General features: G+C 40.1%; 50 protein-coding genes. 30 read left to right on the top strand and 20 right to left on the bottom strand.

The features are described 5' to 3' along the window. Positions 1–208: 208 nt before the first annotated feature. Positions 209–2,959 carry an ATP-dependent chaperone ClpB gene (gene clpB, locus I4641_RS09200; RefSeq protein WP_229640193.1) on the top strand — a complete coding sequence of 917 codons (2,751 nt, stop codon included), beginning with the start codon at positions 209–211 and terminating at the stop codon, positions 2,957–2,959. Between the two features lie 130 nt (positions 2,960–3,089). Here clpB and I4641_RS09195 read toward each other — a convergent pair whose 3' ends face one another. Both I4641_RS09195 and I4641_RS09190 read right to left on the bottom strand, forming a co-directional pair. Next, the gene (locus I4641_RS09195) at positions 3,090–3,890 is read right to left on the bottom strand and encodes a TspO-related membrane protein (RefSeq protein ID WP_229640192.1); all 801 of its coding nucleotides are present in this window, start codon (positions 3,888–3,890) and stop codon (positions 3,090–3,092) included. Between the two features lie 41 nt (positions 3,891–3,931). Continuing rightward, entirely contained in the window at positions 3,932–4,807 is an 876-nt protein-coding gene (locus I4641_RS09190) for a fructosamine kinase family protein (RefSeq protein ID WP_229640191.1), read from the bottom strand. Between the two features lie 158 nt (positions 4,808–4,965). Between I4641_RS09190 and moeB the strand changes: the two genes are divergently transcribed. Then, positions 4,966–6,135 carry a molybdopterin-synthase adenylyltransferase MoeB gene (moeB, locus tag I4641_RS09185; RefSeq protein ID WP_229640190.1) on the top strand — a complete coding sequence of 390 codons (1,170 nt, stop codon included), beginning with the start codon at positions 4,966–4,968 and terminating at the stop codon, positions 6,133–6,135. Between the two features lie 486 nt (positions 6,136–6,621). Beyond that, entirely contained in the window at positions 6,622–9,609 is a 2,988-nt protein-coding gene (locus I4641_RS09180; RefSeq protein ID WP_229640189.1) for a DUF5050 domain-containing protein, read from the top strand. A 43-nt stretch (positions 9,610–9,652) separates the two neighbouring features. Here the strand turns inward: I4641_RS09180 and argZ are convergent, their stop codons facing one another. From argZ to I4641_RS09140, 8 genes are all read right to left on the bottom strand, one after another. After that, positions 9,653–11,755: a bifunctional arginine dihydrolase/ornithine cyclodeaminase gene (argZ, locus tag I4641_RS09175; RefSeq protein ID WP_229640188.1), complete on the bottom strand. Its 2,103-nt coding sequence runs from the start codon at positions 11,753–11,755 to the stop codon at positions 9,653–9,655. 45 nt (positions 11,756–11,800) lie between these two features. Beyond that, entirely contained in the window at positions 11,801–12,514 is a 714-nt protein-coding gene (locus I4641_RS09170; protein WP_229640187.1) for a class I SAM-dependent methyltransferase, read from the bottom strand. A gap of 208 nt (positions 12,515–12,722) precedes the next feature. Then, entirely contained in the window at positions 12,723–13,433 is a 711-nt protein-coding gene (locus I4641_RS09165; protein ID WP_229640186.1) for a sterol desaturase family protein, read from the bottom strand. 64 nt (positions 13,434–13,497) lie between these two features. After that, on the bottom strand, positions 13,498–14,013 hold the full coding sequence (locus tag I4641_RS09160) for a DUF421 domain-containing protein (RefSeq protein WP_229640185.1): 516 nt from the start codon (positions 14,011–14,013) through the stop codon (positions 13,498–13,500). An 86-nt stretch (positions 14,014–14,099) separates the two neighbouring features. Continuing rightward, positions 14,100–14,558, bottom strand: coding sequence for a BON domain-containing protein (locus I4641_RS09155; protein ID WP_229640184.1), 459 nt, complete (start codon positions 14,556–14,558; stop codon positions 14,100–14,102). 31 nt (positions 14,559–14,589) lie between these two features. Then, positions 14,590–15,390, bottom strand: a complete 801-nt coding sequence (locus I4641_RS09150; RefSeq protein WP_229640183.1) for an SDR family NAD(P)-dependent oxidoreductase — start codon at positions 15,388–15,390, stop codon at positions 14,590–14,592. Positions 15,391–15,417: 27 nt separating this feature from the next. Beyond that, complete coding sequence (locus I4641_RS09145; protein ID WP_229640182.1) at positions 15,418–16,413, bottom strand: YsnF/AvaK domain-containing protein; 996 nt, start codon at positions 16,411–16,413, stop codon at positions 15,418–15,420. A gap of 216 nt (positions 16,414–16,629) precedes the next feature. Then, complete coding sequence (locus I4641_RS09140) at positions 16,630–17,019, bottom strand: phage holin family protein (protein WP_229640181.1); 390 nt, start codon at positions 17,017–17,019, stop codon at positions 16,630–16,632. Between the two features lie 218 nt (positions 17,020–17,237). Between I4641_RS09140 and I4641_RS09135 the strand changes: the two genes are divergently transcribed. Next, positions 17,238–17,414 carry a YqaE/Pmp3 family membrane protein gene (locus tag I4641_RS09135; RefSeq protein WP_229640180.1) on the top strand — a complete coding sequence of 59 codons (177 nt, stop codon included), beginning with the start codon at positions 17,238–17,240 and terminating at the stop codon, positions 17,412–17,414. A 133-nt stretch (positions 17,415–17,547) separates the two neighbouring features. Here I4641_RS09135 and I4641_RS09130 read toward each other — a convergent pair whose 3' ends face one another. From I4641_RS09130 to I4641_RS09120, 3 genes are all read right to left on the bottom strand, one after another. Beyond that, entirely contained in the window at positions 17,548–18,321 is a 774-nt protein-coding gene (locus I4641_RS09130; protein ID WP_229640179.1) for a histidine kinase, read from the bottom strand. Between the two features lie 193 nt (positions 18,322–18,514). Then, positions 18,515–19,162, bottom strand: a complete 648-nt coding sequence (gene pdxH / locus I4641_RS09125; RefSeq protein ID WP_229640178.1) for a pyridoxamine 5'-phosphate oxidase — start codon at positions 19,160–19,162, stop codon at positions 18,515–18,517. A 230-nt stretch (positions 19,163–19,392) separates the two neighbouring features. Further along, positions 19,393–24,051, bottom strand: a complete 4,659-nt coding sequence (locus tag I4641_RS09120) for a CHAT domain-containing protein (protein WP_229640177.1) — start codon at positions 24,049–24,051, stop codon at positions 19,393–19,395. A 253-nt stretch (positions 24,052–24,304) separates the two neighbouring features. Between I4641_RS09120 and I4641_RS09115 the strand changes: the two genes are divergently transcribed. Continuing rightward, positions 24,305–26,134: a ShlB/FhaC/HecB family hemolysin secretion/activation protein gene (locus tag I4641_RS09115; RefSeq protein ID WP_229640176.1), complete on the top strand. Its 1,830-nt coding sequence runs from the start codon at positions 24,305–24,307 to the stop codon at positions 26,132–26,134. A 275-nt stretch (positions 26,135–26,409) separates the two neighbouring features. Here I4641_RS09115 and I4641_RS09110 read toward each other — a convergent pair whose 3' ends face one another. Further along, positions 26,410–26,718 carry a hypothetical protein gene (locus I4641_RS09110; protein WP_229640175.1) on the bottom strand — a complete coding sequence of 103 codons (309 nt, stop codon included), beginning with the start codon at positions 26,716–26,718 and terminating at the stop codon, positions 26,410–26,412. 271 nt (positions 26,719–26,989) lie between these two features. Here I4641_RS09110 and I4641_RS09105 point away from each other — a divergent pair, with 271 nt between their 5' ends. Continuing rightward, complete coding sequence (locus tag I4641_RS09105; protein ID WP_229640174.1) at positions 26,990–28,351, top strand: DVUA0089 family protein; 1,362 nt, start codon at positions 26,990–26,992, stop codon at positions 28,349–28,351. Positions 28,352–28,409: 58 nt separating this feature from the next. Here the strand turns inward: I4641_RS09105 and I4641_RS09100 are convergent, their stop codons facing one another. Next, entirely contained in the window at positions 28,410–28,550 is a 141-nt protein-coding gene (locus I4641_RS09100) for a hypothetical protein (protein ID WP_229640173.1), read from the bottom strand. Then, positions 28,541–29,323: a response regulator transcription factor gene (locus tag I4641_RS09095; RefSeq protein WP_229640172.1), complete on the bottom strand. Its 783-nt coding sequence runs from the start codon at positions 29,321–29,323 to the stop codon at positions 28,541–28,543. Before I4641_RS09095 ends, I4641_RS09100 begins: the two co-directional genes overlap by 10 nt. A gap of 125 nt (positions 29,324–29,448) precedes the next feature. Here I4641_RS09095 and I4641_RS09090 point away from each other — a divergent pair, with 125 nt between their 5' ends. The 6 genes from I4641_RS09090 to I4641_RS09065 all read left to right on the top strand — a co-directional run bounded on the left by I4641_RS09090 (position 29,449) and on the right by I4641_RS09065 (position 35,335). Further along, positions 29,449–30,651: a PAS domain-containing sensor histidine kinase gene (locus I4641_RS09090; RefSeq protein ID WP_229640171.1), complete on the top strand. Its 1,203-nt coding sequence runs from the start codon at positions 29,449–29,451 to the stop codon at positions 30,649–30,651. A 283-nt stretch (positions 30,652–30,934) separates the two neighbouring features. Further along, entirely contained in the window at positions 30,935–32,557 is a 1,623-nt protein-coding gene (locus I4641_RS09085) for an ABC transporter substrate-binding protein (RefSeq protein WP_229640170.1), read from the top strand. Between the two features lie 11 nt (positions 32,558–32,568). Beyond that, positions 32,569–33,399, top strand: a complete 831-nt coding sequence (gene ntrB, locus I4641_RS09080; protein ID WP_229640169.1) for a nitrate ABC transporter permease — start codon at positions 32,569–32,571, stop codon at positions 33,397–33,399. Continuing rightward, positions 33,396–34,280: an ABC transporter ATP-binding protein gene (locus I4641_RS09075; RefSeq protein ID WP_229640168.1), complete on the top strand. Its 885-nt coding sequence runs from the start codon at positions 33,396–33,398 to the stop codon at positions 34,278–34,280. Before ntrB ends, I4641_RS09075 begins: the two co-directional genes overlap by 4 nt. 57 nt (positions 34,281–34,337) lie before the next feature. Next, a complete protein-coding gene (cynS, locus tag I4641_RS09070; RefSeq protein ID WP_229640167.1) occupies positions 34,338–34,781 on the top strand; it encodes a cyanase in 444 nt (147 codons plus the stop codon). Between the two features lie 107 nt (positions 34,782–34,888). Continuing rightward, on the top strand, positions 34,889–35,335 hold the full coding sequence (locus I4641_RS09065; RefSeq protein WP_229640166.1) for a nuclear transport factor 2 family protein: 447 nt from the start codon (positions 34,889–34,891) through the stop codon (positions 35,333–35,335). 37 nt (positions 35,336–35,372) lie between these two features. Here the strand turns inward: I4641_RS09065 and I4641_RS09060 are convergent, their stop codons facing one another. From I4641_RS09060 to I4641_RS09050, 3 genes are all read right to left on the bottom strand, one after another. Then, on the bottom strand, positions 35,373–36,323 hold the full coding sequence (locus I4641_RS09060) for an NAD-dependent epimerase/dehydratase family protein (protein WP_229640165.1): 951 nt from the start codon (positions 36,321–36,323) through the stop codon (positions 35,373–35,375). A 279-nt stretch (positions 36,324–36,602) separates the two neighbouring features. Beyond that, positions 36,603–37,463, bottom strand: coding sequence for a sulfotransferase family 2 domain-containing protein (locus tag I4641_RS09055; RefSeq protein WP_229640164.1), 861 nt, complete (start codon positions 37,461–37,463; stop codon positions 36,603–36,605). Between the two features lie 16 nt (positions 37,464–37,479). After that, a complete protein-coding gene (locus I4641_RS09050) occupies positions 37,480–39,681 on the bottom strand; it encodes a phosphoketolase family protein (RefSeq protein WP_229640163.1) in 2,202 nt (733 codons plus the stop codon). 121 nt (positions 39,682–39,802) lie between these two features. On the opposite strand from I4641_RS09050, the gene I4641_RS09045 reads away from it, so the two are divergent. From I4641_RS09045 to I4641_RS09010, 8 genes are all read left to right on the top strand, one after another. Then, entirely contained in the window at positions 39,803–40,339 is a 537-nt protein-coding gene (locus I4641_RS09045; RefSeq protein WP_229640162.1) for a shikimate kinase, read from the top strand. A 22-nt stretch (positions 40,340–40,361) separates the two neighbouring features. After that, positions 40,362–41,252, top strand: a complete 891-nt coding sequence (gene argB, locus I4641_RS09040) for an acetylglutamate kinase (protein WP_229640161.1) — start codon at positions 40,362–40,364, stop codon at positions 41,250–41,252. Positions 41,253–41,578: 326 nt separating this feature from the next. Beyond that, on the top strand, positions 41,579–42,097 hold the full coding sequence (gene cpcB, locus I4641_RS09035; RefSeq protein ID WP_229640160.1) for a C-phycocyanin subunit beta: 519 nt from the start codon (positions 41,579–41,581) through the stop codon (positions 42,095–42,097). A 121-nt stretch (positions 42,098–42,218) separates the two neighbouring features. Further along, positions 42,219–42,707, top strand: coding sequence for a C-phycocyanin subunit alpha (gene cpcA / locus I4641_RS09030; protein ID WP_229640159.1), 489 nt, complete (start codon positions 42,219–42,221; stop codon positions 42,705–42,707). Between the two features lie 118 nt (positions 42,708–42,825). Further along, complete coding sequence (locus tag I4641_RS09025) at positions 42,826–43,641, top strand: phycobilisome linker polypeptide (protein WP_229640158.1); 816 nt, start codon at positions 42,826–42,828, stop codon at positions 43,639–43,641. Positions 43,642–43,687: 46 nt separating this feature from the next. Then, positions 43,688–44,548, top strand: a complete 861-nt coding sequence (locus I4641_RS09020; RefSeq protein ID WP_229640157.1) for a phycobilisome rod-core linker polypeptide — start codon at positions 43,688–43,690, stop codon at positions 44,546–44,548. 43 nt (positions 44,549–44,591) lie between these two features. After that, entirely contained in the window at positions 44,592–44,912 is a 321-nt protein-coding gene (cpcD, locus tag I4641_RS09015; RefSeq protein WP_229640156.1) for a rod-capping linker protein CpcD, read from the top strand. A gap of 138 nt (positions 44,913–45,050) precedes the next feature. Continuing rightward, entirely contained in the window at positions 45,051–45,788 is a 738-nt protein-coding gene (locus I4641_RS09010) for a phycocyanobilin:ferredoxin oxidoreductase (RefSeq protein WP_229640155.1), read from the top strand. 123 nt (positions 45,789–45,911) lie between these two features. Here I4641_RS09010 and I4641_RS09005 read toward each other — a convergent pair whose 3' ends face one another. Continuing rightward, positions 45,912–46,664, bottom strand: a complete 753-nt coding sequence (locus I4641_RS09005) for a phycobilisome rod-core linker polypeptide (protein WP_229640154.1) — start codon at positions 46,662–46,664, stop codon at positions 45,912–45,914. A 462-nt stretch (positions 46,665–47,126) separates the two neighbouring features. Here I4641_RS09005 and cpcB (I4641_RS09000) point away from each other — a divergent pair, with 462 nt between their 5' ends. The 10 genes from cpcB (I4641_RS09000) to I4641_RS08955 all read left to right on the top strand — a co-directional run bounded on the left by cpcB (I4641_RS09000) (position 47,127) and on the right by I4641_RS08955 (position 57,603). Beyond that, positions 47,127–47,645: a C-phycocyanin subunit beta gene (cpcB, locus tag I4641_RS09000; protein WP_229640153.1), complete on the top strand. Its 519-nt coding sequence runs from the start codon at positions 47,127–47,129 to the stop codon at positions 47,643–47,645. A 94-nt stretch (positions 47,646–47,739) separates the two neighbouring features. Next, positions 47,740–48,225 (top strand): bilin-binding protein, encoded by a 486-nt coding sequence (locus tag I4641_RS08995; protein WP_229640152.1) that lies wholly within the window; start codon positions 47,740–47,742, stop codon positions 48,223–48,225. Positions 48,226–48,510: 285 nt separating this feature from the next. After that, positions 48,511–49,374, top strand: coding sequence for a phycobilisome linker polypeptide (locus tag I4641_RS08990; protein WP_229640151.1), 864 nt, complete (start codon positions 48,511–48,513; stop codon positions 49,372–49,374). Between the two features lie 63 nt (positions 49,375–49,437). Next, positions 49,438–49,923 carry an allophycocyanin subunit alpha gene (apcA, locus tag I4641_RS08985; RefSeq protein ID WP_229640150.1) on the top strand — a complete coding sequence of 162 codons (486 nt, stop codon included), beginning with the start codon at positions 49,438–49,440 and terminating at the stop codon, positions 49,921–49,923. A gap of 58 nt (positions 49,924–49,981) precedes the next feature. After that, complete coding sequence (apcB, locus tag I4641_RS08980; protein ID WP_229640149.1) at positions 49,982–50,467, top strand: allophycocyanin subunit beta; 486 nt, start codon at positions 49,982–49,984, stop codon at positions 50,465–50,467. Between the two features lie 314 nt (positions 50,468–50,781). Further along, positions 50,782–52,872 (top strand): ATP-binding protein, encoded by a 2,091-nt coding sequence (locus tag I4641_RS08975; protein WP_229640148.1) that lies wholly within the window; start codon positions 50,782–50,784, stop codon positions 52,870–52,872. 51 nt (positions 52,873–52,923) lie between these two features. Further along, positions 52,924–53,304 (top strand): response regulator, encoded by a 381-nt coding sequence (locus I4641_RS08970; protein WP_229640147.1) that lies wholly within the window; start codon positions 52,924–52,926, stop codon positions 53,302–53,304. A 28-nt stretch (positions 53,305–53,332) separates the two neighbouring features. Beyond that, entirely contained in the window at positions 53,333–55,219 is a 1,887-nt protein-coding gene (locus I4641_RS08965) for a response regulator (RefSeq protein WP_229640146.1), read from the top strand. 120 nt (positions 55,220–55,339) lie between these two features. Continuing rightward, a complete protein-coding gene (locus tag I4641_RS08960; protein WP_229640145.1) occupies positions 55,340–56,113 on the top strand; it encodes an ABC transporter permease in 774 nt (257 codons plus the stop codon). 329 nt (positions 56,114–56,442) lie between these two features. Next, on the top strand, positions 56,443–57,603 hold the full coding sequence (locus I4641_RS08955) for a sensor histidine kinase (protein WP_229640144.1): 1,161 nt from the start codon (positions 56,443–56,445) through the stop codon (positions 57,601–57,603). Positions 57,604–57,671 lie beyond the last annotated feature (68 nt).

Below are 57,671 nucleotides of genomic sequence, written 5' to 3'. Positions count from 1 at the left end.
AAACAATCGATGAAGTTATATATGTTGTGAATTGATTCGCGTTTTGCAACCGTAAAATAATACTAAAATTCTGATTAAGACATAATATTAGATAAAATCTCTTGTAAAGAGAGTTGCTGAATCTAGAGGTTATTAATTTCAGCCTTGGTATACTGAGCATCATCAAATTATCAAAATTTTAAAATCCTATTTATCATTTAGCTAAAATATGCAGCCTACCGATCAAAGTAAGTTTACTGAACAAGCCTGGGATGCGATCGTAAAATCCCAAGAAGTTGCCAAATTATTTCAGAATCAAAACTTAGAGGTAGAGCATTTGATTTTGGCAGCTTTAGAACAGGAAGGGCTAGCAAAAAACATCCTAGAGAAAGCCAATGTCGATCTAATTCGTTTTAAACAACAGCTAGAGATGTTTACCAAGCGTCAGCCTAGAATTGGCTCGGCTCAATTGTATTTGGGTCCTAGTTTAGACCGCATGCTAGATCGAGCAGAAACCTGTCGCACTAGTTGGGATGATAATTTTATTTCCATCGAGCATATTTTGATGGGTTTTGCTGAAGATGCTCGTATTGGGAAAAAGACACTACGCAGTTTTAATATTGACCCCCAAGACTTAGAAGAAGTAATCAAGTCCGTTCGGGGTGTGCAAAAAGTAACCAAGCAAAACCAAGAAGAACAATATCAAGCATTAGAAAAATACGGGCGAGATCTCACCGAAGAAGCCAAAGCAGGCAAACTAGACCCCGTAATTGGTCGCGATGAAGAAATTCGACGTACTATACAAGTACTTTCTCGAAGATCTAAAAACAACCCCGTCTTGATTGGCGAACCAGGTGTGGGTAAAACTGCGATCGCCGAAGGATTGGCTCAACGTATCATGAATGGGGATGTGCCAGAATCTCTCAAGGATCGCCAGTTGATTTCTCTGGATATGGGTAGCCTGATTGCAGGGGCGAAATATCGTGGAGAATTTGAAGAACGTTTGCGGGCGGTTTTAAAGGAAGTTACGGAGTCTGACGGACAGATTGTTTTATTTATTGACGAAGTTCATACTGTCGTAGGTGCAGGTTCGCGAGAAGGTTCGGGATCGATGGATGCGGGGAACTTACTCAAACCTATGTTAGCGAGGGGAGAATTGCGCTGTATTGGCGCGACTACCCTAGATGAGTATCGCAAGCATATTGAAAAAGATCCTGCCTTGGAAAGACGTTTTCAACAGGTATATATCAAGCAGCCTTCCGTTGAAGATACTATCTCCATTCTCAGGGGACTCAAAGAAAGATATGAGGTGCATCACGGTGTAACTATTACTGATTCGGCATTAGTAGCTGCTGCGACATTATCTAATCGCTACATTACCGAGCGTTTCTTACCCGATAAAGCGATCGACTTGATCGACGAAGCAGCAGCTAAATTAAAGATGGAGATCACTTCTAAACCTAGCGAATTAGAAGATATGGATCGCCGCATTATGCAGTTAGAGATGGAAAAAATGTCTTTAACAAGAGAAAGCCAGCGTCCTGGAATTCTAACTATAGATAAAGCAGCTAAAGAAAGACTCAGTAAAATTCAAGCAGAAATTGATAGTCTCAAAAGCAAACAAAGCGGACTTTCCGAACAATGGCAATCAGAAAAAGGTTTGCTAGATGAAATCAACGCCCTCAAAGAAGAAGAAGAAAAAATTCGTATCTTGCTAGACAAGGCAGAAAGAGCCTTCGACCACGAAAAAGCTGCCCAGTTGAAATATGGCAAACTCGAAACTCTACAACGAGATCTAGAAGCAAAAGAAACCAAACTGATAGATATCCAATCCAAAGGTACAACTCTTTTGAGAGAGCAAGTAACGGAGTCAGATATTGCTGAAATTGTGGCAAGTTCGACAGGAGTACCCATCAATCGGCTTTTAGAATCGGAAAGACAAAAGTTACTCCAACTAGAAGGACACCTCCATCAACGAGTTATCGGGCAACAGCAGCCTGTAGAAGCTGTCTCCGCAGCCATTCGCATGGCTAGAGCAGGAATGAACGATCCCAACCGTCCCATAGGCTCATTTTTGTTTATGGGACCTACTGGAGTGGGTAAAACCGAATTGGCTAGAGCCTTGGCAGCATTCCTCTTTGATAGTGAAGATGCTATGGTGCGGATTGATATGTCTGAATACATGGAGAAACATGCGGTATCTCGTTTAGTGGGCGCGCCTCCTGGGTATGTTGGTTTTGAGGAAGGAGGACAGTTAACCGAAGCCGTACGCCGTCGTCCTTATTGTGTGGTTTTGCTCGATGAAGTAGAAAAAGCTCACAAAGATGTGTTTAATATACTTTTGCAAGTTTTGGATGATGGCAGAATTACCGACTCTCAAGGGCGAATGGTAGATTTTCGCAACGCTATTATCGTCATGACTAGTAATATCGGCAGCGAACATATTCTTGATGTCAAAGGGGAAGACGAAGATTACGATAAAATTCAAAATCGAGTTACCCAAGCTTTGCGGAGTCATTTCCGTCCTGAATTCATTCAGCGAATTGACGATGTGATTATCTTCCACGGCTTGAAAAAATCGGAACTCAAAGAAATTGTGGCGATCCAAATCAAAGGTATTCAACGTCTGTTGAAAGATCAAAAAATTACCATCGAACTATCTCCCTCTGCTCAAGATAGAATCGTTGATATTGGTTACGATCCTGCTTTTGGTGCGCGTCCTTTGAAGCGGGCAATTAGAAGGGAGTTACAAAACCCCATTGCCACTAAAATTTTGGAAAATTCCTTTACTCCTGGGGATAAAATTCTTGTGGATTATAATGGCGATCGCCTGACCTTTGATAAAGCGATTTCTTTACCCTTAGAAATTGAATCAGCCAAACCCCTCGAACCAGTTTCAACCAAAAAAGTGACTTTAACCAAAGAACAGTCACCATCCCTCACAGATGAGAAGCCAGAAGTTGTTTCTTCAGAAAAGTAATTGGTTTAGCTGTTAGATGGCGATCAAATTCAAGGTTTAACTGAGATCTTGCACCTAATATGTAATTTTTTTAAGAGCGAAGCAATAAAGATGAAGATGAAAAACTTACGATCGCTTATAAATTTAATCATCAGTAATTATTTTCCCGATCGCGATGAATGGGTGCATAAAAACTAAAAGACAATAACAATATTATCAAAGCCAAACTCAAGCCAATTGCCGTACCTGAAAGAAGTAGGCGATCGGAATTTCTGACGGCGATCGCAATTACGCCCCAAATAAATACCATCCCGTAGGCAAAATCTAGTCTGGGAATAGCCACTAGATGAGTAATCAACGCAGCAACAGATAGCATAATAATTGTCCAGATCTCCTCGCTAACTCCCCAACCATTCCATTGCCAAGATTCTAAAGTAATTGCACCGTTGAGGATGGTTGCTAAAACAATCCAAGATAAATAGACGCTAATAGGAGTGTGAATCAACCACCTCTGCCACTTTGTAATCCGAGTTGATGGCAAATACAGATAGGCAGCAATCAAAGGTAATAATATTCCCAACATTGCCAAAAAAGAAAGGGCATATTGTCGATAAAGAAAACAGATTACCCATACAATTTGAGCCACAGATGCGATTGCTATTTTATAGCCAATTCGTCGTAGCAAAAGATTGTTTCTAGAAGAAGGCAAAACTTGATAAATTCCAAAACTGATTAAACCAAGATAAATGATGCCCCAGATGGCAAAAGCATAGTTAGCAGGGGTAATTAAAACATCACCAAAAAATTTATTAGAAATTTCACCAATAGATAGTCCATTAGGAGGATTGACATTTGCCACAACATTCATAGCAAAAGCTGCAACCACAGAAACTAGGGTAAAAATTTGTCGGATGACAAGATACTTATTGTTTACTGTGTAGCGGTGGTACATAAATTAATCGTCATTATTCTCGTGGGAGGTCATATTTCATTTTAGATTATCTGTTGAATTATTCTTTTGGCTTGGCTGCCATAGCCACCACCAAAGAGATTAAAATGATTGAGGATATGATAGAGATTATAAATACTTTTACGTTGTTGATAACCCTTATCCAATTGCCATACTTCGTTATAGCCGCGATAAAAAGCTGAGGGAAAGCCACCAAACAATTCTGTCATTGCCAAATCAGTTTCGCGATCGCCATAATAAGTAGCAGGGTCAAAAATCACAGGACAACCATCAACAGCAATTCCTGCATTTCCCGACCAAAGATCGCCATGAACTATCGAAACTTCTGGCTGTCTATCGGCTAATTGATTTCTAACTGCATCAACCACTGTATCGCGATCGGGAAAATTTCCTCCACGACGTTGGGCTAATTTTAATTGATAACCAATACGCTGTTCGGCAAAAAAATCTGCCCAGTTTTCCCTGGGAGTATTAATTTGAGGTGTAGAACCTATAGTGTTATTGCGTTCCCATCCGAAGCTAGTTCCGATTCCTGCTTGGTGCATCTCTGCCAACTCACGACCCATTGACCTCCAGCTTTCATCGCTTCCCCTTGCCAAATTTAACCATTGCAACACAATATAGCTAGAATCACCTGCTGTACCCCAACATATTGCCTGGGGGACGGTAATTGTTTGGGTAGCATACATTTCCTTGAGTCCCCAAGCCTCGGCGACAAACATTTCCACTAGACTTGCTTGGTTGAGCTTAACAAAATACTCTGCATCATTACCCCCAACTCGATAACCTTGATTAATACAGCCTCCACTAACCGAACGAGTATCGGCGATCGCAAATTCTTGTCCTGTTGCTTCAGTTATAGCCGAAGCTATTTGTCTCCATGTTTGAGCGTTATTCATTCGGAATTAATTAGGAATAAGTTTCTTAAATCTTCAAAGTTTTTGTTCTGTAATTAGATAAATTCTATATAATAGAATGCTTACAGTATAAAGCTGTCCTCTTTGATCGAGGCAGCGATAACTTAGTTAAGCTTCCCTAACGCGCTTTTCTTATAACCATGCTCAATCCAAATTTGGAAGCAATTGAACTTAATAAAGATGAGTATCAGAGATACTCGCGTCATATTATTCTGCCAGAAGTAGGATTAGAAGGACAAAAACGCCTAAAAGCAGCTAGCGTTCTCTGTATCGGTAGTGGTGGTCTTGGTTCTCCCCTTTTGCTATATCTTGCAGCAGCAGGTATTGGTAGAATTGGCTTAGTAGACTTTGATATTGTCGATAGTTCCAATTTACAACGTCAGATTATTCACAGCGAATCATGGGTAGGTAAACCCAAGATTGAGTCCGCTAAAGACCGCATTCATAGTATTAACCCCCATTGTCAGGTAGATTTATACGAAACTGCCATTAGTTCGGAAAATGCTCTAGATATTTTAGCTCCTTATGACGTAGTTGTTGATGGGACTGACAACTTCCCGACTCGTTATTTAACTAATGATGCTTGTGTATTGTTAGATAAGCCTAACGTCTACGGATCGATTTTCCGTTTTGAAGGACAGGCGACAGTCTTTAATTATCAGGGAGGGCCCAACTACCGTGATCTCTATCCCGAACCACCACCACCAGGAATGGTACCCTCTTGTGCTGAAGGTGGTGTATTGGGTGTTCTCTGTGGCATTATCGGTACGATTCAAGCAACAGAAGCAATTAAGATTATTTTAGGTGCAGAGAATACTCTCAGTGGTAGATTGCTACTCTATAATGCTTGGGATATGAAATTCCGCGAGTTAAAACTGCGACCCAACCCAGAACGACCTGTAATCGAAAAATTGATTGATTATCAAGAGTTTTGTGGTATTCCTCAAGCAGCAGCAGCAGCAGCAGCAGAAAATGCGATCGCGGAAATGTCGGTTCAAGATTTGAAGCAATTAATGGATAGCGGAAAAGATGATTATGTTCTCTTGGATGTCCGCAACCCTAATGAATATGATATTGCCAAAATTGATGGTTCGGTTTTGATTCCCCTATCTGAATTGGAAGACGGTAGTGGCATTGCTAAAGTTAAAGAACTAGTCAACGGTCATCGTCTCATTGCTCATTGTAAATTAGGTGGAAGATCTGCAAAAGCTTTAAATATTCTCAAAGAAGCGGGTATTGAAGGCACAAACGTTAAAGGTGGTATTGCTGCCTGGAGTCAAGAGATTGATTCGAGTATTCCCCAATATTAAATAGCCCATCTTAAATAGCCCTTTTACTATTAGCCAGTGGTTGGTTATCATTTTGATCCTTTCCACTGGCTTTATCTTTATCCATTTCAGTTTAAATATTAAATTACTGCAATAAATTGGGAACTCTATAAAAGAAAGCAAAATAGTATATTTACTGTTTTCCAACCAAACCATTATATATCTCGTAAATACCAGAAATCTTATAACTTGCTTTCTCAGTATTTATTAGTAGGTTGTTGCTCAATCTATCTCAATATAACTATAAATTTGATGTTTATTTTCCAATCATTTCGCGATCGAAACCCATTCAACGATCGATTAATCTTCCAGCTTCAGGCGATCGCACATTTTACACCTCAAATAGTCGATCCAAACTGAGAACAAAAGCTTTTAAAACAGTCATCGAAAGCATTTTGCTATCCAAACAGGTAAAAGAATCACTTTGCCTTCAAACAACAATTGATCGATTAAACAACTGAAAATATTATGGAAACACAAAAGTTTGCTGATTTGCCTGCTAATGTAGCTTATCTCAACGATCTCACCGCAGTAGGGGATAAACTTTATTTCAGTGCCAATGACCGTACTAGTGGCAAAGAGTTGTGGGAAATCGATAGTTCGGGTACGGTTTCCCTCGTTCGCGATCTAGCATCGAATTCTTATAGTTCTTATCCCAATAATCTCACCGTAGTAGGAGATAAACTCTATTTCAGTGCTAATAATGGTGTGAGTGGTTATGAATTGTGGCAACTAGATAGCTCGGGTACGGTTTCCCTCGTCCAAGATCTTAGATCTGGTTCGTCGGGTTCTTATCCTGACAATTTAACCGTAGTCGGGGATAAACTCTATTTCAGTGCCAATAACGATACAAATGGTAATGAATTGTGGCAACTAGATAGTTCGGGTACGGTTTCCCTCGTCCAAGATCTTAGATCTGGTTCTTTCGGTTCTTATCCTGACAATTTAACAGCAGTCGGGGATAAACTCTATTTTAGTGCCTATGATGGTGCTGATGGTTATAAATTATGGCAGCTAGATAGTTCGGGTACGCTTTTTGAGCGAGATATCGGATCTGGTTCTTTTCTTGACGATATAACAGCGGTAGGAAACAAGCTCTATTTTATTGGTGACGATCTTGGTGGTTATGAGTTGTGGCAGTTAGATAGTTCGGGTACTGCTTCTGTCAAAGAGATTAGATCTGGTTCTGATGGTTCTTATCCCAGCGATCTTACCGCCGTCGGGGATAAACTCTATTTCACTGCCGATAATGGTACTGGTGGTAATGAGTTATGGCAAATAGATAGTTCGGGTACTGCTTCTGTTAAAGAGATTAGATCTGGTTCTGATGGTTCTTATCCCAGCGATCTTACCGCCGTCGGGGATAAACTCTATTTCACTGCCGATAATGGTACTGGTGGTAATGAGTTATGGCAAATAGATAGTTCGGGTACTGCTTCTGTTAAAGAGATTAGATCTGGTTCTGATGGTTCTTATCCCAGCGATCTTACCGCCGTCGGGGATAAACTCTATTTCACTGCCGATAATGGTACTGGTGGTAATGAGTTATGGCAAATAGATAGTTCGGGTACTGCTTCTGTTAAAGAGATTAGATCTGGTTCTGATGGTTCTTATCCCAGCAATTTAACAGTGGTCGGAAGTACCCTTTACTTTACTGCTGATAATGGTGCTAATGGCAATGAGTTATGGCAGTTAGATAGTTCGGATACGCTTTCTCTCGTCCAAGATATCGATCCAGGTTCAGACAGTTCTAACCCTAACAACTTAACAGTGGTCGGAAATAAGCTTTATTTTAGTGCTATTGGAAGAACGGGATTAAATATTTGGAGTTTAGAGTCTACATCTAGCGAATTGGAAGATGATACCCTTCCTGGAACGGGGTCTGGCAACGATCTCAATGGTGGATCTGGAAACGATAGTTTAAGGGGTAACGATGGTGACGATACGATTTCGGGAGGATCTGGCAACGACCAGCTTTTTGGAGAAGCAGGGAACGATATCCTCAATGGAAACCAAGGATTAGACACTCTGGTGGGAGGATTTGACGACGACCAGCTTTTTGGGGGGACAGACAACGATATCCTCAATGGAGAAGAAGGTAATGACACTCTCGTAGGAGGTGATGGCAACGATAAGTTCTATGGCAAAGTCGGTAATGATTCTTTGTTGGGTGGTTTGGGTGATGACTTCTTTAGCGGTCATGACGGTTTGGATACCCTTTTCGGAGGAGATGGTATTGATACCCTCAATGGTGGAAACAATGACGATAAGTTGTTTGGAGAAAACGGTAATGATTTTCTTAATGGAGGACAGGGACTAGATACCCTCAATGGAGGAGATGGCGATGATTCATTAAATGGTGGTAGTAATAACGATTCTCTTGATGGCGCAGTGGGTAACGATACCCTTAATGGAGGGGATGGTAATGATTCCTTAGATGGCGGTCTTAATAATGATTTTCTTGATGGCGCAGCAGGTAACGATACCTTTGACGGAGGAGACGGAATTGATACCCTCAATGGCGGAAGCGGTGACGACCAATTGTTTGGCGAAGGCGATCGCGATTTTCTTGATGGAGGACAGGGACTAGATACCCTCAATGGAGGGGATGGTGATGATTTCTTAAATGGCGGTCGCGATAATGATTCTCTTGATGGGGAAGCGGGTAATGACTCTCTTTATGGAGGTGACGGCATTGATCGCCTTAATGGAGGAAACGATAATGATCGGCTATTTGGCGAAGGAGATCGCGATTTTCTTAATGGAGGACAGGGACTAGATACCCTCAATGGAGGAAATGGTTTTGATTCTTTAGATGGCGGTCTTAATAATGATTTTCTTGATGGCGCAGCAGGTAACGATACCCTTTATGGGGGTGATGGCAACGATATCCTTAAGGGTGGAAACGATCGCGATACCTTGGTTGGGGGTAATGGTTTTGATTCTTTAGATGGAGGAGAAAACAACGATGTCCTCAATGGAGAATCGGGTGATGACACTCTCAATGGAGGTGATGGCAACGATAAACTCTACGGTAAAGTAGGTCAAGATATTCTCTTGGGTGGTTCGGGGAATGATTACTTCAGCGGTCATGATGATAATGACACTATTTCTGGAGGAGATGGAATCGATACCATTAATGGTGGTGCGGGAGACGATCTGCTCTTTGGCGGACAGGGTGAGGATCTTTTATGGAGTAATTCAGGTTCGGATATTTTTGTTTTGGAGTCTAATAATGGCAGGGATACTATTCGGGACTTTAAAAATGGCGAGGATTTATTTGGTTTACCTTCATCTTTGGAGTTTGCCGACCTTACTATTACCAATAACTCAGGGGGGACGGCTAGCTTAATTGCCGATAGTACCAATAGCGGTCTAGTTTTGGCAACGGTCAATAATATCGATTCCGCAGATATTACAGCAGATGACTTCATTTTAATATCGGAGATATTTTAATAATTAAAGCTGCGGAGAGTAATATTCGCAGCTTTAATTTTAGTTAAATTGTCTGATAAGGACTGGTCAACTTGTCTAGCTGATTGACCAACAAACTAAGGAATAGACCGACATCAGTTACTACCCCTACAGATTCTACCGAACCGCGATCGCTTAATTTGGTAACAACCGCAGGGTTGATATCTACACAAACCATTTTTACTCCCGCAGGGGTCATATTACCCACACCAATTGAATGCAACATAGTAGATAACATCAGGATCATATCCGCCCCTTCGATCAGTTGAGCGTATTCTGATTGGGCTTTAATCAAGTCCATTTGGGTATCGGGTAAAGGACCATCATCGCGAATCGAACCAGCTAAAGCGAAGGGTACGTTATTTTTAACGCATTCATACATGATCCCTTTGGTTACCAAACCCGCCTCTACTGCTTTGGCGATGCTACCGTGACGACGTACCTGATTAATTACCTTGAGGTGATGGCGGTGTCCTCCTCTAACGGGAGTACCTTTTTGCATATCCACACCGAGGGAAGTCCCCATAAGAGACTGTTCCATATCATGAACAGCGATCGCATTTCCTCCTAGCAATCCCTGGACATAGCCATCACGTACCAAGCTAGAGAGGTGTTTTGCTCCTCCTGTATGGATCACCACGGGTCCTGCGGTCACTACGACTTTGCCACCGCGATCGCGAATTTGGCGCAATTCCCAGGCGATTTGTTCGACGACTAGTTCGACTCTTCTTTCGCTGGATACCCCTGCACCCATAAAGCTAAATTCTTCTTTCACTTTATCGCGATTAGATTTTTTACGGACGGTACGAATACCATCTACTCCTACCACAACGCGATCGCCTTTGTCTAAATCTCGCAAGATTCTACACTCAGCAGTGGTATTGTTGCCATCTTCTTTAATTACAATTGCTCCATCCATGCGTTGTTTTTGAACTCGTATCCACTGTTGGTTTACTCTAACCTCAGTCGGATAGATATTGCTGACATAGAAGTCTCCTGGTGCAACGCCATCGAGATCGCAGGTTTCTGTAACTACATCGTTGCCATCATTTTGGGGAATAATCGCGCCAATTTCGATTAACTGGCTGACAATCTTCTCCATTATTTCATGGTCGGGGGCAGATACGCGCACTTCTGCACTAGAGGTGCTTTGTCTTTCTACACCCAACTGGAAGTTGAGTACTTTAAAACTACCACCGTTATCTACTACTAAATCGAGGGAACGGTTCATAATACCCGCATCTAAGAGATGTCCTTCCATGTTGATAACACGGCTTTCTACAGGAGTACTAGCATGAACGTCGGGTAAGACTGGTTCGTTGAGTCTGAGAGTCAGGCATTTAGCTGCGCCACCAGCTTTAAGAAATTCGGTCAACGGTGTTTCAATTACTTCAAAACCCGCATCATTGAGATGCTGTTGTAGTTCTTGACTCGCCTTATTCATGACTACAGTATTGCCCACGTTAACCGTATTGCAAGCAAAGTTGATCGCATCGGCTTCGGCGATCGCAATTCTCTTTGATTCGGGGACGCGCTTTTCAATAATATGGTTGGAATAGGAATCAAAAGCGGAAGGATAGTAAAGTAAATAGCCACCAGAAAGGGGACAGAAACAAGTATCAAGATGATAAAAGCGATCGTCAATTAAACGCAACGATAGCACCTCAATATCTAACCAGTCGGCAAGATAAGGATGGGAATCTAGTTCGGAACGAAAACCATAACCAGCCCATAACCATCGCCCTTCGCGGTCTAATAGAGCATCTCCCGCACCTTCAAAGGGTAGATCCTTGGGCAATTCAAAGACATTAAAACCATTGTCTTCAAACCATTTTTTGAAGTGGGGTTCTTCTCCCTGGCGTTCGGGGTGATAAAAACGACTGAGGACTACATTATCTCCCAAGACTAAACCTGCATTAGCAGTAAACACCATATCGGGTACGCCTGGTTGTCCCTTGACTAGATCTACTTTAGCAATGTCGTTGAGAACGAAGTTTAGTTTAGACCATTGTTCGACGGCTTTTTCTTGGGAAGATTTATGAATATTGCCTTCCATCCAAGGATTGATTACATAATCTACGTCGTAGTGATCGGGGGCGCACATCAAAATGCGAATTGGTTCAGTCATAGTAGTTTTTGTGTGAGTAAAATTTAATAGAGGAAGGATGAAAGATTAATTACCAGTGTATTTAGCTGTCCAACCACCAAACAAAAAAGCATTATAAAATTTAGTGACCTGACTAAATCCTGCAATATTCAGTAATTCAATTATCCTGGCTTCACTAATGAAGTAGATAGAGTTCTCAATTGAGGCTTCAAAGTTTTGTTCTGCCTTTGCTTTGCCAGTATCATCTAACTGACTAAAGTAAAGAGTTTGCCAAGCTTGTTTGAACTTAGCAAAGTAGGCAGCGGATTTTTCTCCATAAAGATCGGCTAGGATAAATTCTGCACCAGGTTTTAAATGGTTGGCAATATTTTTAAGTAGTTGCAATTTAGAGCCATCATCTTGGATAAAGTCCATTACTAAAATTAATGTTGCTGCATCCATTAGTTCTGTTACGGGAAGAGTATTTAGATAACCTGTATGGAGATTTACCCGTTCTAACAACTTTCTGCGATCGAGTTCCTGTTTGGCAATTTCCATCATGTCGAGGGAAGGATCTACTCCTGTCAACGACCATTGTGGTTTTTGCTGACAATAGTTAATTAGTTCCATTCCCGTACCCGAACCAACGATTAATAAATTAGCTGTTGGGGATAGACTTGTGGCTAATAAACTCTGTGTCATACTGTGCAAAGCTTCATAACCTGGAATTGCCTTACGAATATCAAGATCGTATTGGTTAGCGCGATCGCGATCAAATTCAACTTTTTGTTCTGCTGTCATGTTTATACCTCTAAAAATAAGAGCGATCAATTACTAACAGCAACCTGAAATACCTGACAGTAAATTGTTTGGTGATTTTACAGCTTCATAATATTACTATAAAAATGCAGAGTTGAATTGCAATCTGACAGTCAAAAATGTCAGTAAATTTTGACAATATCTGCCAAGCGATCGCTATCAAAAAATAGTGGCAATTTTGAATAACTTTTTAGTTAGTACCTAATAAACGATCCCAAACAGTAAAATACAACCCATAGTGTTTGGTATAACGATGATGATGTAGAGAATGATGATCCGAACTAATAAACCATTTTCCTAGCCAATGATGGGGAAAGTTAGGAAATAATTCAAAGCCAAGATGAGTAACTAATGACCAAATAGTCATAGTTAACAGCCATAATGCTAAAACAGCGAAATGAAGGGGGATTATAAAAACTATTGTTACCAAAAATAATCCTTGGATTAGTGCTTCGGGAAAATCTAGGGCGAAAGACGTCCAGGGTGTGGGATCTTTGGAACGATGATGTCCTCGATGTAGCCAATTATAAAATAAAGGATGATGAAATCCTCGGTGAAAAAAGTAATAACAAGTATCTTGGAGTAAAATTACCCCCAAGAAGCTAATTATTAAATAGCCTATGCCATAGTCTTCCATCGAATTATATAAACGAGTCGCACCAGAATCATAAATTGTCATTACCAGGGCAGCGCAAATAGCAGTTGCCACAGTAGCTGCAATAGACAAAGTAATATCTTTTTTGATCAGGTTTCGGCGAGAACTTTTAATACTAGAAGATTGTGCGACAAAAGGTTTATTTGCATCAAAATAAAACAGCCAATATGTCCCTCCAGCTAGTAAAAAATAACGCAAGAGAATTATCGTAAAAAAAGTAAAAAGATAATATAGCCAAAGGTTCATTGAATTGATGGTTAAAGTGAATATTTTTGAAAATTAAACGAGCTATTTATTATGATTACATTTTCTACAAGTTAACGCGATCGAACTCTTTGACATCTTTGAGTGCTGAAGCAGTACTATGATTCAAATTAGTAATTACGCTAAAGCTACCGTCTGTCTCTAAAACAACTGCGTCGGCATCTTCAATTGCACTCACTCCACTAGCCCGTAATGCTGCTAAAATTTCTCCTTCGGCTACTCTTTCTCGTTTGAGTACTTCGTCTTTTATTTGCCCTTTGTAGAGTAGCAATGCAGGTTCGGCTTTGACTAATTTTTGTACTAAAGAATAACGAACAGAAACCCAACTAAGAATGTATTGAAATAATACCAATAGAGCAAAAGCAAGAATTCCTGTACCAAATGAATCTTTGGTGGATAATAAAATGCTGGAAAGAATCGAACCAAAGGCAATAGTTACCACAAAATCAAAAGAATTCCATTTTGAAAGGGTACGTTTGCCCGATATTCGCAGCATAAAAATTATAGCGACATAGGCAATAGTTCCCAAAACTATAGTACTAAGGAAAGGATTTTCAAACATTTTTTATAAATAAAGGGTAGTTTTCGATATAAACAAAGGGCTGGTGTAAGCAGCCCTCTTAACTTTAAGTTGTTAAAACTTATCAGTTATGATTCGGTAGAAGGTATGATTTCTACTTCCATATTGACCTCGTTAACTCCTAGGATTTCTTGAGCTAGGGGTAAAATACTTTCATATTCTTTTTCGCTGGGAACAGTACCCACGATCGCAACATTACCATCTTCTGCATCGACAGTTAGCTTGGCACGAGGAATATTTGCCTCTAACTTAGCTCTAATCTCGCTTTCAAGGTCGGAATCGTCTCTAACTCCCTGGTCGCCTAAAACGTCATTACGCTCCTCTCTGGCGCGAATATCAGAACTCAACTGATCTTGACGAACTTCGCTAGTAGCATCTTCTAGTGTTTCTTCTACTTCACCAGGATTTTCGACCACCGCACCATCTTTTACATCTGTGGGAGCATCGGCACTAGTACGAGATACATCACAACCTACCGCACCAAAAAGTAAGGCACTACCTAATAGAAGTCCTGTTAACTTATTCATTATTTTCTCCAAATTGTTATTGATTAATTGTTTATCCAACAGTGGCAACTGAGCCACCATCAACTCGATAGTTTGCACCAACGACAAAGCTAGAATGTTGAGAACAAAGAAAGGCAATTACCGCAGCGACTTCTTGTGCTTTACCCCGACGGTGCAATTCTAGATGGGGACGTTTTTCATCTAAGAATGTTTCGATCGCCTTGTCAAAACTGATTCCTTTTTCTTTTGCCCGCTTCTCCATCATGGCATCAGTCATGGGGGTGGCAATATAGGCAGGAGATACGGAGTTAACCAAAATACCGTCTTTGGCATATGCCTTGGATAGATTCTTGGTTAGGTTAAGTACTCCCGCTTTAGCAGCACAATAGGGCATTTCGTCGGTATAGGGTTGGACTGCATCTTCCGAACCGATGAGAACAATTCTGCCCCACCCTTCCTGCTGCATGGAGGGAATAAAAGCCCGACAGACGCGCACCGCAGACATAAAATCAACATCGATGGTTTCGTACCAATCTTCGTCAGTTAACTTGAGAAACTCTTTGGTTGCACCAGTGATACCAGCGCAGTTAACTAAAATATGGACTGTACCAAAGCGATCAAGGATAGTTCTTTTGGCTGCTTCAACCTCCGCCAAGTTTCTCAGATCTGCCGTAACTGGAATTGCTTCACCAATTTTACTTATTTCTTCGGCGGTTGCTTTTAGTTCCTCCGTTGTTTTATCGATGAGGGCAATTTTTACCCCTTCAGCAGCTAGTAATTTAGCAGTAGCCTTACCCATTCCCGAATCGCCACCAGTAATTACTGCTACCTTATCTTTAATTCCAAAATCCATGCTTATTTCTAAGTTGCTTTCCTATATTTATCGTTGAATTATGTCGTCGTTTGTTTCTACTTCTAGTTCTTCACGACGGATCGTTTCTCTTGCTTCTACGGTGTCGCGTTCTACTTCTTTGCGAATGTTTACTTCTTCCCGCACAAAGGCTTGCTTTTCGATTTCGGCGGTTTCTTCATAGGCTTCCATGCGGACTGTTTCGGCATCGGCAAAGTTTGCCGTACCTGGAGTTACCACTCCACCATCTACTACATCGCTGCGTTCAATGACAATGCGCTCCCTTTCAACTGGTATAGCTACCGCCGCAGTTTCTGTTTCTACTCGCTTGCCGATGGCAACTTCACCAGATTTTTCACGTTGCTTGTTGACCATCAAGCGTTCTTCGTATAGTCTGATTTTTTCGCGGTCGTCTATATCGGCTCTAGTTCTGAGATCTTCATCTACGTCAGTTACCGCAGTAGCTTTTGCTCCAGGAATATCGTAGATATCAAATTCTTCTACACCGTGTTGGCGCATGATAGTTCCAGCGCGGTCTATTTCTACTCCCGTTCCTGTTACCATGACGAGGAAGCTACCTTTACCAACGCGATCGCTATATATTTTAGCTTTCTCCTCAGGAATACCCAAGCCAATTAATGCACCGATTAAACCACCCGCAGCAGCACCAATTCCAGCACCCGCTAAGGTAGTTGCGATCGCCGTTGCTTCTGCACCAGCCAACAAAATTGGCCCAATACCAGGAATTGCTAATGTACCCAAACCGACTAATAAGCCAGTGATACCGCCTAATGCACCACCAGTCAAAGCACCAGTCGCTGCACCTTCATCGGCTTTGTTCCCTACTTCTTCTGTGGTTTCTTGTCCTGCTACTTTGTCTGCATCTCTAGCAATGACGGAAACTCGATCCATGTCATAACCAGCGTGTTTGAGAGCGCGGACGGCATTTTCTGCTTCATCCCGACTGTAGTATAGTCCAGCAGCGCGTTTATATTGAATAGAATTATTATTTACAGTATTTACCATGCTTTAATTCTCCTTTTAGTGCTTAATTTAGTTTTTTAACGGGGTAATCTGGAGGAGATCTCCTCTAGATGTTGACCGCCCGCGTTGGCTTAGGCACAGTTTTTGAGTTGATTGCCTAAAGCCAATTCTTTAATTGCTCTTAGTATCTCAAGTTTTTTCGGCAATTCTATCTACCTACAGTTGCATTAATTTTTGGTCTTAAGATAGACAATTACACTATTGTTCGAGTTTTTTGTTCTCAGTTTGAGGTAGTGTTAGTAAATCTTTTTCACCGAAATATTTTCCAATCAAAGTATTGGTAGAAGATAAGATCAAAGGTGCAACGAGAAAGGCAATCAATCCTGCAACTCTAAATCCTGGTACGAGAAGGGAAGCTAACCAAAAACAAAAACCATTGATAATTAAAGAAAATCCACCTAATGTAAGAATATTTAGGGGTAGAGATAGTAGAGAAATCACTGGTTTGACTCCTGCATTAATAATACCAATACTGGCAGCGGCTATCAAAGCAGCAGGGAAATTAGCTATGCTAACTCCAGGAAATATAATATCAACTACAAGTAGGCTGAGTGTAGTGGCTAAGATGGTTAAAAATGTACCCAACATATGACGATTTCTCCTAGTTTTTTCAATATTTAGCAATCTACTGCTATTATCTATTACCTCTGATATTAGATATTTGAGTAGTTAAATACCTCTAACAAAAGATATATATCAATTAACAAGCAACAAATCTTTTTATTAATTATCTTTCTGAAGATAGAAGATTTCCAGGATAAATTCCCATAATATGATGGTTAAATACATAGATAAAGGTATAAAAAATGAGCCTTATTAATATTGTCGCTTCAATTCTACTTCCACCCCTTGGCGTTTTTATGAATATGGGAATTAGCCAAGCCTTAGTAATTAACATTTTATTAACTTTGCTTGGTTGGTTGCCTGGAGTTATTCATGCTCTTTGGATTGCTTCTAAAAAGGCAGAAGAAGCGAACGTTTAAGATAATAATGGGCATGGAATATTGCTTACTTGTTTTTGAAAAAATAAAACCTCCTGGCTGTTGTTTGGAGGTTTTGCTTTATATTTTTAGTTAGTTTTTAATTGGTTGTGAATTACTACTAGTTAGTTCGTACTTAAGAATCTTTGCGATCGCGAAATACTTCAGAGACTGATTTCCAGAGTTCTTTTAAAAGCTGTTTAACTTGTTTTTCTTTCTTGGCGATCGCAGCTCCAGTCTCTCCTAATTTAGATTCAAATTCTTGTTGTCTTTCTTCTATTTTTCCCGTAAAAACTTCGGGGTTTTCTTTGGCTTTTTCATACCAAGTTTTTGCCTCATCAAGATATTGATTGACATTGCCATAACTTTCGCCATAGTTCCCTGCTAAATTTGCTTTAACAATAGCTAACTGAGCTTTTAGTTGAGCATAACGTTTTTGCAACAAAGCAACTTCTTCGCTATTTTCCAAGTTACTAATTGCTGCTGCAATAGCTGCTTTTACTTTATCAGAATCATCTTTATTTTCTATTTGAATTTCTTGTAATGCTCCGTCTATTTCCTGTTTTAATTCAACTTCTTCTCGTTCGACTTGTGCTTCTAGGGTTTGAATTTGTGATTGAGTGCTAGAAATCGCTTCTCTTCTGACACTACTTATACCTTCGATCGCGCCTTCAATAGAAGCAGAAACTTCTTCTTTGATTTCGCCCTTTTTATCTTGAAAAATTTCTACTACTGCTGCGATCGCTTCTTGCACCAGACTGGTTATTTCCGTTCTACCTTCTTTAACTTCAGATGCAGCTTCGGACACGGCAGATTTGACAATTTCTCTAATGTTTTCAGTCTTCAATTGCCCTGTTTGCTTGGCTTGTTGTAAATTAGTAATTATTTTATCTTTTCTAGATTCTTCCATAATATATCTCGCCTAAAATAGTTTTTATACTTGCATTCAACTGACAAATAGGCATGAAATCGCCAACTCTTAAATTTAACTGCCAATTCTGTTTCGAGAAGATGGTTTTTGGCGATTATTTCCGCCCATATACCGATCATTATTCAATATTTTCCGTTGAATATAATCTATCCAAAGAGCGATCGTTAAATAATCAAGGTGACAGCCTACTAATCTTCCAGCTATTATCTTGCTGTAGATCGTATACTAAGCGATCGTGAAGACGACTGGGACGACCTTGCCAAAATTCAACACGTTGGGGAATTACTCGAAATCCTCCCCAGTGTTGGGGAATAGGCACAGTTTGATCGTCGCCATATTTGGTTTGCAGATTGGCTAATTTTTCTTCCAATACCTCGCGCTTGGGAATTACTCGACTTTGATCTGAAGCCCACGCCCCCAGCTGAGAAGCCTTAGGGCGACTGTGGAAGTACTCTCTTGATTCTTCCCTATCTAACTTACTAACTGTCCCTTCAATGCGAATCTGTCTTTCTAGCTTGTTCCAATGAAAAACTAATGCTGCATAGGGGTTGGCAATTAACTGCTGTCCTTTCTGACTTTCGTAATTAGTATAAAAAACAAAACCCCTCTCATCCACCGCTTTAAGCAAGACAATTCTAGCGGTAGGTTTGCCATCGGCGCTAGCAGTAGCCAAAGTCATGGCATTGGGTTCGAGCAAATCAGCATCTAGGGCTTGTTGAAACCAAGTACCAAATTGCGAGATCGGATCGGATTTTACATCAGTCTCCGATAATCCCGCCAGAGTATAATTTTGTCTTAGATCGGCTATAGATGAATCCACGTTTTTTTTAGAAGCAATAATATACTTATTAATTTAGCAAAAGAAGTTGAATATTAATAAGTTACAAAATATAAAGCCTTCTTACTAAAACTTTCTGGTACTTTTATAGAACAAGTGGAAATTGCGATCGCCGCTATTCTGGAGATCGAAGTAGAATCGAATATGCGATCGCTTTTAATTTTTTTTGAAATCTCTTTGAAGTCAACTATTTATACTTGATGCTCAAAGAGTTACCAGGGATTACCAATAATTGTAAAAGAACTCCAATAACGAGGATGAGTCATGTCTACTACTTCAATATTTGATGGTAAATCAAAGGTTTGAGTCTCGGTAATCAGCTTTCCTGGTTCTAGACGCACTGTTTCTTCAATCATGGCTACCTGCGCCCGACGTAGTGCTTCGGCTTTGATGGGGGCATCTTTTAGTTCTTGATAGAACTTAGACATAATAGAAAGCGTACCCTGATCGTTGACATACCAAAGACTACCCAATGCTGACTTGACACCAGCTTGGTGAGCCAAACCTGCAAAGCCATATTCAACATCAGTATCGCCAAAGGCAGTTTTGCAAGCACTGAGAACCATTAATTCTACTTGAGGATTGCTCAAACCCAGTTCTCTAATTTTATCTAGTTCTAACTTGCGATCGTTAAATTGAATATAAGAGTTTTTGGGCGTGCCTGGAGTAAACTCGGCATGAGTCGCTAAATGCAAGATTCCAAAAGGATCTGAGCCTTGCATCTGTTGTAGGTTTTTAATAGTAAAGTTTTCCCCCAGGAAAGATCTACCCCCCGACCAAAGTTGTTCGGTAATGATACCAACTTCTAGCGGTACTGCGGGAAGAGGTGATAGAGAAGAGTCGCTAGGAAATGTTTCTGAACCCATTGCCAGTAACCCCAAATCTTTGACGTTTTTGTAACGAGTATCGGTGAGGCTCAAGCTAGGCATTAAACCAACGCTATATTCTTGAATTAGATATTTATCGCCATCGTGTAATGCTGCCACGGGAACAGTTCGCAAACCACTATCCATCAAGAAAACTAAGTTATTGATTTCTTGGGCATCTAATTCGGTCTTAATTGGCTCGATTAACCATTTATATAGCTGTTGAGCTTGGGGCAAAAAGTATTTTTCGGGTCGTTCGTCAAAAATACTTTGGGAAAAACGACGGGCAACTTTATCCACATCTGCCCTAGTTACCCCTTCTATTTGCTGGCGAATTGGCTGTCCTTGTTTGGTGACGGTAATCAATTCCAGGCGATCGTCGGCTTGGGGTAAAATATTGCTGTTGCGTCCTTGAATGGCATCCACTCCCGCAGGGAAAAATGCTACATAAACCAAGGCTGGTTTTGCCCCTGTAGATTCTTCAATATTGCTCAAATTTTGTTTTACTTGAGCCAAATCTACTTGAAGTCCATCTTCACCAGATGTTTTACCAAATACAGATGTGCGATTGTAGTAATTGTTATAACTGCGAGAGAAATCCGCATCAATCAAGGGTAAAAGAGTTGCTGCATAATTTTCATCATTGGCACGACTTTCAAATGCCACATTATTGGCAATGGTAAGAGGAATTTCCGACTCGTTTTCTTGGGCAGTTATTTCTTCTGGAACTTCGATATTGGGGAAGTTAGGAATAAACTCAGGCGCGATCGTTTCAGGATCTAATTCGGAGATAATGACATTAACATCCTCCCCAATAAGCTGTTCTTCTGGATTTTCCACATTAACCTCCGTTCCTTGGAGAATAATAGTACTAGCGGAAGTATTATCAATCCCAGAAATAGTACCATCGACAGTAACAGTTCCTTGTGACGTACTTAAGTTGATATTATCGCCAATAATGCTATCCACATCCACATTACCTAAGTCTCCCCCTCCATCACGGACAATTAAAGTTACATCTCCCGTACCTGCATTCAGCAGTACGTCATCAGAAACAGTAATATCGGCTACCCCAGGATCTCTAAAATCAAACTGAGTACCATTATTGCTAGTTTCGTTAGCGATAATGGTAATATCTCCATTATCAGAAATAATGCTGGAGTTAACATCAACGCTTCTTCCTGCTTGGAGAGTTAAATTTCCTCCATCACCTTCGGGATTATCAATTACAATTTCTTCGGTGGTAATCCGAATATCGTTATTTGCTTGCAGAGTTACATCCGTACCCGTGTTAGTGATGTTAGTGATTGTTGTGGAAGAAATAGCAAAAGAATCGCCAGGATTGTTAGCAAAAGTACTATTATTCTCAATTGTTTCAATCTGGGTAAAGATTGGTTGACCAGTACGAGTGATAAATGCTTCTCCAGCCTGAGATGTGCCAGATTCAGCATCAGCATTATTTGTCGCACCAATAATTACCGTATCGGAATTCAACCCTGCTATTGCGTTACCAAAACTTCCACCCCCAGAACTAGGATTGGGATTATCCAATGTTTCTAAAAGAGAACCATCATTAGAAAATAAGAAAGCTTGTCCCGCACCAAAAATATCACTATCCACATTTTCTACAGTATTCTCTGGCGCGCCTATTAATAGGTCGTCTCCAGCAGTTGCGACCGAAGTACCAAAGCCGCCAAACAAACTGCTAGTAATACTAACGTCAGGATTGGGATTATCTAATGTCAGTAACTGTGTTCCATCGCTAGAGAATAAGAAAGCTTGTCCTGCCCCAACAATATCACCCGAAGTATTCTCTGGCGCGCCTACCAAAAGGTTATTGCCAACTCCCGCTACAGAAGTTCCAAAATTGCCGAAGTTGCTATTTCCTGCTCTAGGATTAGGATTATCTAAAGTTAATAATTGCGTACCATCTGTAGAGAATAAGAAAGCTTGTCCCGCTCCTGTAATATCTCCTGATGTATTTTCAGGCGCGCCAATCAATAAATTCCCTCCACCTTCTGCGACTGAAAAACCAAAAATACCGCCGTTTACAGGATTAGGATTATCTAAGGTTTGTAATAAGTTGCCATTGCTGCGATCTAGCAAAAATGCTTGTCCTGCTCGTTCGATGCCACCCGATGTATGAGCTGGCGCGCCGACCAAAACACCATTATCGCCCACGGCTGAGACTGATACACCAAAATTTTGCTCTCTAATTAAGCCAGAGTTGAGGCTTCCTGGAAAAGTAGATTCAATATTAGGATTGTCATAAACTTGAAGTGGAGCAGTACTGTTTTTATCGAATAAAAATACTTGTCCGACTCCAGTAACTCCATTACTGGAAGTGTTGCGAGAAGCACCGACTAAGAATTGTTCTGCTCCTGCTGGTGCAACGGAAATGCCAAAAGTACCTCTTTCACTATTAGCTGCATTAGGATTGTCGTATATTACTGGATTTTGTCCGTTGCGATCGAATAAGAAAGCTTGTCCCGCACTCAAAACGCCGTCTGATGAATTATAGTTGGGCGCGCCAATTACGATATCTTCTCCTACTGTTGCCACAGAAAAAGCAAATCCGACTAAACTACCAGATTGCCCTTCTGGATTGGGATTGAATAAAGTAGCCAAAGGACTGTCTGGATCGCCGATGGTAATATTTTTGGGGTCGAGTAATAGTTCCCCTGCTTGTCCTAAAGGAGAACTCGCATCAACCGTACCTGTAAAGACTAGTAAATCTTTGCCCGAAACTTCGACTAAACCGCCATCGCCTCCATTTGTGCCACCACGGGCGGTAATTCCCCCCGTCATGCGGGTTAGGGAATCCGACCAAATGATCGCACTTCCTCCATTTCCGTTATCCGTAGCATCTACCGCAATAGTAGAATTATCGTCGACTATCGTATGAGTAGCATTGGGTATCTCTCCCCCGCCTTGATAGTCGCCCCCAATACGCACATTTCCCCCTGCATTTGTCCCAGAAGCATCAATATTTCCTGAAAGTACCCCGACTTCATTAGCTATTACGTTTACTTCTCCCCCTTCAATACCAGAGACATTAATCGTTCCAGATGCGATCGCCATTGTGGCTTCGGGAATAAAACTCGTCCCTGCATTATTAATTGCGATCGAGCCATCTTCGTTAGGAGTTAAACCAGTATCTACTTCTCCAGCACTAGTGAGTAAGGTGGGTAAATCTTTGGCAGTAAAGGGCAAGACATTACCATCGTTATCCCTGGGAGGTTCGATATCCAAACTAAGTAGATGTCCTGGTTGAGAGATACGCACGCTGCTACTTCCAGGGATAGCAGACAGGGTAACAGCACCTTCTGGGGCGGTAATTTCTCCTGTATTAATTACATTGCTACCCAGTAAAGTTAAATTATTCCCTTCCGCTAAACTCAATTCTCCATTATTAATAATCGAGCCAGAATTAGCACCGTCAAAAGCAAACTGGGTGGGAGTTCCAATCAGACTTTGATAGCTGTTTTCTCCCACTGCATTAAACCAACCATTGTCTTCAAAACCGATTCCCGTGGCGGTGCTAGCAGTGAAATCTCCTGGTACGTTTAGTTGTGCCTCCGCACCAAATATAATTCCCGCAGGATTCATCAACAAGAGGTTGGAATTGCCTCCCGTTACTTGAAGTAAACCGTTGATTATCGAAGGATCTCCACCGTTAATCCGACCTAAGATGTTGCGAATGTCGGGATTGGACATAAAGTTACCAATTTGCTCGGAAGAGAGTCCAAACTGCTCAAAACTATGAAATAGGTTTTGACCATCTCTTGAAAGACTACCCCCGTCAATATCGATTCTATTGCCATCGGTATTAATTACCGTACCCGTACCATCATTATTGGGGACAATCGGGTCTGCTAAAACATGATTTTGTCTTACCAATAAAACTGATAAGGCTAATAGTAATGGTTGACAAATTTTAGTGCTAGTTAATAAAAATTTATCTGTATGTTTAAAGTCGATCGAGCGGTTAGTAGGAGATAGCATTTTGGGCAACAAATAGTTGGTTTATATAGTGCGATCGCGATAATTGAGCTAAAAAAATAGCTGTCCACAATTTTACTACTGGTAAATATTATTGCCCTACTTATAGGCAATATTTTTATATTATTTTAATCTTGTTATGGCGATCTATCGCATAACATCTATTTAGCTAAAACAGCATTTGGCTGAATTCAAGCTTGCTTTGTACGAATTGTTGATATAAAACTTTACAGTTATTAATATAATTATTATCCGAATGAAAAAAGCAATTAATTTTGAAAGTTCCCGATACCTGTTAGCATTTGCTTCTACATTAGGCTTGATAAGTTATAGTAATTGTCAATTACAAGCAATAGCAGCAGAAAAAAAAGTTGCGGTAGAAACAGGGGGTATTACCAATAGCGGCAAGACGGATATAAGTCAAGGAGTGTTATTGAATAAAAGGGAAAACAAAGTATTAATCAGTCAAGTCAATCAAAAACCCACTCCACCTCCTCAACCTTTACCTGCCGAAACAAATTCTCCCAGACGAACCAGAGATCGGGCAACAGTGAGGTCAGAAGATGATATTGATGTTCCCATTCAGACAGTTAGAGTTAAAGGGGATACAATCCTGACTCAAGCCGAAGTAGATGGCATTGCCAAGCCATTAGAAGGTAAAACCGTTACCCTGGCAGAATTGAGGCTGGCGATCGACGATCTGACCCAAATCTATTTAGAACGGGGCTATATTACTTCTAGAGCCGTCTTAGACGAATCATCTTTAGATAGCGGTAATATCCAAATTCAAATTGTCGAAGGTTCGGTTAAACGCATTGATGTCAAGGGTACAAAACGTTTAGAAAACTACGTACGCGATCGCGTCAATTTAGCTGCGGGAACGCCCTTAAACTCAGCTAAACTCGAAGATTCGTTGCGTTTGTTGCGTCTAGATCCTCTATTTGCCAACGTAGAAGCTAGTATCAGTGCGGGAGATAACCCCGAAGTTGGACAAAGTGTAGTCGAAGTCAGAGTAACAGAAAGCGATCGCTTTAATGCCAAAGTGAGTATCGATAATTATTCTCCTCCTAGTGTTGGTGGAGAAAGATTGGGGCTTAAAGCCGATTATCGCAGTTTATTTCGGGGGGGAGATACAATTACTGCCAGTTTCTATCCTCGATTTTCAGCCTTGACCGACACCTTTGATTTTGGTTTGGAATATCAAATTCCCGTTAATGCTAGAAATGGCACAGTCACAACAGGAATTAATATTAATCGCAACGAAGTAATTAATCCGATTGGTGAAGAACTTGACGATCTAGAAATTGAAGGAGAAAGCGAAAGATTCAATCTAGGTTTTCGTCAGCCCATTATTCAAAATCCGCGACAAGAATTAGCTCTCTCTTTGGGTTTTGATTACCAAGACGGACAAACTTTATTATTTCAATCAGGTTTCCCTTTTGGTCTGGGTTCGGATGAAAATGGTGAAACCACCACCAGCGTCCTTAGATTCGGTCAGGAATACATCAAAAGACAAGTTTCTGGGGCTTGGGCATTTAGATCCCAATTTAATTTAGGTTTTGGTGCTTTTGGTGCGACGGAAAACGAAGAGCCAATTCCCGACGGTCAATTTATTAGCTGGCTGGGACAGATGCAGCGGGTACAAGTTCTCAATAGCGATAACTTTCTGGTAATTCAGGCAGACATTCAGTTAACCCCTGATGGTTTATTACCTTCCCAACAATTTGTTATTGGTGGGGGTCAATCAGTACGAGGCTATCGCCAAAACGTACGCTCTGGGGATAATGGCTTAGTTATTTCGGTAGAAGATCGTTGGGCTTTATTTAAAAATCAGGCGGGAGAGACAACTTTTACCTTTACTCCTTTTTTCAACTTGGGTACAGTCTGGAATCAAGGGGATAACCCCAACCCATTACCAGACCAAACCTTTATTGCAGCCTTGGGGGTTGGCTTTATCTGGGAACCTATAAATGGTTTAAACTTGCGCTTAAACTATGCTCCCCCCCTAGTCAGCTTGGATGACAAGGGAGACAATATTCAAGATGATGGTCTTCACTTTAGTTTGGATTATGGATTTTCGTTTTAAATCCATAACTTTGTTGGTGCAATGGGTTCGATCTCATTATCCCAACCGCCACCTGAAACATATTGCGGAGTAGAACTAATATTTCTAGTTTTGATGTGCGCTCGATCCATTGCCAGAAAGTAGCTAGAGGTCGATTGAGAGTTAATGGTAAGTTGATTACAGAGTAGGGGATGATATTCTGGATTAAAATGCGATCGCTAGGTAACGATTCGCCTAGTCTTTCGAGAAATCTGGCAGATCTAAGAGAATTTTTAAAAGAGCTTTTACCAATACCATCAAGATAGACAATTGTAGTGGGGTGCGGTAGTAGTTATTTTCTCAAGCGGCGATAGGGTTGGGCGATAAGACAAAGTCCTGCGATCGCTCTGACCATCATACCATCCTGCCCACCAGCCCAAAGCTTCAAATGGTGCGAGTAAACCCGCCAAAACTAAAGTAATACCAATAATTCTTCCGCTATCGATTAACAAATCGAATATTTGATTTTGTATGATTCCATAGCATTTCACCCACAGGGCATTAGCAGGAGACAAAAAAGCAACCACACTTAATGCTAATAAAATTAATCCTAGACGCTTCAACATTAGTCGGTTCTGTTTAGCACAATCATCAAATTATATTATCTGCGATCAATTTTTATCTCGATCGCCATTAAGCACACATTCAAAAAAAAATTTGTAATAGATCGATCATTTTGAGCTATGATGGAAGCAACTACATAAAGTACTCAATTTAAAGTATTGGGCGTTAAGGCTATAGACTGAGTAAAACAAAATCGTTACTGGCTCAACAATTCTGCGTATTTTACTCCTCGTAGCCAGTGGATAGTTTTGAAAATTTTTAGGAGTAAATCTCATGTCTATCGAACCGAATGATATTATTGCTGATGCTAATGACACTGGAGTAAGTTCTGAAGGAACTCGCAACACTGTTATTGAAGGTACTATCGATCCCAACAGCGATGTCGATTTATATCGATTTCAAGCTAATGCAGGAGAGGGTGTAATTATAGATATAGATGCTGATGAATTCTCGTCTGGTTTAGATCCAATTCTGCGTTTATTTGACGGATCGGGTAATGAATTGGCTGTCAGCGACGATAATCCTGCCCCAGGAGAAGATTCTTCTTTAGATTCTTATCTTACGTTTATTCCTGATATCAGTGGGGATTATTATGTCGGGGTCAGCAGCTTTTCTAACTTTAATTACGATGCAGTTAATGGCGGTAGTAATGATGATTCTGCTAGCAGTAGTGGTGATTACCAACTGAATCTAAGTTTGGTGGAAGTACAACCAGATGACGATCCCGATAATACTATTTCTGAAGCGGGAGATAGTGGCGTAAGTTCAGGGGGACAGAATACGGTTGTCATTCAAGAAAGCATCGATCCTCAAGGTGATGTAGATGTATTCAAGTTTCAATTAAACGAAGGAGATCGAGTAACTCTAAACATCAACGCCCAACAAATAGATTCTGGATTAGATCCCATTTTGCGCCTGTTTGATGAATTTGGCAACGAGTTAGCGGTAAACGACGATAATGAAGCACCTGGAGAAAATTTTTCTTTAGATTCCTATATCGATTTTACTGCTGCTACTACGGGCGAATATTATGTGGGAGTTAGTGCTTTTGCTAACTTTGACTATGATGCGGTTAATGGTAGAACTAATTTTGATGTCGATAATTCCTTTAGTACGGGAGATTACGAACTAGTCATCAACGCTTTTAACAATGTTGAAGGTACAGATCGTCGAGACGTATTGATCGGCACTCAGAGAAATGATTCTATTCAAGGAAAGAATGGGAACGATATTCTGACTGGGCGAGGAGGAAACGATAATCTGCTTGGCGGTGCTGATAACGATATTTTGACTGGCAATGATGGCAACGATACCCTTATCGGTGGCGATGGCTCTGATCGCCTACTTGGTAATAATGGTGACGATGTGCTACAGGGAAATTCAGGCAGCAATTCCTATTATGGCGGTCAAGGCGCAGATATTTTTGTAATATCTAGCGATAGTGGAGTCGATGATGTCATTTATGACTTTCGTGATGGTACGGACAAAATTCTGATTCAAGGTGCTAGCTTCTTTGATGCAACCATTGAAAGTGCTGATTTTGGCTTTAGTACTTCTATTTCGGTCTTCGACAATCCCGTGGCAACACTGATAGGAGTCGATCCGAACAATATCTCAGAAGATGATTTTGCCTAATAGGAAAAGAGATCGCTCTATTGAGTCGAGATATCGTAATAGTAGGGCGATCTACAGCTTAACTATCTTCTGGAGAATTTCCCAGTAAATTGGAAATATCCGTTTTATCTGGGAGGATAGGTAAACCGCTATGAAAAGTACCCTTATTAAATAAAGCGATCGCCATAAGAAACTCATAACCCAACTGATTTATGAGCAATTTGTATTTTCTAAAGAACTATTTCGCCATAAATTAGGAGAAGTTCCGTGTAGTCGCTTAAACTGACGAATAAAATAGCTCGTGTCTACATAACCTGTATCGATCGCAATTTGTGATATTGTTTTCTCTGTATCGAGCAAGAGTTGGCGAGCTTTATCCATCCGTCTTTGGACGATCCACTGTTTAACGGTACGTCCAGTTTTTTGTCGCATAAAATTGGTTAAATATGCAGGGGAATAACCAAGGTTAGATGCAACTTCTTTTAGTTCAAGGGGTCGATCAAAATTTGCTTCAATAAATTCAAACACTTTGGTTGTTTTGCTACACTTGGATAGTTCCTCGCGATCGAAGAAAGATTTAGAATCAGGAGTATTAAAGTCGGCAGCGTAGCTTTTTTGCAATTCCTCTTTTCTTCTTAATCTAGTGGTAATTGCTGTTAAAAATCGCTCGATATTACAAGGTTTGGTTAAATAGTCTTCTGCCCCTAAATCCATCCCCAATCTAAGATCGAACATAGAAACTTTCGCCGTCAGAAAGATAACAGGTATTGCCAGAGTAGATATTTTTTGACGCAGAATAGAAAGTACATCATAGCCATTCATTTCTGGCATCATAATGTCACATACAATCAAATCTGGACAATGTTCTTGAGCTAATTTTATTCCTGTTTTACCGTTGTCTGCACCGATCGCTTTAAACCCTTCAAATTTTAGACAGTTAAGCAAGACTTTCCTAGTTTGTGCCTCATCTTCGATGACTAAAATTGTTTTCATGGGCGATCGTAATCTCTTAACTGCAATTTAATTTGTTATCTCCAATAAATATCTAAATCAAGCATCAAGCAGTAGCTAAAGATACAATAGCTACTACGAAAAAACTTGCGATCGTCTCAAAGATTATGCAACAAGGATCTAATCGACAAACTGATATTGAATTAGCAAATTTGCGTCGCCAACATCAACTAATCCTCAACTCTGTCGGGGAAGGTGTTTATGGCTTGGATGCGATGGGAAATGTTACCTTTGTTAATCCTGCTGCTGCATCATTAATTGGCTGGGAAATGGACGATTTGATTGGTAAATCGATGCACGCTATTTTGCATCACTCTAAACCCGATGGTACTGTTTATCCCCGCGAAGAATGCCATATTTACGCTGCTTTTAAAGAAGGTACTGTGCGTCGCGTGGATAATGAAGTCTTTTGGCGCAAAGACGGTACTAGCTTCCCCGTGGAATATATTAGTACACCAATGCACAATGAAAAAAATCAGTTAGTTGGTTCTGTGGTTACATTTCGTGATATTACTCAACGCAAACTTAGCGAGTCTATTTTACAACGAGCAAATGAAGAATTAGAGCAACGAGTTATCGAACGCACCTCAGAATTGAGTAAAGCCAACGAACAATTACAACAACTGAATGAAGATCGATCGCGGTTTGTAGCGATGATATGCCATGAATTCCGCAATCCTTTGAATAATATTTCTTTTTCCGTATCTTCTTTAAAACGTTACGATCGCCAACTTTCGGCTCAAGAAAAAATTGAATATTTATCAGATGTTGAAACCAACATTGATCGCATGACTCAAATGACTAACGAACTTTTAGTTATTGGTCAAATAGAGACAGAAGGAATTAATCTTAGCTCTGAAAAAATAGATTTAGTTGGATTTTGTCAAGAATTAATAGCCGAACTAAAACACACTTACTCTGCCCGTGAAATTCAATTTAACAGCAATATATCTTTTTTAGAATCTGAAATAGATTGCCGACTATTGAGGTCTATTTTAACTAATGTTTTGACTAATTCAGTTAGATATTCTCAAGGCGATAAATTAATCGAATTTGAGCTTAATTTTCAAAGTGATCGGGCTATTTTTACCATTAAAGATTGGGGAATTGGAATTCCCAAGGGTGATATAAATAAAATTTTTACACCTTTTCATCGAGGAAAGAATGTTAGTAATATTCCTGGTACGGGTTTGGGTTTGAATATAGTTAAAAGGTTTATCGATCTTCTAAATGGTGAGATAAACATCAGCAGTAAAGTCAATCAGGGTACTACAGTTCAAATAGAAATTCCTCTTCACGGCGATCGATAAAAAATCCTACTTTTGCTAAAAGTAGTTCAATGCCAAGCTATCTACTTTTCTGGTATCCTCAAGTTGAGCTTACTGTTGTTAAAAACAAAAACAAAGCAAGTGTTTGCGATTATATATCCTAGCGTAGTTATCAATTCGATAATTACCCACCTTTTCTGTTGTTTAAATTAGTAAATCTATTTTTTCTACATATTCAATCTAATTTTAATTACGTAAAAATTGCTACATTTTTTTAATCCACAAAAGGTTCTAATTACTTAACAGCAAAATATTAATTAAAGCTATGGTAATTTCTTTAAATACAAATTCTATAAATAAAGAAGTTAATCTGAGTGGATTGAATACACCATGCAAAGATTGTGGTGGTTTGCATCTTACCGACGATCACTGGAAGTTCATGGGAGATATGCCTCAAGATCCAGTAGATATGATTGACGACTTGGCAAAGATGGGGATTTACAAACCCAATGCCTTTAAAATGGCGGATACAGTTAATGCAGCCGACTTGCGTCAGACTTTGTTACTCAAGATGGCTGGGAAGGGCGATCCAAAACGAGAAAGATTAGTCTTAGAACTCTGCAAACAGGCGGGAGGTATAGATAATGCTTTCGCTGCTGCATTTGGACACAAGGCTGGCGAGTTTTTCGGTGATACCATTCGTGCTGGAGACTTTAGTCGTCGTCGCTTCCTCAAAAATTTAGCAGTAGGTGCAGCTTTAGTTACCTTAACCAACTGCGCCCCCTCACCAGGAGATGATGCGGCTACAGATACTTCGGACGCCCCTGCTGGTGCAGATAATTTAGAGAAAAAAGACTTAAAAATTGGCTTTATTCCGATCACCTGCGCCACACCAATTATTATGTCCGAACCCTTGGGCTTTTATAAAAAATATGGCTTTAATGCCGAAGTAGTTAAAATGCCTAGTTGGGGTGCGGTCAGAGATTCGGCGATCGCAGGAGAACTAGATGCCTATCATATGCTTGCACCTATGCCGATAGCTATGACCTTGGGACTGGGTTCGTCTTCCTTTGGGGTAAAGCTTGCTAGTGTAGAAAACATCAACGGACAGGCGATTACTGTTGCTAATAAGTATAAAGGCAAAATAAATGGCCCTGCCGACTTCAAAGGTTTTAATATTGGCGTACCTTTCCCCTATTCAATGCACAATCTGTTGCTGCGTTATTACTTAGCTACGGGAGGCATAGATCCTGATAAAGATGTCAAAATTCGTGCTGTACCGCCACCAGATAGTATTGCCCAGTTAGTAGCAGGAGATATTGACGCATACTTAATGCCCGATCCTTTCAATCAAAGGGCAGTATATGAAGAAGCTGGTTTTATTCATAAATTGACTAAGGAAATATGGCCAGGACATCCTTGTTGTGCCTTTGCTGCCAGCGATGAATGGATATCTGCCAACCCCAATACCTTTAGATCGTTAAACAAAGCAATTATTGAAGCTGCTGGCTATGCCCAAGATCCTGCTAACCGCCCCGAAATTGCTAAGGCGATATCGGAAAGAGCATTTCTCAATCAGCCTGTAGAGGTAGTAGAGGCCGTATTAACGGGTAACTTTGACGATGGTTTGGGTAATACTCAGTCAATTCCAGATCGCATTGGTTTCGATCCCTATCCCTGGCAAAGTTTTGCTAACTGGATTTCCTCTCAGTTAGTGCGTTGGGACTTGCAGGGAGATGGTAAGGTGCAAACTGCGATCGCCGATGGTAAATACGAGGAAGTAGGTAAAAAAGTCTTTATGACCGACTTAGCCAGGGAATTAGCCACGGAAGTGGGACAAACCCCTCCAGCCGAAATTTATCGTACTGAAACCCTTGAATTTGACACCTTCGATCCTGCCAAACCCCAGGAATATGTTGACGAACAAATTAAAAAATATGGCGTTTAAACCAATAACCAATGACTGTACTTAGAACAACGATAAACAAAGAGAAGAAGGAGAAAATACTCGATAACGAAAATGTCCAGGCGTTACTGCTGTTCTTGCTTTCATTAGGAATTTTCCTCCTATTTTGGGAAATGGGTGCAAAGCTAAAAATATTTTCCAAAGGAATGCCCACTGCATCTTTAACCATCAAAGAATTATGGTATTGGGTAACTCATCCTTTTTACAAAAATGGCCCTAATGATATGGGTATCGGCTGGAATTTATTAATTAGCTTGAGGCGAGTTGCCATCGGCTATACTCTAGCTTCTCTAATAGCAGTACCTTTAGGTATTTTGGTCGGTATTTCTAAGGTGGCGTTTAAAGCCTTTAATCCTTATTTCCAACTCCTAAAACCCGTGTCTCCCTTAGCTTGGCTGCCCCTAGGACTGTATATCTTCCGCGATTCGGAATTGACAGGTATTTTTATCATTACCATCGCTAGCATTTGGCCTACCTTAACCAATACAGCTTTTGGGGTAGCTAACGTCGATTCGAGCTATCTTAATGTCTCCAAAACCCTTGGTGCATCTAGATGGCGCACGATTTTCAAAGTAATTATTCCCGCTGCATTGCCTAACATTATCTCTGGGCTGCGTATCAGCATGGGAATATCCTGGCTGGTAATTGTAGCTGCCGAAATGCTTTTGGGTACGGGACTGGGCTACTTTATCTGGAATGAATGGAACAACCTTTATATTCCAAATATTCTGGTAGCTATCTTTATTATCGGCATTGTGGGAATTGTCCTCGATCAAATCTTTGCCTATCTAGAAAAAATAGTTTCTTTTGGTAAGCAATCATGAGTACTTCATATTCAACAAATAATCAAACTGTGACTACAAACAGTGCAACCGAATCTCAGATATCTTTGCGTCATATATCGAAGATGTTTCCTGGTAGGAGTGGTTGGCTAAATAAAATTACTGGTCAAGCAAGTTCGGATTTTGTGGCGATCGAAGATATTAATCTCGACATCGAACATAATACCTTTGTTTCCATTATTGGCCCTTCTGGATGTGGTAAGTCTACCCTACTAGATATCATTGCGGGTTTGAGTACTGCTAGCAGTGGCGAAGTATTAATTAATGGACAAGTAGTAGATAAACCTGGGCCCGATCGCGGTATGGTATTTCAAAACTATGCCCTTATGCCCTGGATGACAGTTTTAGGCAACATCAAGTTTGCGGTGGAAACTGTTTTTCCGAAAATGCCTGCAAAACAACAACAGCGAATTATCAAAGAAAATATTCAGCTTGTGGGCTTAACGGGGGCAGAAAAAAAACATCCCCACGAGCTATCGGGAGGAATGCGCCAAAGAGTCGGCATAGCTAGAGCTTTAGCCATAAATCCGCAAATATTGCTCATGGATGAGCCATTTGGGGCTTTAGATGCCCTGACTCGTGGCTTCTTACAAGACGAAATTGAGCGTATTTGGGAACAACAGCGCAAAACTGCCATCATGATTACCCACAGCATCGATGAAGCCTTACTGCTATCCGATCGCATAATTATGATGACCAAAGGCCCCGCAGCCAGAATCGACGAGGTATTAGAAGTCCCCTTCCCCCGTCCCCGCGATCGCACCACCGTCGAAAATCATCCCGATTATCTCAAGCTAAAACAAGAGATGGAAGACCATCTGTATCGGGAAACTAGGGCGGTTGAGGCAGCAAGGATTAAGTAATAAGTAATAAGTAATAAGTAATAAGTAATAAGTAATAAGTAATAAGGAGCAAGAATAATGCTAATCTCAGAAATCACCGAAAAACTATTAGCAGCAAAAAAAGAAAAAGGAATCACCTTTGAAGACTTAGAAAAAGCCGTCGGACTAGACGAAACCTGGATCGCTTCGGTAATCTACCGCCAAGCTAGTGCCAATATGGAAGAAGCTACTAAAATAGTTACTACTTTGGGACTACCCGAATCAATGGCTGAACCCCTAACTATTGCACCCTTAAAAGGATCTCTCGAACCCCAAATCCCCACCGATCCTTTAATCTATCGCTTCTATGAAATCATGCAGGTATATGGCATGCCCATCAAAGCCGTAGTCCACGAAAAATTTGGCGACGGTATTATGAGTGCGATTGATTTCTCCGTAGAAGTAGAGAAAGTTCCAGATCCTAAAGGCGATCGCGTTCAAATAGTAATGTGTGGTAAGTTTTTACCCTATAAAAAATGGTAATTATTTGAAAGATAGAAGTAGGGGGCATGGCGATCGATAATTATAGATAATTATAAAAATGCGATAGCTTAAACAATGCCCTCCAAAAATAATCAGTAATTAGCCCCATGGAAACCAAACCACCCCTACCACCCTTTACCCTAGAAACAGCCAAAGCCAAAGTCCAAGCTGCCGAAGATGGCTGGAATGGTCGCAACCCCGAAAAAGTCGCGCTCGCTTATACCATTGATTCTCAGTGGCGCAACCGTGCTGAATTTATCAACGGTAGAGAAGAAATTATTGCTTTTTTAGAACGTAAATGGGCAAAAGAATTAGACTATCGCCTCAAAAAAAGACTTTGGAGTTTCACCGATAATCGCATCTCTGTATGCTTTGAATATGAATGGCACGATGATGGAGGATTTTGGTATCGTGCTTACGGTAATGAAAATTGGGAATTTGCCGAAAATGGCTTAATGAAGCGACGAGAAGCAAGTATTAATGATGTGCCGATTAAAGAATCAGAAAGAAAATTCCTTTGGGAGAGAAAATCAGATTCTGTCGCACAAACTTAAATAGAATGTCTAATAAAACTATTAAAATAGCTTTGGCTTATGCATATAGTGATTGCATCCATTGCCATTCTTGAGCTAAACCTTCTTGGAGAGAAACTTGAGGAATATAATTCAAAAGCTTTTGTGCTTTAGTCACATCTGCGCTAGTATGACGAGCATCTCCCGCTGCATTATTCGTGTAATCCTTTTTAATAGGATGTCCGGTAACTTGCTCCATAATATCCAATAATTCCATCAAAGTTACTCGACTACCACCACCAACATTAAACACTTCCCCAATAGCTTCGGGGACTTCTCCCGCAGCCAAGTTAGCTGCTACCGCATCGCTAACATAGGTGTAGTCTCTGGTTTGTTGTCCGTCGCCATAAATAGAAATTGCTTCATTATTAATTGCTGCTTTGAAAAATTTATGAAAAGCCATATCTGGTCTTTGACGGGGACCATATACGGTAAAATAACGCAGGGAAGTTACGGGTACGCCAAAATTATGCTGATATAGCCAACACAAACGTTCTCCTGCCAGCTTGGTGATACCATAAGGGGATACTGGTTTAGGACATAAGGTTTCGGGGGTGGGCATAGTTACCGCATCACCATAGATCGAGGAACTTGAAGCATAGACTATTCTTTTCAGAGATTTGACTTGTTTTGCTCCTTCTAAAATTACTTGGGTGGCATTGATGTTTCTTTCCGTATAGTGATGAAAATCTTGTCCCCAGCTAGATCTCACTCCAGCTTGTGCTGCTTGATGATAGACCACTTCTACTGACTGCAAAAGCTTTTGCCAATCGAGATCTTGAATGTTGGCTTTAATTAATTTGAACCCTGGGTATTGTTTTAGGTTAGCTACATTATTCTGTTTTATCTGAAGATCGTAGTAGTCATTGAATTGATCGATGCCAATTACTTCCGATCCTTGTTTTAATAAAGTCTCAGCCAAGTGAGAGCCTATAAATCCTGCTGCACCAGTAACAATTTGAATATTCATTATTATTTACGTTCAAAATTAACTAAAAGTTGTTTATTTTTGAGAAAAATGTTTGATCAAATACAACTTAAATAGCTTATCAAAAGCTAGTAGATAAAATTGAGCATTGACAAAATCTTGTTACCAAGCCAGCAATTCTCATTTTTTTAAGAATAGCGATCGCATTTCTTTTCCAAACTTTTAGATTAGTAGAGCGATCGCTTTATTTAACTCAAATAAAAGAACTGTAGGGAGCGATCGCTCTAGTTTAGAATATAATCGAGCATAATCATATATTTGCTAAAACATCAAGTATTCTTGTGGAAAATTTTCTTGATATAATTTCAGATCTTGCTCATATATCGTCTTAACTTTTTCAATTAATTTATCGGAATAAAGAGATTTCGGAGTTGGACAATATCCATTTGTCTTTAATCTTAAAATATCGCTAGATTTAACCTGAGCATAGTTCTCGTCGTCTACTAATTCAAATTTATTTATTCCATGATTAGTGAGATCACGAGCATCAATTATATCCAAGCCAATTTTCTCATTTAAAGTTTTAATTACCTGTTTAAAATCTTCTAGGCAGAAATAATCATCATACTGTTGATAAACCAAAAAATCGGTTTGTTGTCTCCAGTGAATATCGCCATTAAGTATTGGTTTCTTCGATAAATGATTAACAAAGTCTGTGAAAGAAATATTATCTAACTCAGTTGTTCTCTTAATTAAGTCATAAAAATTCCAGGCAGGGGGATATTTAGAAACTATTTTGTCGAGATATAAACTGGCTAATCTAGCATAGGGACAGCGTAAGATTACAAATGTATAATCTGCCCGAATCAAGTCAGACAGGCTAGCTCTAAACGTTTGATTATTTTTATGTATCCAGTTAAAATCTTGAGAATTATCAATGCAACCATTAGCATAGGCGATGGAAGTTCTCATAGTGCTACAGGCATTTTTGGGAATAAAACTATAAATGCTATTGGATTCATAGATGTGCAAACTGTGATTTTGTGCAAAATTATGAAGTCCATTTTTATTTAAAGCATTATAGTTGGCAGCAGAATATTTTAAAAACCTGACCACAAAACATCTCCAAACAATTTCAAACAACTTTCTAAAATAGAAGATGAGCCGATTGAGATCTCCCATCTTCTATGCAAAAAATCTAACCAATCAATTCTTTCGCTCGTTTAACAAAATTATCAGCAGTAATACCGTTAAACTCCATAATTTGACCAGCACTAGAAGTAGTTTCTCCACGCTTCCAAGCAAAAAGATCACGCTTGCTATTGCTACGCAACATCACGGGTTCTAACATGGCACTCGAACCTCCTGTAACGCCAATTAAGGCATCGCCATCGAACATTGCCGAGAAGTCTGCATCGGAGAGGAAATCGCCATCTTGGGATTGAGTAATAGTATCCCAAGCGGTATCGCTAGAACGATATAGACGACGGGGGTTAATTACAGAGACGATTTTAGAACCAATTCCTTGAGATTTCAACTGTTCGGCTGCTTCAAAGGTAGGAATTAAAGTCATGTCGCCAATGACGGCAAAGACAACAGTTTTATCCCCTGGAGTCTCTTGCAAGACGATCGCGCCTTTATCTAATCCTTCCCTAGTTTGTTCTAGAGTAGTGCGAATTTCCAAAGGAGATTTACTAGCTGTGATCGTAACGCCTTTGTTACTCGTACCTAATGCCCATTCATAACAGGCTTGGATACTGTTGGCATCGCAGGGGAAGAGAGGGAAGACGTTACCGTTACGCATCATTCCTGCAAAGTAGTTTTCCACTTCTGGGCGTTGGTGTGTCCAGCCATTACGCCCTTGTTCTAAAGCCCCTGCGGTAAATAAAGTAATAGTAGAAGGAGTGGGGCGACGTAATTCTGCCATGGCTTGAGTTACAGTTTGCCAGATGGGTAAACCATTGATGGCAAAGGATTCGTAAGAACACCATAAAGTACGCGCGCCAAATAAAGCTTGGGCTGCTGCTAATCCAGCACAAGCATCCTCACTGAGGGGTTCGTATACTTGCCCGTTAGGCTGCTGGAAGTAGGTTTCATCGGTGGTGGGGTGGATGATTTTAAGAGCAGTATTGATGTTATTAATACCTGATGCTGCATTACCGTCAGCGTTTGCTACAATAAAGTTTTTATCTTGTTGTCCTACATAACCTGCGATCGCGCCCATGGCGGTAGTGGCTACTTTCTTATCTCCTCCAACGCTATATTCTTCAAGGGGAATCTTGCCCAAGTCGGGTAGAGGATATTCTTTTTCCGTAACGACGGTTTCTACTGCTGCGCCACCATTAGAACGAAGATAGTTATTACGCACAAGCTGCCAGGCTTCGGGGGTTAATGCCCTTTCTTTTAAAGCAGACATAATATAATCCTTGTCTGCGCTATCTCCTGGGTAGAGGTTATGGGACTGTGCGCCATCTTTATGTACTCCCGATCCTTTTAGTTGTTTGACGATCAAGACGGTTAATGTGCCACCCAACGCAGACTTAGCAGCTTTATCCGTTGCTTCCAATACTGCTTGAGAAAATGCCATTCTAGCTTCAAAAGAGAAGCGAGTACTATTTACATAGTCTCCTGGTTGATTACTATCATCGTAATCTTTAGCATTAACTAAAATTACTTCTGCAAAACCATTACCTTTCCAATAAGCAATCATCTCTTCATTGGTTTTAGTAGAAACCATGCTGTGATGTTCTTGGGAAAAACCATTCCAGACCAAAATTGGTAAGAAATTAGTCACCTGGGGAAAAGAGGTATTAAAGTGACCGAAGCTACTCATAATATAGGGTTCACCCAGACCACCATCGCCGATAGTTACAGGAAATAGTACCCCAGGATGGAGTTTCGCCCCTGCCATAGCAAAGTGTTGTCCTTGTCCTAATGGCCCTGCGGGGTTGAGTAAGCCAGGTATCTGTCCTGAAAGGTGTCCTAATAAACCGTGCATCTCCCGAAAGCGATCGCCCATATCCCGAACAGTATTGATGCCCATCGCTTCTAAGGAAGTATCGAGAAAGACATTACTATAAAAACCAGGAGCATGATGTCCTACTTCAGTAATAATATTTTTATGCCCCAACATCACCAAAGACGCGATCGCATCGGCAATACTGGCAAATCCCCCTGGATGTCCAGACTGTTTGCTGGAAGTGATGTGTAACGTGAGATAGCGCAAAGCATCTGCTGCCAACATGGTTTGATAAACTGCGTTTTTATCTGTGGTGGAAGCGATCGCCGTTTGCCCTTCTTGAATAGCTGGTGTTTGCCCATATTCCTTAAAACCAGGCAAGTCTTCTTTAAAATGTTTAATCCCTTCACAAAAAGCGGGAACGTTAGTGGCAACGGTCATAAATATATTTCCTTCTCTCGATCGAGCTGCTAGTGTTAAGTAAATCTTACAATTTTGGGTGATACTAAAACGACAAGATCTTTCTATTAGTACTATTGGTAAATGTTAATACATAGGATTTATGAGTGATTTATTACAAGGTGTTAGTGTATATTTGATTGGCATGATGGGGGCGGGAAAAACTACTGTAGGTAAGCAACTAGCCAAAGATCTCAACTATCGCTTTATTGACACCGACGAAACCATTGAAGCGATCGCCAAACAACCCATTACAGATATTTTTCAAACAGAAGGAGAAGTTTATTTTCGGGAATTGGAAACCCAGGTATTATCCCAGTTATCAGTATATGCGCGATCAGTCATATCTACTGGTGGGGGCATTATCACAAAACAGACAAATTGGAGTTATCTAAGAGACGGTTTGGTTGTCTGGCTCGATGTAGATTTGGAGATATTAAAGAAAAGATTAGCTCAAGATCAAACCCGACCTCTAGCTGACAAACTAGAGTCATTACTTGAAACTCGTCGTTCTTTATATGCTCAAGCAGATATAGTAACTCCGATTAATTCAGATATTTCTCCTGCGGATATATCTGCCAAAATTATTGAAACTATACCTACCGTGCTTAAATCTCAAGTAAAAATCCCTAATAATTAATTTTTCAATTTCTCAAAATTCTATGGTGTACGATAGCGAATATCTCAAAGAAGCAGCAGCAACCCGCGTCCGTGTCTTAAGTGAAGCTCTACCCTATGTTCAAAAATTTGCAGGTCGCACCATTGTCATCAAATATGGTGGTGCTGCGATGAAGGATGGTAGTCTCAAAGCCAAAGTAATTAACGATGTGGTCTTCCTTGCTTGTGTTGGGGTACGTCCTGTAGTAGTACACGGAGGAGGCCCAGAAATTAATAACTGGTTGCAAAAACTAAATATTGAGCCAGCTTTTAAAGACGGTTTGCGAGTAACCGATGCTGCCACAATGGATGTGGTAGAAATGGTCTTGGCGGGTAGAGTTAATAAAGAATTAGTATCTTTGATTAGCCGTGCGGGAGCTTCTGCGGTAGGACTATGTGGTAAAGATGGCAATATGATTCAAGCTCGTCCCGTAGGTAAAGAAGGAGTGGGCTTTGTGGGGGAAGTTACCAACATCAATACTGATTTAATTGAAACTCTGGTTAATGCTGGCTACGTACCTGTGATTTCTAGCGTGGCTGCCGATGAAGAGGGACAGGCATACAACATCAATGCCGATACAGTAGCAGGGGAAATTGCTGCTGCATTACAGGCGGAAAAGTTGATTTTATTAACCGATACTCCTGGCATTATGTACGATTTTCACGATTCTTCTAGCTTAATTAATAAATTAGATATTCAAAAAGCTAGGGAGCTAATAGACCAAGGAGTTGTTTCGGGAGGTATGATTCCCAAAGTAACTTGTTGCGTACGATCGCTTGCCCAAGGAGTCCGTGCTGCCCATGTTTTAGATGGTCGTTTGCCCCATTCTCTATTACTAGAAATTTTAACTGATGAAGGAATTGGTTCGATGATTGTGGCATCAGAATTGATGTAAGCGATCGCGCTTTTTCCAGACTAATAGCGATCTTGTTGGAATCTTTTATTTCTGTCTTGTGATAAAAACACACAAAACTTTATTTTTTCTCGACATGATTGCACAAGAATTGCACAAAGACTTTGGTTGAATAAATATATCCAAATGTCACTGAATCTCCTGGCTTCAAAAGCTTTGTCGCTTTTTAGTTACATCGTGAAAGTTGAATCAAGCATTGAGCCTCAACTTTTAACTATTCTGCGGATATATAGTTTTCGCGCGGAGTTAGGAATCAGTTTTCTATGTAATTCATTTGGTGCAAATTATAAGATTTAGGAGAAATATTGATGTTTGACGCATTTACCAGGGTGATTTCCCAAGCCGATGCTAGAGGAGACTATCTAAATCAAGGTCAGTTTGATGCTCTCAAAAATATGGTTGCCGAAAGCAACAAACGTATGGATGTGGTAAACCGCATCACTGGTAACTCTTCCGCTATTGTGGCTAATGCTGCTCGGGTTTTATTTTCCGAACAGCCCCAATTAATCGCTCCTGGTGGTAACGCTTATACTAACCGTCGCATGGCTGCATGTTTGCGCGATATGGAAATTATCTTGCGCTATGTGACTTATGCAACTTTTTCAGGCGATGGCAGCGTTTTAGAAGATCGTTGTTTGAATGGTTTGCGTGAAACCTATGTAGCTTTAGGCGTTCCTGGTGGATCTGTAGCTGAAGCAGTTAACAAAATGAAAGCTGCGGCGATCGCTTTGGCTAATGACAAAAATGGTGTAACTCAAGGAGATTGCAGTTCTCTGATGTCTGAAGTATCTAGCTACTTTGATCGTGCAGCAGCAGCAGTCGGCTAGGTCGCTTTGCTCAAGTAATAAGTAATAAGTAATAAGTAATAAGTTATTGCTGGTTTGCTTATACTCAAATTCATTTTTTAGTTAAACATAATAAAAACTTAAATTAAGAGGTACTCTACCCATGAAAACTCCTATCACTGAAGCAGTTTCTGCTGCTGATTCTCAAGGTCGTTTCTTAAGCAGTAGCGAAATTCAAACGGCATTTGGTCGTTTTCGCCAAGCAGGTGCTAGTTTAGAAGCTGCCCAAGGATTAACTGGAAAAGCAGACAGCCTAGTTAATGGTGCTGCTCAAGCAGTTTATAGCAAGTTTCCCTACACTACTCAAATGGAGGGACCAAATTATGCTTCTTCTCCTGAAGGAAAAGCTAAATGCGCTCGCGATATCGGCTACTATCTACGGATGATCACTTACTGTCTGGTTGCTGGTAGTACTGGTCCAATGGACGATTATTTGATCGCTGGGGTTGCAGAAATCAACGCTACTTTTGAATTGTCTCCTAGCTGGTATGTTGAGGCTCTCAAATATATCAAAGCTAATCATGGTTTAAGTGGCGATCCTGCTGTAGAAGCTAACTCATATATTGAGTATGCAATTAACGCTCTAAGCTAGTTTTTTCTAGTAGCTCGAAATCGCAGATGACTATTAGGCTTGTTTTTGTTTAATGGTTGGCTGTAATTTCGAGCAATTTTTTTTAATGTACCAATCAAAAAATTTAGGAGTATAAGCAATGGCAATTACAGCAGCATCTCGTCTCGGAATTTCTGCTTTTGGTGAGACTAATATAGTAGAACTCCGTCCCAATTGGGATAAAGAAGATGCCAAAATCGCGATCGCCGCAGTATATCGACACGTTTTAGGCAACGACCATTTGATGAAATCAGAACGTCTAAAGGGTGCAGAATCGCTTCTAGCAGATGGTTCGATTCCCGTCCGCGAATTCGTAAGGGCGGTAGCAAAATCGGAACTCTATAAAGCAAAATTCTTTTATAACAACTATCAGATTCGTACCATTGAGTTGAATTTCAAGCATTTACTCGGTCGCGCACCTTATGATGAATCAGAAATTATCGAACATCTAGATTTATATCAAAACCAGGGTTTTGAGGCAGATATAGATTCTTATATTGATTCAGAAGAGTACGTACAGAACTTTGGCGACAATATTGTCCCTTACTATCGCGGTTTTTCCACTCAAATAGGACAAAAAACCGTTGGTTTCCCTCGGATGTTTCAACTTTATCGTGGTTATGCCAATAGCGATCGCGCTCAAGGCAATGCAGGTAGCCCTCGCTTGACCTACGATTTAGCTCGCAACACTGCCACTCCTGTGCGTAGTCCAGGGGGTAATGGTTCTCTTTCTGGCACGACCACTACGGAAAGGGGTGGTTTATATCGAGTGCGCGTAACTAAAGGAGGAATCGGACGTTCGCCCCAGATACGTCGTAGTTTGCAGGAATATGTCGTTCCTTATGAAAGACTTTCGGCAACGCTGCAAAAGCTTAATAAACAAGGTAGTCGAGTCCTTAGTATTACTAACGCTTAACTCGGTTATCCCAAATAAAAATAATAGATTTAGGAGAAATAAATAAGTGGCAATTACAACAGCAGCCTCTCGGTTGGGAGTTTCTGCTTTTAGCGACCAAGAACCGCTAGAACTACGTCCTAATTGGACTCAAGATGATGCTAAGACGGTAATTAATGCCGTTTATCGGCAGGTTTTGGGCAATGATTACATTATGCAGTCCGAGCGTTTGACCGCTACGGAATCTTTGCTGTGTAATGGTTCGCTGACGGTGCGAGATTTTGTCCGTGCAGTAGCTAAATCAGAACTCTACAAGACTAAATTTCTCTATGACAATTTTCAAACTAGAGTAATTGAGTTAAACCTCAAGCACTTGTTGGGACGAGCAGCCTATGATGAGTCAGAAGTTATTTATCATCTCGACCTTTATCAAACTAAGGGTTATGAAGCAGATATTGATGACTATATCGACTCAGCGGAATACAATGCCAATTTTGGTGACAATATAGTTCCTTACTATAGAGGTTTTGCGACTCAACAGGGACAGAAAATGGTAGGTTTCACCCGTATGTTCCAAATGTATCGGGGTTATGCCAATAGCGATCGCTCTCAAATAGCTGGTAAGACATCTCGCTTGGCTAAAGAGTTGGCTCAAAATGGAGCGTCTGCGGTAGTTGCACCCTCAGGAGGAAGTGAAGGTTGGGCTTATCAAGAGTCTAGTCAAGGAAATGCGCCTGTCAAAGCTTTCAGAAATGCCAATCAAGATAATCGGATTTATCGCATTGAAATATCGGCGATGTCTTTGCCTCGATATCCCAAGGTGCGTCGAGTTAGTCGAGCCATTTTAGTTCCTTACGACCAACTTACCTCTACGTTGACAAAAATCAATAAAATGGGCGGTAAGATTGCCAGCGTCACTTTAGCCTAGGAATCAATTTAGTTATTCCCTATTTAATTACGGAGAAAAAATCATGTTAGGTAGTTCTGTGCTGGGAGGCAATTCTGGATCTCCTACAAACAATAGAGTTTTTGTCTATGAAGTAACTGGATTAAAACAAAACGAAACTAACGATAAGAACAATTATCAATTTCGTAGTAGCAGCAGTGTTTTTGTTTCTGTTCCCTATAGTCGGATGAATGAAGAAATGCAGCGTATTGGCAAAATGGGGGGAACTATTGTCAATATTCAATCTCTAGAAGCTTTTAAACAACAGGAGCAAAACAATAGTCCTGAAAATAACAAAGCTGCCAACCATAAAAAACAGAAAGCTGATCGAGACGATCAAAATTGATTTTAGGCGATCGCAGTGGTTCAAAGTCCATTGCAATTAGCTGTAGGGGCTTAATCAATAAAGCTCCTACCATCTTTGATATTGAATTTAATTTGAAGTCTAGTTAAATACTGTAAATTTTAAAATACTTAAAAGCCAATGATTGAAATATTTAACTCTTCTCTAAGAGAACGTCAGCACTATTTAATTCAAAAGTTGGCAGACTGTATTGAAGAACAGTGGATGCGGAACTTAGATCTCTCTTACTATTCTATCCCTGAAGATTTGGGCTATGTGGAGGGGAATTTGGAAGAGGAAAGATTAATAATTGAAAATCGTTGCTATCAAACCACTCAGTTTCGCAAACTACATTTAGAGTTAGCCCAAGTAGGCGATCGCCTTGATATTCTTCACTGTGTGATGTTTCCCCGTCCTAATTACGATTTGCCCATCTTTGGCGTAGATTTAGTCGGCACGAAAGCGGGCATTGGCGCAGCAATCGTCGATTTATCACCCGTAAATCACCAGCGAGTACTTTCTTCTGACTATATTAAGGCTTTAGCAAATCTACCCACTATTGAGTTTTCCGAGCCTCGTCAATTACCTGAATGGGGCGATATTTTTTCAGGATTCTGTTTATTTGTCCATCCTCACAATGCTCAAGAAGAACAGCGTTTCCTAGAACGGGTTCAACAATATTTAGCCATACATTGCCAACTTACTCTAGCCAGTTCACCTTCTACCTGTTCGACTCATCAAGCGGAAATACTTGCAGGACAACGCCACTACTGCGCTCAACAACAACAAAACGACAAAACCCGTAGAGTTTTAGAAAAATCTTTGGGTAAAGCTTGGACAGATCGCTACATGACCCAGATGCTTTTTGATTGTCTTTGAGTTTTTTAATAGTCGCACTTTATCGCAATAAATAGCGTTTTATATAGGAAACTTACTATATAAGACGCTATTTATTAAATACCTCTTTCTCATTTAGAGTAAGTATAGATTAAGAGCGATCGCTTAACTACGGCGATAAGGGACTGACTTGGCAATGTCAATGTTGAACGCAGAAATGGTATTCAAGTTGTTGGCTTTGGGGGTAATTTTTTTTGCCATGTTCAGGAACAAACTAGGATCGCCAGCCTGAGGTTGTTTATCGTAGGCAATAAAGTTGCGAACAGACTCTTGCCAAATTGTCTGAGGAAATCCTAGCTGCTGACGATGGTGAGCATCATAACGAGGAGAAGTAATATTAAAGGGAATTTCTCCTACAGCACGGCTGGGAAGAATACGACGACGATGGTAGGGAACTATATTTTCGCCAAAGTTCTCGATGTATTCATCACTGTTGAGAAGTTCATCAACAAATCCCTTAACCCCTTTCGTCATGACCACTGCCGACCAGGCAATTTTCTCGGCTTTGTTGTAAACTTTGCGTCCCAAAACCTTTTGAACACAGTGTTCCACAAAACGATAATTACTGTTTTTATTGTAAAAGCTGTCAATAAAGGTATTAGATAGCAGTAATCCACGGATAAAGTCACGGACTGTAATCTGTCTGTTGCGAAGTTGAGATTCTAGAGTAACTTCTTGATCCCATCTAAAAGCGTGGAAAAAGATTTGGCGATAGGCTGCTTGAATCAGATTTCCCATATCTGTAGGAGAAAACAGATCGTCGGTTGAGTAAATCATAGCCTCATCATCCCTAGCACCCAATGCGTCTACACGCTGGTTGGGACAGGAAGGAGAATAAGCTAATAAAGGAATAGCCACGTTTATACAAACCCCCAAATATTATAAGTAGTAAAAAGCTTTGATATTGATGTCCAAAATTATACAGGGGGGAGGGAATTAAAATCAGCATTTAATGAATAAAACGTTACAGAGTTTAACCTGATGATGCTGATTGTATAGCTAGCAATCAACTACGCTTTATGTTTATGCTTTTTTATGCTTTCAGAACAATTTAATAAAGTTATCTTTATAAAAACAAACAAAACTTTATTTTCAAGAGCCATGTTTGCACAAGAATTGCACAAACACTTTGATTGAATAAGATCATCCAAATGTCACTGAATATCCTAGCTTCAAAAGCTATATCGCTCCTGAGTCGAGTTGTTAATTTAATTAATGCATGTTTATGCATACAAACAGTTTTTGATCAAAGTTTGGAATTCGGTTTTTCATGTAATTCATTTTGGTACCAATTTTTTTAAAATTTTAGGAGAAATATTGATGTTAGATGCCTTTACTAAGGTTGTTTCCCAGTCAGATGCTCGGGGTCAGCTAGTGACCAATGCTCAAATTGATGCTCTGATGGCTGTAGTTAAAGATGGTGCTAAACGTACGGACGTAGTAAATCGAATTACAAGTAATTCCAACGCGATCGTTACTAATGCAGCTCGTATATTGTTTGAAGAGCAGCCCCAGTTAATTGCTCCTGGTGGAAATGCCTACACTAACCGTCGAGTTTCTGCATGTTTGCGCGACATGGATATCATTCTGCGCTATGTCACTTATGCGGTATTTTTAGGCGATGCCAGCGTCTTAGAAGATCGCTGTTTGAATGGCTTGCGTGAAACCTATGTAGCTCTAGGAGTTCCAGGTCCTTCCATGGCAAACAGCATTATTAAGATGAAGGAAGCAGCGATCGCACTAGCTAATGACAAGAATGGTGTAACTCAAGGTGATTGTAGTTCTTTGATGGCTGAATTATCTGGCTATTTTGATCGCGCAGCAGCAGCAGTAGGTTAGAACAGCATTCTGCCCCTAACTCAGACTGGATATAGCATTATCTAGTTAAAACTTTAAAAAATTTTCTAAACATTACTACGGAGAAATTATTCCGATGAAGACACAATTGACAGAAGCAGTTTCAGCTGCTGATTCTCAAGGTCGTTACTTAGGTAACGTTGAACTCCAAGTAGCTTTTGGTCGTCTCCGCTTGGCTACCGCAGATTTAGAAGCAGCAAAGGCTATCGGAGCGAAAGCTGACCAATTGGCTGAAGGTGCTGCTAATGCTGTATATCAAGCATTTCCTTACACCACTACTATGCAAGGCAATAACTATGCTTCTAATGCTCGTGGTAAAGCCAAGTGCTTGCGCGACATCGGCTATTATATTCGCATGATTCAATACTGTCTAATTGCAGGTGGTACTGGTCCTGCTGATGATTATCTATTAGCTGGTCTAGCTGAAATGCACAGCAGTTTTGAATTGGTTCCTAGTTGGTATGTTGAAGCTCTAAAATATATTAAGGCTAATCACGGCTTAAGTGGCGATCCTGCCCTTGAAGCAAATTCCTACATTGACTACATCATCAATGCTCTTTAATTAAGTATATTGCTCGGGAAAATCGGCAAATCTTTCCAATACAATAGCTTTGTCGATTATTCCGAGCAACTGCATCAATAGTAGATTAAAAACTACAACAGTTGAGTCAATCTGGCAGCAGAGTAATTAGTATTACCGCTGTGTAAATGTAGTGATTGGGGAGAATCGTTTAATAGGGAATACCAAGAAATTCTAAACTGTCTGTTTTGTATGTTTAATTCCCTTTATTTATTTAACCCACATTTTTTACAAATTCCGTTATAAGTTATTAAAGGAGAATTGTAGTTGGCTATTACAACGGCAGCATCGAGCCTAGGAACATCAGCATTTAGTGATTTCGCTCCCATAGAACTACTTCCCAAGGCAACCCTGGGAGATATTGAAACGGTAATTCTGGCTGTATATCAGCAGGTGTTAGGTAATCCTCACCTCTTGAAGTCCGAACGTCTTGTTATTGCTGAATCTCTGTTACGAGATCGCAAAATTACAGTACAGGAATTTGTACGACAAGTGGCAAAGTCAGACTTATATAAGAAGCAGTTTTTTCACAATAGTTTCCAGAGTCGGACAATCGAGCTTAACTTTAAACATCTTTTGGGGCGCGCACCATACGACCAATCAGAAATTACAGATCATTTAAATCTTTATCAATCTCAGGGTTTTAACGCTGATATTGACGATTATATTGATTCATCAGAGTACCAAACCTACTTTGGGGAAAACATTGTTCCCTACTACCGCGATCTGGTGACTACTGGTATTGGTCAACGCTCAGTGGGTTTTCCTCGTTTACTACAGCTTTACCGAGGCTATGCCAATAGCGATCGCGCACAGTTGACTGGGAATGCTCCCCGCTTGGTCAAAGATTTAGCTCGCAATACCGCTTCGGCGATCGTATCTTCTTCGGGAAGTGGCTTTGCCTTCCAGCCTGCTGCAAAAGGAGATGCTTCCTACAGTGCTTTTGGTGGCTCAAAAGCTTACGGCTCTGGTCGTCTGTTTCGGGTTGAAGTTGCAGGCATCAACCGACCAGGATACCCCAAAGTACGTCGGGTAAATAAAGCCGTTGTTATTCCCTATGAAGAGTTAACTCCTCATATGCAGAGAGTCCAACGTCAAGGCGGTAAAATCGCCAGTATTACGCCACTATAGCTTAGAGCTTTTTGACAAATTTCCCATAACGTTTCGCTTCATTTTTTTAGGAGGAATCCATTAATGAGTATAGTCACAAAATCTATTGTGAACGCTGATGCTGAGGCTCGATATTTGAGTCCTGGTGAATTAGATAGAATTAAAGCTTTTGTTACAACTGGAGAAAGCCGTTTGCGTATTGCTCAAACTCTTACCGAGTCCCGCGAGCGTATTGTTAAACAAGCTGGTGACCAACTGTTCCAAAAGCGTCCTGATGTTGTTTCTCCTGGCGGAAACGCTTACGGTGAAGAAATGACTGCAACTTGTCTTCGTGACATGGACTATTACCTACGCTTAATCACTTATGGTGTAGTAGCTGGTGACATAACTCCCATCGAAGAAATTGGTTTAGTTGGTGCAAAAGAAATGTACAAGTCATTAGGTACTGATGTTGGTGCTATGGCTCAAAGCATTCGCGAAATGAAAAGTATCGCTACTTCCATGATGTCTGCTGAAGACACTACAGAAGCCGCCGCTTATTTTGACTACGTTATTGGAGCTATGCAATAGTTTCTAACACATTCAGTAACTAAATTTTTTGACTAGGTAAAACTAAGGAAACAAAATTATGCAAGACGCAATTACCTCTGTTATCAATTCGGCTGACGTTCAAGGCAAATACCTCGATGGTCCTGCTATGGACAAGCTCAAAAGCTATTTTCAAACTGGTCAATTACGAGTTCGGACAGCCAGCGTAATCAGTGCCAATGGAGCTAGTATTGTCAAGGAGGCAGTAGCTAAGTCTTTACTATATTCTGACGTTACTCGTCCTGGCGGAAATATGTATACTTGTCGCCGTTATGCAGCTTGTATTCGCGATTTAGACTACTATCTTCGTTATGCCACTTACGCCATGCTAGCTGGAGATCCATCAGTTTTAGATGAGCGCGTACTAAACGGTTTAAAAGAAACTTACAATTCTCTTGGAGTTCCCGTTGCTTCAACTGTTAAAGCAATTCAAGCAATGAAAGAAGTGACTGCTAGCTTAGTAGGTGCTGATGCTGGTAAAGAAATGGGTGTTTATTTTGACTATATTTGCTCTGGCTTGAGTTAAAGCTCATATAGCTAAAAGCTAGTTTAATAATGGTCTTCAATTCATGGGTTCGGAAAGTTTAGAGTGGGTACTAGTTCCAATAAAGCTTTAGTCTTTCGGGCGCGAAAGAGTATAGATAAGTTTTGACGATCTAGTATTTTTTCTGACTTCTGAACCTACCCATCTGAATTTTAACGAAATAATATTATTTAGGTGTTTTACCAGCAAATTGAATCTTGGCTAACTGTTGATATAGTTAATTTTAATTTCACATTTGTTAACTAAGCTTTAATTCCAGTTAAGCTTGGTTAATAAAAATATTTATAAATTAAATCATGGCGGGAGTTAAAAAAACGACCACCAAAAAGTCATTATTCAAAGCAGTATTTCAAAACTCCACGGTCGCGATCGCTATTTTGGATAGTAAAGATCGCATTGTCGAAGTTAATCCTGCTGCCTGTAAATTATTTGGCGCAGGGAAAAAAAAGCTGATGGGAAAATCAATCGAGAAGTTTCTCAAGTCATCTCTAGATTGGCAAAATCCTCAAGAGAGAGTAGAAACTCAACTCAAGGAGTACCAAGGAGAACTTAAAACTGTTGAATACAGTCAAGTCAAAGATGTCTCGTCCCAACACAATTTACTGGTTTTAAGGGATCTTACCGATTTTCAACGTCAGACAGCAGCGGAACTAGACCTTTATTACCAGCGAGTAGAATTATTTGCTGAAGTTACCCTCAAAATTCGTCAATCTCTCCAGCTACATGAAATTCTGCAAACCGCCGTCACGGAAGTGCAAAGGATTCTGCAAGCAGATCGGGTATTGATTTATCAGGTTTTTGACAACGGTACGGGAATGCCCATCAAAGAAGCAGTTTTACCAGACTTTAAGCCGATAATCGGCATAGAGTTCCCAGAAGAAGTCTTTCCTGCCGATTATCGCCAACTTTATACCAAAGGAAGAGTTAGAGCAATTACTGATGTTCGTGCAAAAAATGCAGATGTAGCCGAATGTCTGATTGAGTTCATGGATCAATGGCAAATCAAGAGCAAGCTGGTAGTGCCGATTCTTCAAAATGTCCAAATTGACCAGGGCATTAAAGGAGATCGTCTTTGGGGTTTGTTGATTGCTCATCAATGCCAAGCAATCAGAGATTGGACTGAGTTTGAACAAGAATTAATGCAGCAATTAGCCGATCAAATTGGAATTGCCCTACTTCAGAGTAAATTATTGGCAAATCTAGAGGGATTGGTTGCCGAACGAACTGCTAAATTAAGACAAGAAATTAATGTTCGCACCAAAGCCGAAGTAGCACTGCGCCACAGTGAAGAACAGCTACGTTTAATTGCCAACGGCTTACCTGTATTGATTGCCTATGTCGATTGCCACCAGCATTATCGCTTCAATAATCAAGCCTATCAAACTTGGCTGGCATTAGATCCTGAAGAGATTTGCGATCGCCACTTGGCAGAGGTTCATGGAGACGATGAATATCAACAAATTAGTCCGTATGTCGCCAAGGCACTTGAAGGCGAAACCGTTACCTACGAGCGAGATTTAGCCTTGCAGGATGGTTGCGTTCATTCCCTAAGCGTTACTTATATTCCCCATATTCAACAACAAAATATGATTCAGGGATTTTTTGCTCTGACTAGCGATATTAGCGATCGCAAGGCGATCGAACGGATGAAAGATGAATTTATTTCCGTCGTCAGTCACGAACTCCGCACCCCCCTAACCTCAATTCATAGTTCCCTGAAAATTTTAGCCACGGGGAAATTAGGCAGCCTTTCTAGTCAGGGAGAACGGATGCTTAAGATTGCTGACGAGCAGACTGAAAGGCTAGTACACCTAGTAAATAATGTCCTCGATTTACAGAGAATTCAGTCAGGCAAAATCACCATGAACAAACAAGCCTGTAAAGCTAGAGACTTGATGGTAGAAACAGTCCAGGCAATGAAAACTTTCGCTCAAGAACAAGGAATTAGACTATCATTCAAACCCAATGAATTTGTGGTTTGGGCAGATCGAGATTACATCATCCAAACCCTGACTAATTTAGTCAGTAATGCAATTAAGTTTTCTCCGAGCAACAGCACTGTAATTCTCTCCGCTGCGATCGACTCCCAGAACAATTCCGATAGCAAACATCAGTCCATTTCCTACATTACTTTTGCCGTGCAAGATCGAGGGCAGGGTATTCCCCAAGATCGTCTAGAAACCATCTTCGAGCGGTTTCAACAGGTAGATTCTTCCGATTCTCGTAAGAAAGGTGGTACTGGTTTGGGTTTGGCGATCTGTCGTCAGATTGTGGAAGGACACGGAGGTCAAATTTGGGCTGAAAGTTGCTTTGAACAAGGCAGTACCTTTTATTTCACCTTACCTGAACATAAGGCAAGTAATCAGCAATCAATAAATTTCTCTTAATCTTCCCTATTTTGTTTATACATTTTTTAATTGCTTTGAGGAGCGATCTCCATGACTCATAAAAATATCTTACTCATTGACGACGAAGAAACAATTCAGGAGGTAGTTCAGGTAGGAATCGAAATTGAAGCTGGTTGGCAAGTGGCGATCGCCTCTTCTGGTTTCAAAGGGATAGATTTAGCTCAACAGCAACAGCCTGACGTTATTCTTCTGGATGTGATGATGCCAGGAATGGATGGAATTGAAACCCTATCTCAACTAAAAAATAATGACCAAACTAGCTCTATTCCCGTAATTTTTTTAACGGCAAAAGCCCAAGCTGACGAAAAAACTCAGTTTCAAAGTTTGGGAGTTGTGGATGTAATTACTAAACCATTTAATTCTATGACTCTTGCCAGTCAAATCGCCAAAATACTGGGATGGGAAATTTAATTAAGTAATCAGTAATAAGTAATAAGTAATGAAAATTTTATTAGTTGATGACGATCTGGTTTTAGTGGAACTGTTAACCAAAACTCTCGCCCAACAGAATTATGCGATCGATGTGGCAACGGATGGAGAACAAGGGTGGATTTATGGTTCTACTTATAATTACGACTTGATTATTCTTGATTGGTTTTTACCCAAGCTCGATGGAATTCAACTATGTCAGCGTTTTCGGGAGCATAATTATGCCACTCCCATAATCTTATTGACTTCTCGTAGTGGCAGTCAAAATAAAATTCGCGGTCTTGATGCTGGTGCAGATGATTATATCTGTAAACCTTTTGATGTGGAGGAATTGACTGCCCGCATTCGAGTTTTGTTACGCCGTTTGAACTGTGATTTTCTACCTATATTACGTTGGGGAGATTTAGAGCTAAACCCCTGTAGCAGTGAAATCATTTATCAAGGAAATTCATTATCTCTAACAGCAAAAGAATATCGCTTGCTAGAGTTGTTTCTGCGCCATCGTCAAGAAGTTTTTTCCGTAGAAGATATTATTGATCGCCTGTGGTCATCGACAGAATATCCAGCAGTTGCCACCGTTCGCTCTCATTTGCGTCGTCTACGTCAAAAATTAAAGCAAACTGGCTTTCCCGACGATTTGATTGTGACGGTGAGAGGACAAGGCTACTGTCTAAAAGCTGCCCCTAAAGTTACTGAAAAAGAAAAAAGTATAGATCCCATCGATCTAACAGCAGTGTCAACGTCTCCCCCTCTGCCAGACAAGAAAACCAAACATCTTCAGGCTTTAACTTGCATTTGGGAAAAATATGAGCCTAAAAGAGAACAACAGTTAGCAAATTTAGCCCAAGCGATAGATTTATTGAGTGCAGATAATTTAGATTTGAGCGATCGCCTTTCGGCAATTATCGCTGCTCATAGTTTGGCAGGAAATTTGGGGCAATTTGGTCTAAATTTAGCTTCTAGGTTAGCCAAAGAGATCGAACAACTATTACAAAATTATCTAAGTCATAATCCAAAACAATTATTATTATTATCGAACAATTTAAAAGCTTTAGAGCAAGAATTAGCCAGCAAACAAAATATTATTACCCAAATAGCTCAAGAATCAGCAAAAAATTCCCTTTTAATCTTAATTGCTAGTGACGATGATAATTTTGCCCAAGATTTAATCCCCGAAGCAAACAGTCAGGGAATATCGACTAAAGTAATCTCCACCCCAGAATCAGTCAAAAACTGGCTGGAAGAACAGCAGTTAAGAGGCAAAAAACTCCCCGATGCCGTATTGCTTAAGTTGTCTTTTGCCGAAAACGAATCCAACTCTTTTTCTAGACAAGAATATTTAGCCCTAATCCCTGAATTCACATTGCTCATACCATCTATTCCAGTTATTGTGATTGCCGATCGCGATCGCTTTGAAGATCGTTTGCTTGTAGCCAGACACGGGGGCAAATTTTATCTAACTCAACCCATCGATGCCAATCAAATTATTACTGTTTGCCAAAAAGCAGCCCGATACTCATCTTTGGGTAAAAAAGTGATGATTGTCGATGATGACATAGAACTTTTGAAGATGCTACCTACTTTACTTAAACCTTGGGGATTTGAGTTAACTACTCTAGACGATCCTCGGCAATTTTGGGACGTACTTCAAGCTGTTACTCCCGATTTACTCGTACTAGATATAGAAATGCCCCACCTTAGCGGAATTGAGTTATGCAAAGTTCTGCGGACTCATCCCTATTGGTATAAACTACCAGTTTTATTTCTCAGTATCCATCAAGATGCTGCTATTTCTACTGAAGTATTTGCCAGCGGTGCCAACGATTTTGTCAACAAACCCGTTTTTCCCCAACAACTTGCCCACAGAATTCTCCATCGTCTCAATTTAAAACGGTAAAAATCTTCATCGATGGAACGGAAATCACAGACAAAAATGAGCATAATGTTAATTATTACGAAAGATTTGGGCAAGATAACAGTGTAAACGCCTAAATATTATTTTGTAATTTTTTAATCGATGAACTTGATTAGAGTTTTTACCATTGCCAACAATGGCTTTCAAGAAGTAATTCGCGATCGCATTCTCTACTTTATTGCTTTCTTCTCTTTATTGTTGATCCTCGCTCAAAGAATTATTCCCGAAATTGCAGCGGGTACTCATGAAAAAATTCTCTTGGACTTTGGTATAGGTGCGATCGCCATTTTAAGTGTAATTGTAGCTATCTTTGTCGGGACGGCATTAATTAACAAAGAGATTGAAAAACGTACTTTATTAATGCTAATTCCTAAACCCATTAGTCGTGCCGAACTTATTTTAGGCAAACATTTAGGACTGACCGCAGTTTTAGCAGTTACCGTTACAATCATGATGGGTATTTATCTGGCTATGCTTAGTTTTTCTGAGATTACCTATCCTGTAGGGGCTTTAGCGATCGCCGCAGTTTATCTTCTTCTAGAACTATCATTGATTGTGGCAGTGGCAATTTTGTTTGGAGTATTCACTAGTTCGATCTTGGCTACCTTGCTGAGTTTTGGAGTCTACTTGATGGGACACTTTAGCGAAGATTTGGTAGAGTTAGGAAAACTAAGTAAAAATGCCAGTATTGAAAGTTTAACCACTAGCTTATATTTAGTTTTGCCCAATCTCTCACGGTTGGATCTAAAAAACGAAGCAGTATATGGTTTGTTGCCTAGTTCTACCGAACTTTTAAATCATGCTTTATATGGGACATTATATACTGCATTGTTATTAATTATTTCTATGATGGTTTTTGCTCGGAAAGAATTTTAAATATAAACGAACACAGAGTAAAAACCCCTTTCCCAATTGATACAAAACTAAATAAAAATTATCGCGATCGTAGTTTTTATTCGAGACATCAAGTCAAAGTTTATCTAAAATAAAAGCTGAAATGGAAAGTGTGTAGCATAGTATAAAAAAATATAAACCACCTGATTAAAATCAAATTGCCATAAGTATTTACAACTATGTCTGAAAGTTCTGGGTCAACTTTACAGTTACCATCAAAAACAACTGCACTCAGCAACGTGAATCTTCTTATCGTTACAGATAGTACTAATAACATTCAGCTGATTACTAACTCACTGCATGCAGCAGACATGAAATTTACCTATGATTTCAGGTCGATAGATCTCTCTCTCGAACGTTTGTCCCAGAAACAATATAGTGCGATTTTATATGATTATTTTTCTGATACTAATAGTAAAGATATCCACTCTTTAAGAGAAAAAATTCAGTGGCTGTGTCATTTATATCCCTGTATTCCCTTGATTTTGATTACAGATCCTCTTGGAGACAAACAGGCGGTAGATATGATTCAATTAGGGGTTGACGGTTATATTCTTAGACGTAATATTAGTCAGCTACCAGATATTTTAGAAAAAACTTTATTTAATTTTCTTAGCAAACAAGCGATCGTCACCCAGCAAGAGGATTTAATTAGACAGCAACATCAAAAAATCGAACAACTAGAACGAGAAAAACAAAGTTGGTTAAAACAAACAAAAACCAAGCAAGAATATATTTCTCACCAAAATAAAAGAATCGAACAGCTAGAACAAGAAAAGCAAAGCTGGTTGAGCAATGAAAAAGCCAAACAAGAACATATTTCTCATCTCAATCATGAGTTACGCAGCCCGATCTCTTCAATTGTCGGTTTTGCCAGAATGCTTAAGGAGCAATATTATGGTTCTTTAAACGAGAAACAATTGCAGTATGCTGCTGGAATTTTAAGTTCGGCAGAGCATTTACTAGCTTTAGTAAAAAATTATCTTGATATAGTTAAAATTGACGCTCAAAAGCAAAAATTAGAGTTAGAAAAACTATCTGTTGGAGAAATTTGTCAAGCTGCGATGTTTATTGTTAAAGAAAAAGCCCAACAGAAAGGATTGAATTTTTCTTTAGATTTAGACAAAAATATTGACTTCTGTACGGCTGATTCTCTACGTCTCAAGCAAGTTTTAATCAATTTATTGAGTAATGCAATTAAATTTACCGATCGCGGTTCGATAACTCTCCAAGTTAGACTAAAAGATCAGTTCCTCTATTTTGCTGTCATTGATACGGGTACGGGGATATCGGCAAAAAATATGACTAAACTATTCAAACCTTTCCCCCAAATCACTAGCCATCATGAAAGTACGGGTTTGGGATTGACATTGTCGCGCAAATTGGCTCAACTCCACGGCGGAGATATTATCGTAACTTCAGAATTGGGTAAAGGTAGCTGTTTTACTCTCTCAATCCCTCAATATCAATAGATTTGTTTGAGATTATAAGCTTAGACGTATTTACATTGCATTAACTAAATCACCTTTATTTTTTTATT

Origin of the sequence: Waterburya agarophytonicola KI4, assembly GCF_020640915.1 — a bacterium.
Lineage (GTDB): Bacteria > Cyanobacteriota > Cyanobacteriia > Cyanobacteriales > Xenococcaceae > Waterburya > Waterburya agarophytonicola.
Note: the sequence above shows the minus strand (reverse complement) of the source record. Positions and strands in the feature narration are given on the sequence as shown.

Excerpts from the sequence above, each read along its gene's own strand:
- clpB (WP_229640193.1), top strand. The coding sequence starts at position 209 with ATGCAGCCTACCGATCAAAGTAAGTTTACTGAACAAGCCTGGGATGCG.
- I4641_RS09195 (WP_229640192.1), bottom strand. The coding sequence starts at position 3,890 with ATGTACCACCGCTACACAGTAAACAATAAGTATCTTGTCATCCGACAA.
- I4641_RS09190 (WP_229640191.1), bottom strand. The coding sequence starts at position 4,807 with ATGAATAACGCTCAAACATGGAGACAAATAGCTTCGGCTATAACTGAA.
- moeB (WP_229640190.1), top strand. The coding sequence starts at position 4,966 with ATGCTCAATCCAAATTTGGAAGCAATTGAACTTAATAAAGATGAGTAT.
- I4641_RS09180 (WP_229640189.1), top strand. The coding sequence starts at position 6,622 with ATGGAAACACAAAAGTTTGCTGATTTGCCTGCTAATGTAGCTTATCTC.
- argZ (WP_229640188.1), bottom strand. The coding sequence starts at position 11,755 with ATGACTGAACCAATTCGCATTTTGATGTGCGCCCCCGATCACTACGAC.
- I4641_RS09170 (WP_229640187.1), bottom strand. The coding sequence starts at position 12,514 with ATGACAGCAGAACAAAAAGTTGAATTTGATCGCGATCGCGCTAACCAA.
- I4641_RS09165 (WP_229640186.1), bottom strand. The coding sequence starts at position 13,433 with ATGAACCTTTGGCTATATTATCTTTTTACTTTTTTTACGATAATTCTC.
- I4641_RS09160 (WP_229640185.1), bottom strand. The coding sequence starts at position 14,013 with ATGTTTGAAAATCCTTTCCTTAGTACTATAGTTTTGGGAACTATTGCC.
- I4641_RS09155 (WP_229640184.1), bottom strand. The coding sequence starts at position 14,558 with ATGAATAAGTTAACAGGACTTCTATTAGGTAGTGCCTTACTTTTTGGT.
- I4641_RS09150 (WP_229640183.1), bottom strand. The coding sequence starts at position 15,390 with ATGGATTTTGGAATTAAAGATAAGGTAGCAGTAATTACTGGTGGCGAT.
- I4641_RS09145 (WP_229640182.1), bottom strand. The coding sequence starts at position 16,413 with ATGGTAAATACTGTAAATAATAATTCTATTCAATATAAACGCGCTGCT.
- I4641_RS09140 (WP_229640181.1), bottom strand. The coding sequence starts at position 17,019 with ATGTTGGGTACATTTTTAACCATCTTAGCCACTACACTCAGCCTACTT.
- I4641_RS09135 (WP_229640180.1), top strand. The coding sequence starts at position 17,238 with ATGAGCCTTATTAATATTGTCGCTTCAATTCTACTTCCACCCCTTGGC.
- I4641_RS09130 (WP_229640179.1), bottom strand. The coding sequence starts at position 18,321 with ATGGAAGAATCTAGAAAAGATAAAATAATTACTAATTTACAACAAGCC.
- I4641_RS09120 (WP_229640177.1), bottom strand. The coding sequence starts at position 24,051 with ATGCTATCTCCTACTAACCGCTCGATCGACTTTAAACATACAGATAAA.
- I4641_RS09115 (WP_229640176.1), top strand. The coding sequence starts at position 24,305 with ATGAAAAAAGCAATTAATTTTGAAAGTTCCCGATACCTGTTAGCATTT.
- I4641_RS09110 (WP_229640175.1), bottom strand. The coding sequence starts at position 26,718 with ATGTTGAAGCGTCTAGGATTAATTTTATTAGCATTAAGTGTGGTTGCT.
- I4641_RS09105 (WP_229640174.1), top strand. The coding sequence starts at position 26,990 with ATGTCTATCGAACCGAATGATATTATTGCTGATGCTAATGACACTGGA.
- I4641_RS09095 (WP_229640172.1), bottom strand. The coding sequence starts at position 29,323 with ATGAAAACAATTTTAGTCATCGAAGATGAGGCACAAACTAGGAAAGTC.
- I4641_RS09090 (WP_229640171.1), top strand. The coding sequence starts at position 29,449 with ATGCAACAAGGATCTAATCGACAAACTGATATTGAATTAGCAAATTTG.
- I4641_RS09085 (WP_229640170.1), top strand. The coding sequence starts at position 30,935 with ATGGTAATTTCTTTAAATACAAATTCTATAAATAAAGAAGTTAATCTG.
- ntrB (WP_229640169.1), top strand. The coding sequence starts at position 32,569 with ATGACTGTACTTAGAACAACGATAAACAAAGAGAAGAAGGAGAAAATA.
- I4641_RS09075 (WP_229640168.1), top strand. The coding sequence starts at position 33,396 with ATGAGTACTTCATATTCAACAAATAATCAAACTGTGACTACAAACAGT.
- cynS (WP_229640167.1), top strand. The coding sequence starts at position 34,338 with ATGCTAATCTCAGAAATCACCGAAAAACTATTAGCAGCAAAAAAAGAA.
- I4641_RS09065 (WP_229640166.1), top strand. The coding sequence starts at position 34,889 with ATGGAAACCAAACCACCCCTACCACCCTTTACCCTAGAAACAGCCAAA.
- I4641_RS09060 (WP_229640165.1), bottom strand. The coding sequence starts at position 36,323 with ATGAATATTCAAATTGTTACTGGTGCAGCAGGATTTATAGGCTCTCAC.
- I4641_RS09055 (WP_229640164.1), bottom strand. The coding sequence starts at position 37,463 with ATGGGAGATCTCAATCGGCTCATCTTCTATTTTAGAAAGTTGTTTGAA.
- I4641_RS09050 (WP_229640163.1), bottom strand. The coding sequence starts at position 39,681 with ATGACCGTTGCCACTAACGTTCCCGCTTTTTGTGAAGGGATTAAACAT.
- I4641_RS09045 (WP_229640162.1), top strand. The coding sequence starts at position 39,803 with ATGAGTGATTTATTACAAGGTGTTAGTGTATATTTGATTGGCATGATG.
- argB (WP_229640161.1), top strand. The coding sequence starts at position 40,362 with ATGGTGTACGATAGCGAATATCTCAAAGAAGCAGCAGCAACCCGCGTC.
- cpcB (WP_229640160.1), top strand. The coding sequence starts at position 41,579 with ATGTTTGACGCATTTACCAGGGTGATTTCCCAAGCCGATGCTAGAGGA.
- cpcA (WP_229640159.1), top strand. The coding sequence starts at position 42,219 with ATGAAAACTCCTATCACTGAAGCAGTTTCTGCTGCTGATTCTCAAGGT.
- I4641_RS09025 (WP_229640158.1), top strand. The coding sequence starts at position 42,826 with ATGGCAATTACAGCAGCATCTCGTCTCGGAATTTCTGCTTTTGGTGAG.
- cpcD (WP_229640156.1), top strand. The coding sequence starts at position 44,592 with ATGTTAGGTAGTTCTGTGCTGGGAGGCAATTCTGGATCTCCTACAAAC.
- I4641_RS09010 (WP_229640155.1), top strand. The coding sequence starts at position 45,051 with ATGATTGAAATATTTAACTCTTCTCTAAGAGAACGTCAGCACTATTTA.
- cpcB (WP_229640153.1), top strand. The coding sequence starts at position 47,127 with ATGTTAGATGCCTTTACTAAGGTTGTTTCCCAGTCAGATGCTCGGGGT.
- I4641_RS08995 (WP_229640152.1), top strand. The coding sequence starts at position 47,740 with ATGAAGACACAATTGACAGAAGCAGTTTCAGCTGCTGATTCTCAAGGT.
- apcA (WP_229640150.1), top strand. The coding sequence starts at position 49,438 with ATGAGTATAGTCACAAAATCTATTGTGAACGCTGATGCTGAGGCTCGA.
- apcB (WP_229640149.1), top strand. The coding sequence starts at position 49,982 with ATGCAAGACGCAATTACCTCTGTTATCAATTCGGCTGACGTTCAAGGC.
- I4641_RS08975 (WP_229640148.1), top strand. The coding sequence starts at position 50,782 with ATGGCGGGAGTTAAAAAAACGACCACCAAAAAGTCATTATTCAAAGCA.
- I4641_RS08970 (WP_229640147.1), top strand. The coding sequence starts at position 52,924 with ATGACTCATAAAAATATCTTACTCATTGACGACGAAGAAACAATTCAG.
- I4641_RS08965 (WP_229640146.1), top strand. The coding sequence starts at position 53,333 with ATGAAAATTTTATTAGTTGATGACGATCTGGTTTTAGTGGAACTGTTA.
- I4641_RS08960 (WP_229640145.1), top strand. The coding sequence starts at position 55,340 with ATGAACTTGATTAGAGTTTTTACCATTGCCAACAATGGCTTTCAAGAA.
- I4641_RS08955 (WP_229640144.1), top strand. The coding sequence starts at position 56,443 with ATGAAATTTACCTATGATTTCAGGTCGATAGATCTCTCTCTCGAACGT.